This window comes from Flavobacterium sp. (assembly GCF_039930565.1).
In the GTDB taxonomy this organism is placed as follows: domain Bacteria; phylum Bacteroidota; class Bacteroidia; order Flavobacteriales; family Flavobacteriaceae; genus Flavobacterium.
The window spans coordinates 115,344-173,014 of record NZ_JBDTTP010000002.1; the positions used below are offsets into that span (position 1 = coordinate 115,344).

The following is a 57,671-nucleotide window of genomic DNA, read 5'->3' on the forward strand; positions in this document are numbered from 1 at the left end:
ATCCAACACCATCAGTAATAACGACTCCTAAATTTTTCATGTGTTTTTATTTTAAACTGCCTATTCTTCCGTGATCTGAGTGAGATCGATGTACTATAAAGTTATTATCAAGAGGTGCTTCAGACAGGAAAGTTATATCACAAAAATAATTTTCTTCGACAGGATTTAAGCGCCATGGAACTACGCTTTTATGATCTAAAACCCATCCGTTTTTTTCTAAATCTTTAGTTTTTAAATCGTTCCATGAACAGATATAATCTAGCCATGAATATCCTAATAACCATGCCTGTTGTTCCAATTGTTCAAGATTTTCTATATCTACAATCCGCAACCCACCAACATTTTCCTGACTTACCGCTCTTGAACCATCACTTAATACAATCCCTTTTATAGAGGGCTGGCAAAAATAATGCGTATCTCTTTTTATCAAGTGATTGACATCTACATTCACAGAGCTACAAATACTGCTAAAGTTTTTATCATTAACATTTGGATTAATTTTCACATACCTGACTAAGTCATAATAACGTATCCAACGCATATTTTTATAAAGTCCCAAACCAGCTTCATTTGCTGCTGTTGCTGCTAGAGGATAATACGTACGGGCTAATTCATACAATCGGCCTAGAATACCTTTTCCTCTACATTCTTCATTAAGATATACATTAATAATCCACGCCAGTCCTCCTCCAAAATTAGCTCCTACATGACCAACAACTTCACCTTTATCATTCAAACAAATAAAGGAACGTCCATATTTTGAGTCTCCATATTGCCATTCCCAAAACTCTTTATTATGGAGTGGATGGTTATCTCTGTAAATTATTTTAAAAAAAGATTCTAAAATTTCCCAATCTTTTACAGTTGCTTCTCTTGTTATCATATTTTGTTATAATTTTTTCCTCCTATCAAATCATTGCAATCAAATCTATTTAACAGTAAATGATTTTCCGCTGAAGTATTAATGCCTCTTTTAGTTGTAAAACCTATTTTGTACCCTGCATTTTTAGCGAATTCAGCCACTTCATTTGTAGAAGTTTCCATTGTTCCATAAGGATATGAAAGGATTTCAATTTTCGCCTCTGTCAGTTTTTCAAGATATTTTTTTGAATTCTCAAGTTCAAACTTAATATGATTAGAATTTAGCAACCCTAATGGATAATGACTATGGGAATGGCTTCCTAAAAACCCTTTTTTTGACAAATCATTCAGGTTTTTTTTACTCATATATAATGAATTCAAAACTTCGCCTTCATCAAAATGATTATCAAAAAGGTTCTTTACAATTTTTTCCTGCTGCTCAAAATCCAATTTAAAATTTAAAATATATTTTAAAATTGCACTTTCTTCATTATCATATTTATATGTATTAATTGCGGTAATTTTGTCTGAATCGGAAAAAAATATATTAGGCAGCTTTTGTAAGAATTCCGAACAAGATATAATGGATCTGAGCAGGTGAATTTTATGAACTGTTGACACTTTTTGTTCTTCATAATTCCTTGAATTTATAAAAAAAATGGCCGGAATATTAAGTTCTTCTAAAATTGGCAAAGCAAAATCAAACTGTTCTTTTAGACCATCATCAAAAGTTATGAAAAAAAAATTTTCTTTAGATTTTAAAATTTCATTAGTATTAAAAACCAAATCACTCGGTTTAATGAAATCTCCTTGACTTTTTAGCAATAGTAACTGATTTTTAAACTCATTGGGAGTTAGTCCAAATATACTTGCATATTTAGATTTAAAGTCAGTTCTGATATAATGATAATTACTTACTGTAAGCATTATTAAGAATCTCTAAACTGTTTTTGTTGATTGAGTCGCCAAATATCAGATTTTTTAAGACATTCAAGAAACAATTCGCTACTATTTCCCTTGCCAAAATCATCATCTACCTTTTGAATTTCATGTAAATCAATTGTTGCTAAGGCTTTCATAATTCCTTTTTGCGAATAGTCAGTATTAATAATATTGGCATTAATTGCCCTGTTTTGCTGTCTTGTCCCTATATTGATAATAGGAATACCATAATACGGAGCTTCCCGAATTCCTGCGCTGCTGTTACCTATGATAAACTGACTATTTTTTAATAAGGTCAGAAAATATTCAAATCGTAATGAAGGGAAAATCCTGAATCTTGAGTCGTTTTTTAATTTTTGATACGCCTCAAGTATAAACTGACTTCCTAAATCATTATTTGGAAAAATCACTATATAATCATGAGTGTCACCTAACAAAGAATTTACGAAGGTTTCTGCATATTTTTGCATCTCTTTTACTTCTGTTGTTACGGGATGAAACATAACAACAGCATAATTTTCAAAGTCAATTTTATAATATTCTTTTACATTTTTTAAATCTGGCAGTTTGTCTGAAAACATTATGTCAATATCCGGGGAACCAATAATAAAAACAGATTCACTAATTTCTCCCATTTGCATGAGTCTTTTAGCTGCCTGCTTATTGGAGACAAAGTGAATATGGCTTAATTTACTCACACTATGCCGGATTAATTCATCTACAGTACCCGAAATTTCCCCACCTTCTATGTGAGCAACCAAAATATTATTCAAAGACCCTACAATTGCCCCTGCTAATGTTTCAACCCGGTCACCATGGACTACAATCATATCAGGATTTATGTTTTTACAATAAGCCGACAACCCCTCAATGGTCTTTGCAAGTGTCAAATCCATTGTTGTTTCATGGGTATGATTCTCGAAAGTAAATACATTTTTAAAATTACAGCGTTCAATTTCAATCAGCGTGTAACCATACACTTCCTGCAGGTGCATACCGGTTACAAAAACAAAAACTTCAAAACCCTCCTGTTTTTCAAGGATAGTAATCAATGATTTAATTTTACCAAAATCAGCACGCGTACCAGTAAGAAATAGAATTTTTTTCATTTATTTAATTTTCGCTCTTATTAATGTATTCTGCTCGGAAAATGCTTATTCCTGTAATTTAAAAAATATTTTTCTACATGATAAGTCATAAACATTCCGGACAATACACTTACGACTGAAGTAATAAAAAAAACAGCTGTTTGATTTATCGTCCCAATCTTACTTAAAAAAAGTATATTGCCCAGATTGTAAGCAAAATTTACAAAACTGTGAATGATATAAATACTATAGGAAGAAAATCCTATTTTACTTATAATGTCAACTATTTTTTTTGAAAATACATCATCCAGTTTTTCATTTATTTTACTGTTTACCAGAAAACAAACAAGAAGAATGCTAAAGGAAATATACAGAAATGAAAATCCAAATGTCATTACAAAAAATGAACCCTGAAAATCAATAAAAGGTGTAAAGGAAATTAATGCTACTGATAGCAGCATTAAAAAATTTTTATTTGATTCAAAAAAGAAAATTAGTTTTTCCCTCTTAAAATAGTAGAAATAAGAAACGAGGACTCCGGCTAAAAGAGAATCTATCCGTAAATGAGACATCGTATAATTCTTATCCGCATTATCTGGAAAATAAATATTGCTAATAAGCCTTAAAATCAGGCATAGTAACATAATGAACAAGATAGCTAATTCGAATTTACTTATCTTTTTTTCTGCCTCTTTATTTAAATCAATCCATATGTATTTAATGGACAACCATAAAAAAAAGGCTAATCCAAAATAAAAATGCTCTTCAACCGCTAAAGACCAGCTCGGCACGTACGCATAACCCCAACCCCAAACATAATTCTGAATAAAAAACAAATCAGATAAAAATCCTGTCCAGTCAAATTGGTGTTTTATTATTTTAGGAGCCAGATATAAGATGTAAGTCAAATAATAAATTGGATAGATTTTAAAACCTCTCCGTATTAAAAATAATCCTGGCTTTATATTCCCAAATTTTAAATATTCTTTAAACAGCAATCCCGAAACAAGAAACCCGCTGAGTACAAAAAATAAATCAACCCCTATCCATCCCATAGTTGTTGTAAAACCACAAAGATATTGATGACGCATCAATACTAACAAGATGGCGATTCCTCTTAAAAAATCAAGTTCCCTTAATCTGTTATTTTGTTTTATATTCATGTAAAAGTTACAAATGCAATAGCTATCATTAAATTATTAAAACCATTATTTTATATGACTCCAATCTAACTGTTCGTCATCGTGTATATCTCTTGCAGCTGTTTTTCCTAGCAATTCATTAAAATGCTCTGCGAGTATTTTTCCGGTACCGGGCCGTTTTACCCAAATGTTTTCTTTAGAGAATATTTCCCCTTTTTTTATGCTTTTTATAGCACAAACCGTTGCAAATGCAAAATCGATTGTTACCTGTTCTTCAGGAGCAGGTTTTTTGATACCTCCTCTCATTAATGCAATTTCAGCAGAGGAAATAATTAATTCCTGACAGGCGTTTTCATCCATACTGCATATAATATCCGGACCTGTACGCTGCATATGATCGGTAAAGTGTCTTTCTAAAATGCTAGCGCCAAGAGCAACTGAACCTAAACACGCATTGTTGTTTAAAGTATGATCACTTAACCCGAAAACTTTATCAGGAAAAGCTTCATGCAGTTGTGTCATAGCACCAAAACGAACCAAATGAATTGGTGTTGGATATAAATTTGTAGTATGCAAAAGCGCTACAGGAATATTGTGCTTGTCAAAAATAGCGACTGCCTTCTGAACACTTTCAATAGTGTTCATTCCTGTACTTAAAATAACCGGTTTTCCAAAAGAAGCGATATGCTCTAACAATGGATAATTATTACACTCGCCAGAACCAATCTTATAAGCCGGAATGTCAAATTTTTTCAAACGTTCAGCTGCTGCTCGTGAAAATGGAGTCGAAATAAAAATCATGCCTTTACTTTCGACATATTTTTTAAGCTCCAGCTCATCTGCTTCATTTAAGGAACAACGTTCCATAATCTCATAAATAGAAACATCAGCATTACCCGGAATCACTTTTTTGGCTGCACCGCTCATTTCATCTTCAACTATATGGGTTTGATGTTTCACTACCTCAGCTCCTGCTCTGTGTGCGGCATCTACCATCTCTTTGGCAACTTGCAGAGAGCCTTCGTGGTTAATTCCTATTTCGGCAATGACTAAAGGTGGAAAATCTAATCCGATTTTTCGGCCGGCAATTTCTATGTATGGATTCATAAAATGAGTATGATTTAAGTGATTGATTTTTGAAAAAGATAAGCTGCGTAATCCAAATCTTCCTGGGTATCTATATCAACAGTTGCAAAAATATGATTTACCTCGAATGGAAATGCATTTTCTGAAATAATAAGATCATTTAAAATCAATGCCGCTTTTGTTATGTATAATAATCCGTTTTCAAAAAACAAAGGCTCTAAATCCTGGCTTCTTTGCCCAATTGTATAATTAAACGGTATGTAGTTATTCTCTGTTATTTTTCCTAATTTTTGATGATTTCTGGAAACAGTAAATAAACTGTTATAATTTCCGTTTTGATATTTGCGAAACGCTTCTTTTAATAAATCCTGAGGTCTTAAAGGATTAGTAGGCTGTAATAATATTACATTTTCAATATCGTCGCCAATTGATTCCAAAACATGTTTCAAGGCAGAAACTGTAGGCTCAAAATCACCAGAAATAGAAGCGGGTCTTTCAATTACTTTTGCCCCAAATTGAATGGCAATTTTTTTTATTTCTTCATCATCAGTTGAAACATAAATATCGGTAATGATTTCGAAGTTCTGTTGGGAATATAAAATAGAATGTGCTATAAGCGGAATTTCGCCTAACGGTAAAATATTCTTATTTGGCAATCTTTTCGATCCTCCCCTGGCCGGAATTATAACAATTGTTTTCATTTATACCGAATAAAATCTAAATATTATTTTTTGGATGCCAATATAACTTTGTATCCATCAGGTTGTTGTAATCTCTATATTCCTCCAATGATAATCTGTTACTGTATTTTATGATTTTTGGTATTGCCCAAAATAAGTCAAAAGCCGCTAAAATTATGACAACTAATGCTTTTAAATCTCCTTTAAATACTTTTGTTTTTAATTGAATCCAAATAGAATACATTATTTTTTTAGGAATGTATCGTATGGGATAAAACAAAAAATACAAATACCATCCTGATCGTAAAGAGCGTCTTTGGCGAATATAATAATCGGCATTATTTTTCCGGGATTTTATATCTACTCTGTGATTAACCAACACTTCAGGCAAATAATGAACTTCCCATTTATTTTTAAATAATTGATACGAAGCAAAATCTTCTTCTCCATAAAAAACAAACCACGAAGGATAATCAGGAATGTCCTGCCAGGCATCCATACGCCAAACATTCCCGCAACCTACAAAGCTTTTCATTCTGTGTGAAACTTCATTGCAAATGGTTGTTTTAGGCTCTTCCGGATTCCAAAAAATCCTAAAACCAAGTAATCCTATTTTTGAGTTTTGACGAAATGCATTTTCTATTATTTCTAAAGGATTCTGTGTAATAAAATGTAAATCATCATCAATAGAAATAGCATATTCAGAAGTAACCAAACTCATTAATCTGTTTCTGCTGTAGATTAATCCTTTACTTACCGGATTCTGAATCAATTGAATGTCAGGATAATTTTCTTTTATATAAGAAACCGTTTCATCTGTAGAGCCATCATCGCAAATAATACAGTCGACTTCTTTTCTATCCAATAAAAATTGAATTTTCTTTAAAGTAAAACTCAAATCATTCAATCGATTTTTAGTAGTAATGAGTATAGAAAACTTTTTTTTGATGCTCATCCTCAGTAATTTTCAGTCATGGATTGAGGCAGTTTTTTATATTTTAAAAACAACTTCATTATCCACTTTACAGATAGGAACTTTACAAAAAGCCTGTTTTTTATAAAATACAAAAATCTACTTTGCTTTCTGTTTTTATTAAAATTCGAAGATATCATTTCGGTATCAGATTTTAACTCGTTTATAGGAGCCATCCAATCTTCGTAAGTGTTTCCTAAGTGATAGGCATAGTTATCATGGGTAGTTAACCGCCAATAATCTTTTTTGAGTGGTAATCGATCCAAATAACCTTCACTGTTTCCTCCCATTTTATAACCTATATAAGTTACTATTTCTGAAAACATATCTTTTTTGTATGTGGCTACAAAATGTCCGGATCCAACCAAAACTTTAAAATCTGAATTGATTTCTAATCCCAAAGCGTATTTTAAATAATCGTGATTATAATTTCTGTCCCAGCCTATACTATCATAAAACTTTATTAAGTCGGTAGAATTTTTTACAGGAATAAATTTTAGTTGAGAACTTAACAGATTGTCATAAAGAACATTTCCGCAATTACTTTCATACATTTTAAATTGAGGTACAATGCCTACTACTCCTGCTTTTGGAACTGCTGCAAAAACCTTTACGGTTTCGTTTTGCCAATTCGGTAAAAACTGCACATCCGAATCTGAAATCGTTACTAATTCTATATTATTTCCTGCCAAACCCTTAAGAATAGCATTAAGTTTACCAATATTTTCCGTATGAATAAGTTCGTGAATTTTGTTTTCTTTAAAAAGCGAATCCAAATAATTAGAAATTATGGCTTCGCTTCCGTTATTTACAATTGTTATAAAAGTTTTATCATGTGTTGTTGCAAATAATGATTCTAAACTTAGCTTTAAAATCGCAAAACTATCTTTAAAATAGCCTTCCTGATTGGGAATATAGACAGGAATAATAATTTGGTGTAAATATGTTGAATTATTATTTGGTTGATCTTTATATGGGTTGTAACCTACTCGCATATTAACAATTAAATTGTATAGTTTTCGATATTTTTCTTTGCATCTAAACCTTTAAGAAAAACATAATCACCACTTCCTTTAAAATTATCTACTTTACATAAACTAGTATCATCAATTATTTTATATATCTCATTAAAATTATTATTTTTCAAATTATGGGTGATTTCATTACAAATTGACAGCCCATTATTTTCTTCTAAAAGTTCTATTATTACTATACAATTTTGTGTTTGTCTACAAATACTTTCAGCCCCGTCGATAACTTCTTTTTCATAACCTTCTACATCAATTTTTATAATGAGATTATTACAATTGATATTGTACTTAAAGACATCTATAGTTGTTATTGGTATATTTATTTTTTTCTGACTTCCTGCAAAATTATTTTTCAGGGAATGTTTTCCTTTGTTCCATCCTTCGTTAATATTTAAGATCTTATTGTCAGACAAATTACCCAATCCCATTTTAAATGGTCTTATATTAACAAAATCATTTAAAATTATATTCTTAACAAATTGCTGATAATTAAAAAGCTCCGGTTCAAATGAATAAATTTCGATATCTGGATTTGAATTTGCTGCGGTTAATGAATGTAATCCTATGTTTGCTCCAGCATCAATAAAATTATATCCTTTAGAAGCATAAGACTTTATCAATTCTAAAACCATCACTTCATTATAATTATCAAAAAAAACTCCTGATTCAATTGATGTTCTTATTCCTGCCTGAACCAAAAAACCATTAAAAGAAACTTTAATTTTATCTTCCCCAATTATTCTTTTAATCACTTTTTTTAAAAGATCACTTTTTTTACAATTCTTGTATATAAATAACAACAACCTTACGATTTTTTTTTTCACTATAATATTAAATTAATTTTTTTACAAAATATTTATTATTCATCTTCTAAATGATTATCAAAATACTCAATCTTTTTATAAAATTTATTCTATCTAGGTTTAAATTTTTCGATATATTCAATTTGCCTTATTTTTAAGTTAAATATATTTATGGATTATAAACATCAAAAATATTTCACCAACTTTATAAGGATAATAACTTATTCTACTATTTAGAATCTTTTTGGTTTATTTGTTAAAAATTTAATCATAAAAAAGAATCTTTTAAATATGTATAAAATTTCAATAAAATAATTGAGGGTTGTTTTTAAAAATGAATGTGAAAAACCTTTGAAAGATTTAAATATGGTAAAATTAGTATGATGCAATTGATAACTTCCAATTGTTTCGCTTTTAAACCTGAAAAAGTTTTGTGCTTTTGTTCTATGTATCTGATAACAAAAAATTGAAGAAACAAACTCTATTTTATAGCCTGATGCTATAACTCTCTTGCTCCATTCCTTATCTTCGAAAGTAGTAATATCTGATTTAAATGGATGTTTCTCCCAAACCCTTTTATTAAAAGCGGAACCTGCAAAAATTAGTCCTGCCCTATTGTAATCGTCAATAGAGGAAATGTTATTTATGTAAGCTGAATAGTCATTTATATTATGCAAACAACGTAAACCTGCTAATTCTTCCTCTCTTCCTTCAAACTTTTCTTTTATCAATTTAAAAAAGTCATGACTCACCGGAAATGAGTGTGCACTAAATATAACAACAATATCATTTTTTGCTTTTTCAGCTGCTAAATTTGCACTTCCTCCATAGCTAAAATTCTCAATTGTGATGAACTTTGCATTGTATTTTTCAGTGATGATTTTACTGTCATCTGTAGACAAATTATCCAAAACAATTATTTCATTAATATCTGCTGAATATCTTTGATTCAGGTTTCTAAGTAAAAATTCTAAAGCTTTTTCCTGATTTTTATTTCTTACTACTACACTAATCATAATACCTTTTTAATTTTTACGTATAATTTAAATATCCAAAGCTTTTTAACTTTTTGATTGAAAGCCTTTAATTCTATATTTTCCTGAAAAGCCAATATTGGATTTCCGAATTGAGCATCGTAAATTTTTTTGTTTTTATTATAAATAGAATCATATAAACTATTATAAAAAGCATTATCTATTCTAAAATTATTAGTCAAACTACCTTTTTCATGTTTTCTGTAAAAGTATAATTCCTCTGAAATTTTAACAACTGTACTTTGAGGATTCAAAATCCTAATCCAAAAATCCCAATCCTCAAATGACTTTAAATTTTCATCATATCCTCCAACAGCAATCCAATCGGATTTTTTAAATGCACTACAAATTACAAAACAATTTTGAACTAGTAATCTTTTATAGCTGTAAGTAGGTAATTGATATATGCCCTTCATAACTCCAAAAAAGGTAACATCACAGTAAATTAATTGGGGACAATTGGAACTATCAAATCTTAAAATAACTTTTTCAATTAATGTTGAATCAATTTTATCATCTGCATCTAATTGCAAAATAAATTCTCCTTTTGCATTGCCAATCCCATTATTTCTAGCCGCACTAACTCCTTTATTTTTTTGATAAATATACTTATAGCGTGAATCTTTCTCTAACCATTTTTCTGCTATTTCGTGTGTATCATCCGAACTTCCATCGTTCACAATAATACATTCCCAATTTTTATAAGTTTGTGTAAATACGGAAGTTAAGGCCTCATCTAAATATTGGGCTTGCATATAACACGGTATAATTACAGAGATTAAAGGATGCATAATTATCTATTGATATAAATTCTTCGGAAAAATTTGGCTAAATTCAGCAAATCAGTTTTTAATATATGCCATTTAAATATTTTTAAAAACATAAAAAAACTTTTGCTCTCAAAATAATCACGTTCAACTCTAGCTATTATTTTTATTCTTTGTGTTTTAGAAAAGTATGAAATATATTTATCTGAAATAGTATAATAAAAAAGTTTTGATGCTGTTTTCTTTTGGTAATTATTATCCTTGTTTCCCGATATACTTTTTTCACTAAGTCTTATATATAATTTTGCAGAATTTATAGTGTAAATCCTTTTAAAATCAGAAAACTCTAACCAAGCCATATCGTCACTGTGCCAGGCTAAAGGGTATTCTCTAAATCCAAATTTAAAAAGCGATTTTCTTTTAACTATATATTCGGAAAGTGAACTTCTGGTCTTTCCCATAAATTTTCTCCAAAAAGCGTCCACTGCTTTCTCTAATTTTGGGTGAAAATAAATATCCGAAATATATTGACCATTCACATCAATAATTCGTGTTGCAAACCGTATCACATCAACTTTTTCTTGTTCTATTTCATCTAAATTATTATAAAAAGCCTCAACAACGTTCTCTTCAAGAACATCATCATCCCCTAAAATCATAATCCAATCTTCATCTCTTATTAAATTAATGCATCTTTTCCATTGACTGACCAATGATTGACTTCCAAGATTATTTTCAAAACGATGATATTCAAAGTTAAGTAATCCCTTAAAATCATCTAATAAATTATCTGGATTTTCCGGACTAGCATCATCACCTATATACACTTTAAACTGTTGATTTGTTTGATTAAGCAAAGAATCTAATGTTTCCTTAAAAAAACAACTTTTGTAGTATGGTATAACTATGGCTAGCATTACGTTAATAATTTAGTAATTATTTTTTTTAATATTTTAGAAGGATTTCTATGATTGTCTTCAATAAACTTTATTGTTTTAAAAAAAATATGATTAGAAATAAAAAAACTTTCATATTGGTTTTCAATTATTTTTTCTAAAACCATGACAGAAAATAATTGCCTCTCAAAAATGATTTTCTTTATTTTTTCATCTTTCAGATATGAAAGCAAACAGGTAAAAAGTGTAAGATTGCTTTTTGCCATTATTAATGATGAGTTCCCTGAAAACACGCCCACTCCATATCTATAAACTGACATCTTTTCATCTATATATTTTAATTTTCCATGCTGTGCCAACATCATGTATAAAAAGAAATCACCGATAGGGCTGTTTTTAAACTCAAAAGGATAATCATTAATTATATTTCTAAAAACAACAGAAGGGGTATGGATATAATTCCCTAACCTTGCTAATGTTTCTATAGTTTTATAATTATCAGGTACTTTAGTAATAAAGTCATCAACAATTTCACCATCAGGTTTTAGAATATTTACTTGATGAAAACACAATACGTAATCAGGATTAGCCTCTAAAAAATCTACTTGTTTTTGCAGTTTAAAAGGATCAGTCCAATAATCATCGCCTTCGCAAAGGGCAACATATTTTCCTTTACATTTCTTTAATGCATCAATAAAATTAGGCATCATACCTGTATTTTTTTCATGTTTAAAATATTTAATCCATGAAGCTTTAGGATGGTTTAATAAAATTTCCTGAATAACTTCATCCGTTTGGTCCGGAGAACAATCATTAGCCAAAATAAGCTCGACTTCAAAATTACATTCCTGCATTAAAACACCTTCAATAGCTTTACGAATGTACTTTTCATGCCCATAAGTAATCATGCAAACGCTAACTTTCAAATCTTGCTGCATACTAAAAATCTAATGGCATTAATTCTTTTATTATTTTTGCTGGTGTTCCAACTGCAACACAATTATCCGGAATGTCTTTTGTAACTACAGAGCCCGCACCAATAATAACATTTTTACCAATTACGACGTCTGGTAATATGGTTGCATTAGCTCCTATTTGAGAAAACGAACCTACTTTACATCTTCCTAATAAGGTGGCATTTGGAGAAATCTCTACAAAATCACCCACATTACAATCATGAGTAATTATTGAATTATAGTAAATAATACAACCCATGCCTAGTTTTACACTATTTGACAAAATAGCTCCGGAAAGAATATTTGTTCCCTGACCTATTTGAACATCATAAAAACCTATATCTGCCAAAGGGCTTATTACGGAAGTAAAACCTCCGCCAAATAAAATAAATTTATCATATAGTTTTTTTCTCAAAGCAGGATTACCAATTCCTATTGTAAATCGATTATCTAAAGTTTTAAAATATTCAACAGCATCAGCAGGTGTTTTTAAAATTGGAAAATTCTCAAATAAATTCCCTTTTATATCTTCATTCAGGTCGTCAAAAAAAACTAAATTTTCCAATTGATTCAATTGTTGAACAACCTGTAATACTTCTTTTGCGAATCCTTTCGCGCCAACAATTAACATAAGCTTTTATTTACCAAAGTAATTATTCTGGCAGCATCTGTTACGGATAAGTTTACATATAAAGGCAGACATAAAATTCTGGATGCTATACTTTCAGAAATTGGCATTGCCAGGCCGTTTGTATATTCTATTGTATTTAAGGAAGGGTAAAAATAACGTCTCGGAAAAATTTGATTTTCATTTAATGCTTTCTGCACCAGGAGTAATTGTTCTTCATTTTCAAAAATTACAGGGTAATAACTATAATTCCAAACGGTGTTTGCTCTTATTTTTAAACCTTGGATCTTTGAAAAATCCAGTTTATCATTATAATAGTCAACTACTTTTTTCCGCTCATTAATTATCGTATCAATATAAGGTAAAACAGCCAACCCCATTGCCGCCTGCAACTCAGACATTTTTCCGTTTATGCCTAAACCATGAAATGCCAAAGGCCCGTTATGTCCAAAATTATGGCTGTAAAATAATTGATGTTGTAAATCCTTATTTTTAGCAAACATGGCTCCACCTTCTCCTGTATGAAATAATTTTGTTGCATGAAAACTACAAGTGCTTACGTCACCGTAATCAAAAATTGATTTGTCATTGTACTTAACGCCAAAACAATGAGCCGCATCATAAATAACTTTTAAATTGTGTTTTTTAGCAATCGCTTCAATTGCAATAACATTACATGGATTTCCAAAAACGTGTGTAGCCAGAATAGCGGTTGTTTTATTTGTAATGGCAGCCTCAATTTTGGTTTCATCAATTGTTAAATACTCAGGATCGATGTCTACAAAAACAGGAGTACAATTTTCCCAAACTATAGCGGCTGAAGTGGCCGCATAGCTAAAAGGTGTTGTAATTACCTCGCCTTTATTGGCTAACAATTTTAAAGCAATTTGTAAAGGAATTGTCCCATTGTTGGTAACTAAAATAGTAGTACTAGATAAATATGTTCTTAACTTTTCTTCTAATTCTAAAACTAATTCTCCGCGGTTAGTTAACCATTCATTATCCCATGCACGTTGTACCTGCTGGTTGTATTCATTAATAGGCGGGAGAAAAGTCTTGGTTACGTTTATCATGTTATTTGCTTTCAATTTCTTCAGATAGTAATTTTATTCGGGGATTCATTTGATAATCGTTAGAATAAATTTCTAAAAATTTATTTCTTCCTTTTTGAGATATAGCCAATAGTATTTCAGGATTTTGTATCAAGTTTATTATTTCTTTCTCAATTGAACTCACATCACCATTGGTAATAATAATTTCCTCGCCGTTTTCAAAAACTGTATTTTGGTTCAGATTGTCTGTAACAATAGCAACAACATTATTTACAACAGCTTCTATTACGGTACCTAAAGGAAAACCATCAAATGCTCCTTTTCCGTACAAGAAAGGTTTATTGGGTGATACAATGACATCCATTTGCTGATAAATTGCAGCTAAATTATCAAAGTTTTGATAGCCATAAAATGTAATTTTCCCTTCTAATAGAGTAACATCTATTTCTTCTTTATCAAAACCGCCAACAACGTGAAAACGAATAAAATCGTATTTTTCGATTAAACTGTGTGCTAATGCAATAAATACATCATAACCTTTATCCAGTCCTTTTGGCATATATTTAGCTGCACAAAATACAATATCAAATGTTTCCTTATTTGGATATTTATTTTTAACCGGTAAATTTGTATTTAAAGAAAGCTGAGGTACTACACAACCAAAAACATATTCTATTTTATTTGCTTCGCAAAAATTATTTTTGATTAAATAATCTTTGGTGTACAATTGTGTTACAATAACTTTTCTAAATTGGGGTGATGCTAATACTTTTTGTAATTTTTGATCACTTATCAAGTCTTCTACCTGAAATCCGCCTCCTGGGTATAGTGTAAATATAAATGGAATTTTATGTTTTTCTAACCACAATAAATTTTCATATATATTAGAAAGAAACACGCAATAAAAAAGTTTGGTATTTATGTTTACAAATACTGTTTTTTGTATGATTTTATTTTCTAAGGCTGGGAATTTAGATTTAAATTCAGAAACGTGAATTTTATGAATTGTAGCATCCGTTTTTAATGCCGGATAAGATAACGGTTCTACAAAAATTTTAGATTTGGTGAAAGCATTTAGCAAAGTTTTAAACTCTTCATATCTAAAACCAGAAATTGGGTGTGGAAAAATATCATCATAAATAAATAAATCATTTTTATAAATGCTCTTAACAAACCTAGTTCTTGAAAAAATGGCATTTATTTTTTTTCTGATTTTTCTTCTAAATTTATATAGAATCATCTTTTATGAATAGATTTATTTACTTTTGATTTTTTTAAAAATATTTTTAAGTATTTTTACTTCCTTAGTAGAAACTCCTTTTGCAAAAAGAGCAAAATCATTGGTTCCAGTAATAAATTTATCTATTAACATCATCTCTTTACTTAATAAAGAAAGTGCTGGCTGAACTGAATCCCAAGAAATATCATCTAAAACAATAAAACTTTTATTATCTAATAATGGCAAATAATTATTAACATCTTCCATTACAAATTTTGTATCATGATTTCCATCTATATGAACTAAACCAAACTTAGTATTATTGTTTTTAAAATCAATCGCAGCTTCAGATGATTTTTTTCTTATCAAAACGCAATTATTTTGGTAATTGTTATCTTCAATAATATTTGTTACATCATCGTATAACTTTTGAAAATCAGTAAAAGTTATAAAGTCATCTAATTGTTTTTGTAAATCCGGACGATCATTTTGGACAGCAGCTTCATTACTATACGGATCAATTCCAAATGCTAAACCATTAGAATATAATTTATGTGCGATCGCCTGTGGAAAAAGAGACCTACCTCTATAAACTCCAATATCAGCAGTGTTTTTTAATTCAAATTCCCCAATAACTAAGCCCATTAGAAGAGCCTTTTGGTGACTACACCCACCTCCAAAATCCTGTGGAATTAAAGAATGCATTTTTTTAATTTTATCTCTTAAAATATTTTTAGTAGATTTATTTTTGAAAATATCTATAATTCTTTGTAACATCTTTTTATTTTTATTAATTATTGTTTCTGTTTTTTTTAATTAAATATTTTTCTTGTAAAATCAAATTTCAAAGATGGTCTTATATAACCAGCCCATTCTCCATAATAATTAATTCCAACTCTAAAATCAACCAACTCTAAATTAACAATATTGCTAATTGTTAAAAGCGATACATTGTTACTTACAAAATGCAGGTCAATACAATACATCTTACTATTTAAAAAATTGGCTGGTAAAATCAATTCGGAAATATAATCGCCTTTGAGAGAAAATTTTACCGGGGTAATTTGGCTAAAGATTACTGTATCATCTGTAAATGATTTAAAATTAATAGCCAGATTAAAATTATCAACATCTTTAAAAGTTGAAAAATTTATTTTAATTATTAGTTCTTCTTTTATAGTATAAAAAGTTTCGTTAGAGCCAGATATAATTTCAACCGAATTTAACCTAACTAATTTATTTCCGTAAACAAGAGAATTTTGATCAAAATATTTAGGATATGTATCGTCAAGCTCATCTATAGAAATATATCTGTTAATCGAATCTTCAATACTACCATCAAAAACTACTGTTCCATTTTGTAAAACAATACCTCTTGTACACAAACTTTTTATTGCTGCCATATTATGACTTACAAACAAAACCGTCCTGCCGCCTTGTTTTGAAATATCCTGCATTTTTCCAATCGCTTTTTTCTGGAATTCGGCATCACCAACAGCCAAAACCTCATCGATAACTAAAATTTCAGGTTCAAGAAAAGCGGCAACTGCAAATGCCAAACGAACAGTCATTCCTGAACTGTATCTTTTTACGGGAGTATCTATATAACGTTCGCAACCGGAGAATTCAATAATTTCGTGTAATTTTGAAGTAATTTCTTTTTTAGTCATTCCAAGGATAGCTCCGTTTAAAAAGATATTTTCTCTCCCTGTCATTTCACCATTAAATCCTGTACCCACTTCCAGAAGTGAAGCAATACGACCTCGGGATTTTATTATTCCTGTTGTTGGAGCCGTTACTTTAGAAAGGATTTTTAAAAGTGTTGATTTTCCTGCTCCATTCTTGCCAATAATACCCAGAACCTCCCCTCGTTCAACTTCGAAGTTAATATCCTGTAAAGCCCAAACGTAATCGCTTTCTCCTTTGGTACTCCTGTCATTAGTATCACCTATTTTTAAATATGGATTTTCCTTACCGCGTATTTTATGCCACCACCGATTTAAATCGTGGCTCAATGTTCCTGTTCCCACTTGTCCTAAACGGTATTGTTTAGAAATGTTTTCGGCTTTTAATATAATATCCTTTTCCAATTATGAATTATAAATTGTAAATTATTAAAACACTTTTTCTTATTAAATATTGTCTTCTAGACAGTATCAATAAAACTTTTTTCAGTTTTATTAAAAATTAAAATTCCAATAAAAAATATAATAATTGTCACTGCCAGAGTATACACCAATCCGAGTATAGAAACTTTTCCCACATTCAAAAGCATATATCGTGAGGTTTCGATTACATAAGCCAAGGGATTATATTCAACAAGCCACGCCATTTTTGGTAATTTTTCTTTTAACAATTCCATAGGATACATAACAGCCGACAAGTACATTAGCAGCTGTATCCCAAATCCAATTAAATGAGTAAAATCGCGATATTTAGTGACCATAGAAGAAATTAACATTCCCAAGCCTAATCCTAATATACCCATTATGGCAATTAAAACCGGAAAGAGAACAACCAAACCGTTTAACTTTAAATCATATCCAATAATATAATAATAAATGTAAAAGGCTATAAAAATCAGGAATTGAATTCCAAATTTTATCAAATTCGAAATTACAATTGAAAGTGGTGTTATGATTCTGGGAAAATATACCTTCCCGAAAATACTGGCATTCGCCTTAAAAGTATCTGAAGTTCCGGTAAGACAGGCTGTAAAATAATTCCAAACCGTAATGCCAGCCAGATTAAATAGAAACGGAGGAATCCCTCCTGTTTTAATACCCGCTACATTATTAAAAATTATTGTAAAAGTTACTGAAGTAAACAAGGGTTGAATTAAGTACCAAAGTGGCCCTAAAACGGTTTGTTTATAAACTGTAATTACATCTCTCTTTACAAATAATAATAGTAAATCTCGATATTGCCAAACTTCTTTAAAATTTAGTGAAAAGAAGTTATTTTTTGGCGTTATTTCAAATAGCCAATCGTTACTATTTCTAATATTCATTATAATTAAACTAAATATATTACAGTTAAAAACTTATTGTATTTTATATCAAAAAGGCTTAAAAACAGAGGATACTTTTACAGAAAACACCTTTAATATTTTTAAATACAGCTATACCAGTTATTTGTCCAAAACCTCAAAAGTAGAATTCATACTTTTAAATTCAGGTACAATTTTTTTCATTTTAGTAACTATATCATCATTATCATAGAAGTTGGCAATGCTAATCAATTGCTCTACTTCAATATGAAGGTTTTCATATTCATCCTGAATTTCCTGTGCAATCATAATTTTGTTATGATGAGTAGGCAGTGTTTTTGAAGTATCGTTTAATAATTCTTCATATAATTTTTCACCAGGACGTAAGCCTACTATTTTGATCTTTATTTCTTTTTCAGGAATAAATCCTGCTAACTTAATCATCTTTTTGGCCAGGTCAATTATTTTTACGGGCTTGCCCATATCAAAAATATAAATCTCACCACCGTTACCCATGGCACCAGCTTCTAAAACTAATTGACAAGCTTCAGGGATGGTCATGAAATAGCGAATAATATCCTGATGCGTAATCGTAACCGGACCACCTTCTGCAATTTGTTTCGTAAATAATGGCACAACTGAACCATTTGAACCTAAAACATTTCCAAATCGGGTTGTAATAAATTTTGTTGCTTTTTCTATTTTTTCATCCTGGTTTTTTAAGAATAAAGACTGCACGTATTTTTCTGCAATTCTTTTACTGGCTCCCATAACATTGCTTGGATTGACAGCCTTATCTGTTGACACCATTACAAATTTCTTTACCTTATACTTGCAAGATAAATCAGCAAGGTTTTTTGTCCCTTTTACATTTGTTAATATTGCCTGTGAGGGGTTTTCTTCCATCAAAGGAACATGTTTGTAAGCCGCAGCGTGAAAAACCACCTGAGGCCCATAATCTTTAAATACTTTTTCTAGAGCTGTTTTACTCTTTACATCTGCAATTACAGCTTTTATGGTAGTATTTGACTCAATCGTTAAAGTTTCTAAACATAGGTGATGGAGAGGTGTTTCGGCATGATCCAGAATTACGATCATTTTCGGATTAAATCCTAAAACCTGTCTGGTTATTTCACTGCCAATAGAACCTGCTGCACCCGTAATAAGTATAACTTTGTCTTTTAACTGTTTAGAAATAGATTTACTGTCCAATACAATTGGTTTTCTTTCCAGCAAATCTTCAATTTGAATGTTTTTAACTTTTTGTGAAATTTCCTTTTGATTTTCCCAGTCTGAAATCAACGGTACGGTATATACTCTGTAGTTAAATTCCAGACACTGGTCTACAATGGTTAATTGATCCTCTTTGGATAAACTCTTATCTGCTATGATAACTCCTTCAGCAGCTACAGAACGCATTAGTGCAGGAAGTTTTTTCTTTTGAATAAGGATAGGCAAATCTAACATCCTCTTAGATGCGTTTTGACTGTTTTTATCAACAAAACCAACGATTTTAAAACGCGAAGGTGTTTCGAATTTTAAAGCATTGGCTACTGAAATAGCGTTAGCATCAGTACCATAAATTACTGTCCTGATTAATTTAGAGTTTGTTTTTTCTGAAAAATAAATTTCAAATGTTTGCTTTACAATGACACGATATAAAAATAACCCGCAAAAAGACAGCACAAGATTAATGAACAGTGCCGTATTTAAAAAAGCTTTACGACCAGTATACAACTCAAATATCAAATTAAAAAATAAGAAAAAAACCAAAACTGACATTTGAGAAAACAAAAGTTTTATCGCATCAATATAGGAGGAGTGCCGGATGATACCAGAATATGTCCTAAATAACCAAAAGAAAAAAACATTTATAAAAATTAAACAAAAAACAAAATAAAAATAATGTGACGTAATAATATATCCTAATGCTGTTCCTTCAAACAACATATATGTGAAAGTAAATGAAAAAATAAGAACCATTACATCAATACCAACGATAATCCATCTCGGCAAATAACTGAGATTATTAATATGTGCTTTTAAATTTCTTGGCGAGAAATAATTATGCAGCAATGTGGCTATCCTGGTTGGTTTATCTGTATCCAAATTAAGTGTTTTAGTATTAAAAACTTCTATACTTACAAAAGTACTAATTAATGATTTTAAAAAACAGTGCTTTTTAAAAATTAAAGCAGAGAATTTTTTTTCTTTTGTTTCAAAAATTCAATTAAGTAGGAACCATATCCTGATTTTACAAGTGGCAAGGCCAATTCCTCTAGTTGTTGATCATTTATAAAACCCTGTCTCCATGCAATTTCCTCAATACACCCGACTTTTAAACCTTGTCTCTCCTCTAGCACCTGAACGAATTGCCCCGCTTGCATCAGGCTATTAAAAGTTCCTGTATCTAACCAGGCTGTTCCCCTGCTTAAAATACCTACTTTTAAAGATTCTTTTTCGAGGTAGACTTTGTTAACATCTGTAATTTCATATTCTCCTCTAGGACTAGGTTTAATACTTTTGGCAATTTTAACAACGGAATTATCATAAAAATATAAACCTGGAACCGCATAACTCGATTTTGGATTTGTTGGTTTTTCTTCTATAGAAATTGCTTTCAGATTCTCATCAAATTCAACCACACCATAACGTTCCGGATCAGAAACATGATAAGCAAAAACAACACCGCCATTGGGTTTTGTATTCGATTTTAAAAGTTCCTGCATGTTAGATCCGAAAAATATATTATCTCCTAATATTAATGCCACATCATCATTACCAATAAATTTTTCTCCAATTACAAAAGCCTGAGCCAGACCGTTAGGAACAGCTTGTTCTGCATAACTAAATGTGCATCCTAAGCTAGAACCATTTCCCAGCAATTTTTTAAAATTTGGCAAATCATGAGGTGTAGAAATTATCAAAATTTCATTTATACCTGCCATCATTAAAGTTGACAGCGGATAATAAATCATTGGTTTATCATATACCGGCATCATTTGCTTGCTCATGGCAAGCGTCAGAGGATGTAATCTTGTGCCAGAACCTCCGGCTAATATAATTCCTTTCATATTTTAGATTTTGACTCTACTTTTTGATAATTATTACTAAATCTAGAATCATCATTTATTAAATAAATATTTTTCTTAGACTTTTCTTATAATCAGGCACATTCAAATTATAAACTGTTTTTATTTTTTTCTTATCTAATAATGAAAACTGAGGACGTTTCGCAGGGGTTGGGTATGATGATGACGGAATTCCTCCTACATTACAACTATAGCCTCCAATTTCTTTAATACTCAACGCAAAATCGTACCAACTTATTTCCCCTTCATTAGAATAATTATAAATTCCTGGTATCCAATTTTTAAATTTTAAAATATCTAACATAGCTTGTGCTAAATCTGCTGCATATGTGGGCGATCCTACTTGATCATTGACTACATTGATTGATTCTTTTTCCTGCATCAGCCGTTGCATTGTTTTCACAAAATTATTTCCAAATTTACTATAAACCCAAGAAGTTCTTATTATTATCGAATTAGGGTTTTCTTTTAAACAAGCCAATTCCCCAGCAAGTTTACTGGCCCCATACACATTTATTGGATTTGTTACTTTTTCCTCATCTAAAGCGATTGAAGATGATCCATCAAAAACATAATCAGTAGAAATATGAATAAGTTGTATGTTATTTTCTGCAGTGTATTTTGCAATTAATTCAACAGCTAAGTGATTTACTGTGAATGCAAGTTCATTTTCTGTCTCCGCTTTATCAACAGCAGTATATGCACCACAATTTAAAATTACATCAGGCTTAATTTTATTCAATTGTTCTTTTAAAAGATCTAAATTATCTAATGTTACCTGTTGCCTGTCAGCAAAAAACCACTCATATTCAGAATAATTTGAAGATATGACAGAAAGTTCCGAACCTAATTGACCATTTGCGCCAGTTACCAGTATCTTTTTCATTAAAATAAACTATTACAATTTTCAATAAAAGGAAGGATCTGATCTTTCTCAGAAACTATTGCATCTTTCAAATCCATACCCCAATCAATATTTAAGGATGGATCATCAAATTTAATTCCTCCTTCTGAATCCTTATTATAAAACTGATCACATTTATACATTACAGAAGCTGTTTCGCTAATAACAGAAAATCCATGTGCAAAACCCTGAGGTACTAATAACTGCTTTTTATTTTCAGCAGAAAGTAAAACACTAAACGATTTACCATAAGTTGGAGAATTCTTTCTTAGATCTACAGCAACGTCAACAATCTCTCCTTGTAAAACACGAACTAGCTTTGTTTGTGCAAATGGGGGGTTCTGATAATGCATTCCCCTTAGAGTTCCTTTCTTAGAAAAAGATTGATTGTCCTGAACAAAATCAATATTAATACCTAATTCTTCAAATTTAATTTTACTGTACGACTCAAAAAAATATCCTCTTTCATCACCAAAAACTGTTGGTTCTATTATTACCAGATCTTTTATAAATGTTTTTTCAATTTTCATGCTAAAATGTGATTCTATTTATTATTTGAAAAAAGTATCAACTACTTTTTTAATTCTTTCTTTATCCTCTTTTGTAATCCCTGCTCCTGAAGGCAAACATAAGCCTTTTTCAAATAAATCTTCAGACACATTATTTCCATAATACGGGTATTTTTTAAAAACTGTCTGTAAATGCATTGGTTTCCAAATTGGCCGGGATTCAATGTTTGCAATTTCAAAAGCGAGTCTTAAACTTTCCCTATTTATATATTTTTTAATATTTGGTCTCACTAAAATCGTACTTAACCAATGATTTGAAAAATAACTATTTTCATCTGCCTGAAAAACTTCTATTTCTTCAATATCCTTAAAAATCATCTTGTAAAAATGATTCATATTTCTTCTGGACTCAATATTTTTATTCAAAATTTCTATTTGCCCAAGGCCTAAACCTGCACAAATATTACTCATTCTGTAATTATATCCTATTTGGCTATGTTCGTAATGTACTGCTTTATCTTTAGATTGAGTCGCATAAAAAACAGCTTTTTCCTTTAGTTGTCGTGAAGTTGAAATTAATGCTCCACCACTTGAAGTCGTAATTATTTTATTTCCATTAAAAGACAAAACTCCAAAAGTTCCGAAGGTACCACATTTTTTTCCTTTGTAAGAACTTCCTAAAGCTTCAGCACTATCTTCTATAATAGGTATTTGATACCGATCTGCTATAGCATGAATTTCATCTACTTTGTATGGATTCCCATATAAATGAACCGCTATTATTGCTTTAGGTTTTTTACCTTTTTTTATTCTTTGCTGAATTGCAATCTCAAGATTAACAGGACAAATATTCCATGTTTCGGATTCGCTATCAACAAAAACAGGGATAGCACCTTGATATAGTATAGGATTAGCTGATGCTGAAAACGTTAGACTTTGACATATAACCTCGTCCCCTAATTTTACTCCTAATAAAATTAATGCTAAATGAATTGCCGATGTTCCTGAGTTTAAAGCTGTTACATATGATTTGTCCTGCAGGTAATCCTCCAGCGCAGTCTCAAAAGCATCAACATTAGGCCCTCCGGAAGTTATCCAGTTATCATCAAGGGCTTTCTTAATATATTTTTGTTCAAAACCACTTTTTTGTGATAAGGATAAAAAAATTCTTTTATTACTCATTAATTTTCCAATAATCAGAATTGTAACGAACATCATCATCATTAACATTGGCTAATGGCAAAGTCGAAAATGATATTAATTTTGAGTTGTTCTCTAATGACTCAATTGCATTTGCATAACCTGCCGGAATATGCAAAATTTTACTTTCTTCAGCCTTCATTGTTATAGTTTCAATGCTCAAATCTTTTGAAGGATTATCCCAATTATCAATTTTTACAAAATGAATTTTGAAAGACCCGTTTAAACAATAAAAATTTTTAGCATCCAGTTTATGCCCTTGCCATGCCCGAATTGGATTTTCATCAGAATTACTAATGATGTAAAATCTTTCTATATCCTCGAAACTAAAATCATTTACATATGAAATAGTTCCCCGGTGATCGGAAAATTTTCCCCCGTGGATTATTTTAGGATTCATAAATTTAATTTAAGTTTTTTTTATTTAATAAATAAAATTTAACATTATAAATTAGAAGTAGAGGAATGATTATTATTAAAAATAATAGAATATCAAGAATCTTATTATATAAAAATATAACCAAAATCGAAATTAGTATTTGTGCAATTGCATAATACAGCGCAACTAATCTATGTTGAATTTTATATTCATTGCTTAAAACCTGATACAAATGCAAACGATGTGCATCAAAAATATTCTCTTTTAAATATAAACGATGCAATATTGTGCAAACGGCATCAACCCCATAAATAGCCAAAAATAAAATCCAAATTACAGAATTTGTTGCTAAAATAAGTTTCAAAATTAAATAAATAACCCAAAAAGCAATTGCTATGCTTCCTACATCACCTGCAAAACATTTAGCCTTTTTCCTGTAATTAAAAAACAAAAAAACTAAGCTGGCAAGCATTGCATATTTTATAAAATTCCCATCGGTAAATAATTGAACATTCTTATTTGCATATAATAAAGACCCCATTACTACTAAGGTATACAAACCTGTTATACCGTTTATACCATCCATAAAATTATAGGCATTAATGATACCTATTGAAAATACATAAGCCAAAACAATCCCGAAAAGTGGTAATACATGAAAGACATCAAGGTTATAAAAAATTATTGTTATTGCCATAAAGTGAATCGAAATTCGAATCTTGTTAGATAAACTTTGAATATCATCCCAAAAACTCACCAGACTAACTAACGTTATTGCAGTAAAAAAGGAAAGAGAGTTTTGAATGTTTTGAATAAAGTAAATTAAGGCTGCAAACCAAAAAATAATACCGCCACCTCTTAAAGTAATTTCTGTATGAGAACTTCTTTGATTAGGCTTATCAATAATATTAAATCGGTTAGCTACTTTAAAATAAAGCAGTTCGAATACAAAAAAACACACAAATAAATAAACGTAGTACATTATAAATTAAATATAAACTATAATTTTTCAAAAAATTATATATGATGAGTATGATACAAGACAAATAAATAAACAGGAAATATAAAAATAGATAACAAATTTAATATCCGAAAAACTTTTTTATTCTTTGAATCATCAAAATTCATGAGTAAAATAGCAAATAGAAAATATGGAGAAAACCGAAATGCCACAATTGGATTAATTATATAAGCAATATAGTAAAAAGCTGCTGTTGTAATTAAAAATGGATGCCTTATTTGCATTCTGTACAATAGTATTCCACCTATAAGGAGAGTTGAAACAAATGCAAAAAAAAGCCAATCTAAAATACCTGGAACATTATATAGTATTAAATATTGATTTATTTTAAATATAACTCGATGAAAAACATCAACTTCTTGTAGAAGAGGTTTAGAAATTAAAAAAAATATTGGTAATAAAATACAAATAATAAAAAAGTATATATAATAATTTTTCCATTTATGAAAATAAACAATTAGCATTACAATAGCACTAATATGCATAAATGGAGTAACTAAAACATAATTGAATTTTGTATTTCTGAAATTGTAATAAAAATATAATGCAAATAACAAGTAAACTGGTCCATTTCTAAGTAAAACGAAAGATATAAAAAAATAAAAAATAGAAAACAACACCATTTTTTTCCACCCTTGAACATCTTTAACATTTAATAACCACACAAAAAAGACTGTGGTAATTATGTGGTTGAACCAATATATGCAAGAAAATATTATTAATTTATCATCCGAAAAAATACTAAAAAAGAGATAAATTGAATACAGATAAGGTTCATTTATAAAAAATGAAAGAAAACTTGTGGGCTTTTGAAAAATATTAAAGTTATAATATAAATAAAAATCGTTATTTAAAACGGGATTAAGTATACCCCTAAGTAATAATGAACAAAAAACAAAACAGAGGATAAATAATCTTTTTTTTGACTTAGTAAAATAAAGACATGCTAAATAAAAAAATAAAAAATTTAGTAAAGAAACTATAATTAATAAAATCATTTAATATATACTAGTATTAACACTAATGTAATATGAACTAAAATTCTACTAGTAGCTAAAATCATAATCTCGCGATGCCCTTGTCCTTCATCAATTGACCCCATAACTCTGGGATCAATAAATAAAATTAACAACATTGACCCAAACATATTAATTATTTGTGTAAATGAAGTTAACATTAAAGCTTTTTGCGGATATGAAAAACTAATAATATATAAAAAAGTAATACTTACAGAAAATAAAAACCCTGCAATATAACTAATAATAAAAAAATAAAAATCCGATATAAAAAACATTCTTAATAGCTTCTGTTTTTCTAAATATACTAATTCAATTGGCTTTGATTTGCCAAAGATTAAATTTAAAATAGTTATAATTTTTTTTGAAAAAAATGAACTAAATCGATGAGAATAAAGTGGCAGCAAAAACAAAACAACTAAAAAATGAGCGACGATGGTAACCGTCCAAACTTCATTTTTATCTTTTACCGACTCCGTTAAATAAGCCATTATAGGACTAAAAATCAATATAAATAAACGAGCAGAATATTGAAAAATATTTATCATTGCTAATAAATGTCTAACATTTTTATCATCTTTTATATAGTATTTAAAATGATATACAGATACATCTATAAATATGGAAAAGGCATAGGCTATCGCAGCAATAATAAACATATAATACAAATATATTTTAATTTTATTAGATTATAAAATTGATAAAAGATATTACTAATTTATTTATTCCCCTTAAAAGAATCAAAAGTAATTCGCATGCCTTCTTTTGAGTTAAGAGGTAATTGTTTACCAATTGCATTGATTATTTTTTCATTACTGACTATATAATTTTCAGTTAATTTTTGAAGTTTTTCAATATTAAGAGGCAATTTTAAGCTATCGCCTATCATTGCTATAAATTTTATTAATTTAACTGGAATTTTTAAGATTCTTACTTTTACACCTAAACTTTGTCCCATAATTATTATTAACTCATTGGTAGATATAAAGTTGTCATCAGCTACATTATAAACCCCAGAAGGTATTGCAGTTTGTTCTAATAATTCTTTAATAACAAAACAAAGATTTTGGATACTCAAAAAAGAACGTTGGTTCACGAAATCACCCAAAGGCCAAGGCAATCCTTTAGCAACAAATTGGTATAATAAATTGAGATTACCTTTATTTCCCGGTCCGTGGATCATACAGGGTCTTAGAATATAAACTCGCTTGCCTTGGGGCAATTTCTTACTTAGAATGTATTCCTCTGCTTGATGTTTAACTATGCCATAATGAGTTTTAGGGTTTGGTATTTCGTCTTCGCATAATATTCCCTTTACATCATCTGCCACAGCTTTTACAGTACTCATAAAAATAAAAACAGCCGAATCCGAATCAAAGAAAGCATCAAACAATTGCTTGGTCAACTCAAAATTAGCTCTATAATAATCTTGAGGATTTGAAACTTTTTTTAAATCGTGCGCCTTACCAGCTAAATGGATTAAAACATCAGTCTTTACATCAAATTGCTGATTGTCTACATAACGTACGCTCATCGGTTCTACATCGTGTGCTGTCCTTAAATAGTTTTGAAGATTCGTGCCTACAAAACCTGTGGCTCCTGTTATGGTGATTTTCATTTATTTGAACTGGGATAAAGCTTCCTTATTTAATTTTTCTCTTTCTCTATCAAAAAACCAGCCCCATTTATTGAAGTAGGTAATTGCAGAATCGACAAATATCTTAAACAATCTTTTACTTTTATTGGCACCCGATTCATATTCGTGTACAACCGATACTTTTGGAAAATAAATGGTTTTATAGTGTTGATGTATGCGTCTTGACAAATCCCAGTCTTCAAAATACATGAAGAAAGAATCGTCATACATCCCTACTTTTTTTATTGCATCGAGATTAAGTAACGTAAAACAACCCGAAAGCACAGGGACGTTGTAAATCAAAGCCTTATCCACTTCTCTTAACTCATATTCATTGATGAATTTCTGATAAGCCCTTACTGGTTTTTTAATTTTCCTTTTCAATATACTAAACGGACTCGGCAAAAGTTTCGGTAAATTCTGAATAGTTCCATCTTTATTCAAAATTTGAGGCATCATCATTCCAATTGTAGCATCACTAGCCATATACTCTACCATAGGCCCAATCACATCATCCTTAAAATATATATCTGGATTAACAACAAAATGATACTTGGCACCCAACTTAGTCGCCTTCTCCATCGCTAGATTATGGGAAGCTCCAAATCCGGGATTCCCTGGATTATGAATATATTCAATTCTTGAATCTATAACTAATATTTTTAATTCATCCGTAGGAGAATTGTCAACCAAAAACATTTTATCTATCCCATCCAATTTCAATAGAGATTGGATGGCATTTTGCAACATATTGATGTCGTTTCTGTATAGAACTATACTAGAAGTTATTTTTTTATCCATTTATTAATTTCAAAATCATATTCTTTAACAACTTTAGCAGGATTTCCTACTGCTATTGAGTATGGAGGTATCGACTTAGTGACTACCGACAATGCCCCTACAACACATCCTTCCCCAATGGTTACTCCTGGCAATACACAAACCGATTCTCCCAACCAAACATTATCCCCAATTACTACTGGTTTACATATTGCTTTTCTATCAATGGGTATACTCATTGGGTGATCACTTATTAACTCATCATAACTTCCATGGTTATTATCAGAGATATAAATTTTACTCGCCATCAGGACATTATCACCAATTGTAATAGATCCAACAGCCCCAATATGTACATAGTCATTTATTTGCACATCTTTACCAATTGAAATACAGATTCTATTATCTTCACTCAACGGGAAAGCTTCTATCCTACAACCAAAACCAGCTGTGAAATTTCGTCCAATTTTAATATTTTTTTTATTCCTTATATCAAATGGTAACCTAATGAGTCTAGCTTGTCTAAAAAATGTTTTTGTGTAAATCATTGATATAAATAATCGCATCCAACCTAAAATTCCATATCTCTTTATCATAATTCCTCTTATCTTGTTTTAACAATCACTATTCTTCTAAAATATTTCAGGATTGAAAACGCAACCAAACACGAATATTCAAAATTATTAATTATTTTTAAATTTAAAGCATCTTTTAGGTTCTTCAATTCGCCTTTTTCCATCTCTTTTAAATTTCCAGAAAGTCCCGAATGTCCAAAATGTGCTTTACCATCTCCTGTAATTACTAAACTTTCGTTCAAAAGGAAACAATTATATTTTTGAGCAATTCGTATAAAATAATTCCCCTCTTCAGCATATTTTTGAGTTTCATCAAAATAGCCGACATCTGAGATAATCTTTTTTTTAAAAATTACCGTAGGAACGACAAAAATAAATTTAACCATTAATAATTTAGGAGAAATACGAGTTAGGAGAGACAGTTTTTTCCACAAGATTTTATCAAAATATTCTCCATTACGATTAGTTCCTAAAAAATCAATTGTGGGATTCTCGATTAGTAATTGAATTTGTCTTTCCAATTTAGTTGGCAACCACTCATCGTCACTATCCAAAAGAGCAATCCAATTTCCTCTGGCCAATTTCATACCCATATTTCTTGCAGAAGAAACCCCTCCATTGTTCTTATTAATAAATTCTATAGGGAATCCAGAATTGTTTTGTATAATTTCTTCAACTATTGCTTTTGAATTATCTTTAGAACCATCATTGACAACAATAATTTCAACTTTCCCATTATAAGTCTGGCGTAGTACTGAATCTATACAATTTTTAATTGTATTCTCAGAATTGTACATCGGAATTATTACTGATACATCCATAAAATTATATTTTTTCTATTCGCTCCAGACTACCCGTTTAACATAATCTGTATAACTCAAAATTATACGTACCATTTTCTCAGATACATTAGGCATAGAATAATCGGCAACAGGTCTAAAATTACGTTCAGTTCCTCTTTTTTGGGTTTGCAATTGCGTTAATCCCTGCAGGATTCTTTCCGGATTCAGCCCTACCATCATTACAGATGCTTCTTCCATAGCTTCCGGACGCTCATGTGCATCACGGATGTTTAAGGCTGGGAAGTTTAGTGTAGATGATTCTTCTGATATAGTACCGCTATCTGATAAAACGGCATACGATTTCATTTGCAGCGCATTATAATCATTAAAACCCATTGGTTTTAGAAATTGTACTTCAGGGCGCATGGCAATTTGTTTAGAATCAATCATCTTTTGAGTTCTTGGATGTGTACTTACAATAATGGGATAACCATATTTTTCGGCAATCAGATTAAGACTTTCCATCAAACCCTTAAAGTTTTTATCACTATTTATATTTTCTTCTCTATGAGCCGAAATTACAAAATACTTATTCTCTTCCAGATTCAGTTTATTCAGAATGGTGGAAGCACTAATCTCTGGTAAATAATGATTTAAAACTTCAAACATAGGCGAACCTGTTTTGATAATTCTATCAGCTGGTAAACCTTCTCGAAGCAAATATTCGCGTGCAATATCGCTATAAGTTAAATTCACATCCGAAACATGGTCTACAATTTTACGATTGGTTTCTTCAGGAACTCTTTGGTCAAAACAACGATTCCCGGCTTCCATGTGAAAAATAGGAATATGTCTTTTTTTTGCTGGAATAGCACACAAACAACTATTAGTATCACCTAATACCAAAAAAGCATCTGGTTTTTCGCTTTCTAATAAAGGGTCTATTTTAATTAAAATCTGCCCAACCGTTTCAGTGGCAGTTGCCCCGGCTGCATTTAGAAAAAAATCTGGTTTACGAATCCCTAAATCATCAAAGAAAATCTGATTTAATTCATAATCATAATTTTGCCCTGTATGTACTATCACGTGCTCAATAGCTTCTGAAGAATCCAAAGCTGCCATCACTCTTGATAATCGTATAATTTCTGGTCGTGTACCAACCACTGTCATTACTTTTAATTGTGCTTTCATTTTTATTTCTTTTACCTAAAAAAAGGATAATTTAAATCTACATCATACGTTCTCAAAATAGGTATCCGGATCCCTCGGATCATAAAATTCATTAATCCAAAAATTGGTATATAATACCTCATCTCCAACGTTTTTAATATTATGAGTGTACCAAATAGGCATATCTACATAAGCTGGTTCGTTTCCATCAAGATAGAAATCTAAAACTTCATTCGTACCTATACGACGCAATTGAATTAGAGCTTTACCTTTGATCACTGCAAAACGTTCAATTTTTCTGGTATGAAAATGATTTCCACGTGTTATTCCGGGTACAGTTGTAGAGAAAGAAACCTGTCCGCCAACTCCTAAGCGAATAATCTCAACAAATGAACCTCTTTGATCTGTATGTTCAATAAATTTTACTGGGAAGTGATTTTTTATATCCATATAACAACGAAATGTATTGAATAAATTCAATTCAAATGTGTTATCGATGCTCGGTATAATACCTTTATCCTGGTATTCCAATTTGTATTTTTCTAACAAAGTCAAAATCTGAGAAACCTTAGATTCCGAAGTATGCTGTACTAATATTTCTGGATTCCCTTTTCGGGTTCTAATTTCAGAAATAATATAATCAACTAATTCACCCACATAAATCAATTTCAAATCCCCATCAACATCAATAGTTGGCGTTTCGTTATGTGATAATTTATGACAAAACGTAGCAATTACAGAGTTATAGTTTGGATGTCCAAAAGGACCAAAGACATTAGGAATAATCATTCCCGTAAATTCGCCGTCTGAGCTGTTCGCCCATTCAACCATTAATCCTCTTCCTTCTTTCTTGGATTTTCCGTAGAGATTATCTCTTTCTTCTTGCGTTGATGAAGAGAAAAGAACATGTGCTTTACTATTTGTTGCATTAAGAGATCGAACTAACTTTTTTACCAAACTTAAATTTGTATCATAAATAACTTGAGGTTCATCATGGCGATTCATTGCCGCTAAATGCACAATCACATCACATTGGGCTACAAATTCATTTAAATTATCTTCATTTTCAAAATATTCTTTTTTAAAATCAATTCTTTGAAATTCATCCAAAAACAAACCTAAAGTATTGTATAAATAAGTTCCGACAAAACCTGTCTGACCCGTAATTCCTATTTTAATCATATCATTTATTATATTTCAAAGCCAACTGCACAAACCTAAATTTCTACCCGGGCATTTGGTCCACATTCTCACCAAAAACTTCTTTACGGATTAATGGTAAAGTTGATAGTAATTTTTTCATTCCTTCTACCCCTTGTTGTTCGGTATTGTGTGAATGATAGTCCTCAATTAAAGAAATATCTTGTTCCCCTTCCGAAAAATATTGTGCGTAATTTAAATCACGATTATCAGCTGGAATTCGGTAAAAATTACCCATATCCTCTGCTTTTAACATTTCCTCACGAGTACATAAAGTTTCATACAGTTTTTCACCATGACGAGTCCCAATAATCTTAATTTCAGTATCCGAATTACAAAGTTGCTTTAATGCCAGTGCCAAATCGCCTATTGTTCCCGCAGGGGCTTTATTTACAAATAAATCCCCAGGATTACCATGCTCGAATGCAAACAACACCAATTCAACCGCCTCGTCTAATGACATCAGGAAACGGGTCATTTTAGGGTCAGTGATAGTAATTAAATTTCCTTCTTTAATTTGTTTTAAAAATAAAGGGATAACCGATCCTCTCGAAGCCATAACATTCCCATATCTGGTTAGGCAAACAGTGGTATCTGTCATATTTCTAGAAGCTGCTATTGCTACTTTCTCCATTAAAGCTTTTGAAATACCCATTGCATTAATAGGATAAGCAGCCTTGTCTGTACTTAAACAAATTACCTTTTTTACTTTATTAAATCCAGCTGCATCTATAACATTTTGGGTTCCAAAAACATTAGTTTTTGTAGCTTCTAATGGGAAAAATTCACAAGAAGGAACCTGTTTTAAAGCAGCAGCATGAAATACATAATCTACTCCGCGCATTGCACGTTCTACCCCAGTATAATCACGAACGTCGCCGATGTAAAACTTAAGCTTATCATTCTTCAACTGATTACGCATATCGTCCTGTTTCTTTTCATCACGAGAAAAAATACGAATTTCACTAAAATGATCTGTATGCAAAAAACGGTTTAAGACCGCGTTACCAAAAGAACCAGTACCACCAGTTATAAGGAGAATTTTATTTTGTATTTTCATTTTATCTAATATCTTTTTTTATAATGTTAAAATACCTATCAGCAACTTCATCAATTAAATAATCTTTAACAATTGTTTTTAATAATTCTTTATCTATTGTTATTGATGAATTTAAAAAATTGAAAATATTAATTAATAAGTTCTCATCACATTTATCTTCAGAAAGCACATTAAGCTTTAAGGGATATTTCTCGATTAATTCTAATGAAGTATCAGCTTCTATAGAACAAAAATTAATTATCTTTTTTCCAGAATACATATACTCAATTAATTTACTTGGCTCCTGAAATTCATTTTTATTGCCCACATTGACCAATATATCTGAGTTTTTAATAGCTAAATTTACTTCTTCCCTATTTATAAATCCGTTTAGGAAAATAGATTTTCCTAATAAATGCGGATACTCTTTAAAACTACCCATAGTGTCTGAAAATTCACCGTAAAAGTCTAAAATAAAATTGTACTCAGTATATTTTTTTATGAGCATGTCAAAAATAGCCAACATTCTTTTAGGAGATCTAGCATCTTCGATCAATGTTCCTAAGAACAAAAATCTTACGGTTTTTGAATCCAAATCAGGTTCTTTTCCGAAATCAAATGAATTTGGCAAATAAACATTGTGATTTACTGCAATTTTACCTTTTATATCAGGAAAGAGTTCAACATATTTCTGTCTGATTTTCTCAGTAAGCACGGTATTATAATCAGCATTTAAGAAAATTTCCTTCTCAATATTCCTATTCTGTTTTTCGTAGAAAAACAAATTATTTATTTTACCATTAAAACTAAAAACATCAATAGTATCGGCCAGCCAAAACAAAGACGGGTATTTTTTCTTTATTTTATTACCTATCATATGAGAAGTAAAAGTCCAAGAAACAGTAATCAGTTTATCTATTTTATGTTCTTCAATAATTTTTGAAGCCAAAGGAATGGTAGAGAAATACCACAAGAAAGAGTAATCAGGCCAATAAAATTTAGACCACGTAAAGTCATATATTTTTTTTATTCCTTTTTTTAAAAACTTTTTTATATCGATAGAGCTATTATGCTTAGAGATTTGACTCTCCTCTTGCACATTTTCTCTATACTTATATTTTATGTTTCCAACAAAATACTCAGTTGAACGGTATATTTTTATCCCATCAATTTCTTCATAAGGCAAAAATTGATTTTTGTTTGCAGAGATTACAAAAACCTCTACCCCCTGTTCCTTCCATATTTTGGCAACATTAAACCACCTATAAGCATTAGGCTTATTTTCAGGATAAAAATCGTATGATATTATTAAAACTTTCAATTACTTAATTATTTTTATTTTTAAAATTCGCCTCTTTTCGACTTGTAAGCCCAAACATCAACATCGTTGCAGACATTATTGAATATCTCAAATCTTCATTACTATAGAACATAATTAAAACCAAGAAAATAAAAACCCTTACAATTATAGACTTGGATGTTTTTTTAGCAAAACATATTAACATATAGACAAAAAGAGACCCAAACAACAATCCATAAACGGCTAAAATAGTTGTAATGGTATTAGTATTATTACCCGTTTCTAAAGCTATCCCAACCAAATCGAGAGTATACTTTTCGAATAGCAAAGGATAATCCCTTATTCCAACACCAAACAAAAAATTGTCCAAAAAGATATTAAAATTAGCAACGACTGAAACTCCTCTAGCAAGTGAACTGCCATCTCCAACATTATCTTTGCTAACTTTCCCAAAAACCATACTGTATAATTCACCTGAAATCGCAATAGCCATTATTGATATCAATATCATGGCTATTATAAACGCTTTTGTTTTTTGAGACGCCTTCGTTTTACTTTTAGTAAACAAATAAGCAATAAAAATAGTTCCTAGGGCTATAAATGCCGCTGTTGATAAAGTACTAACGATAGCGAGTACAAAAACTAAAAGATTACGTTTATTGATTTCTTCTTTAAAAAAAAGTTCGAAAATTATAGCAAAATTCAAATAAATCATATAAACTCCCGGCTCTCTAAATATACTCATATTTCGTAAATAAGTATATTCTAAAGAAACCACACAAAGCCACAAATTATGAACGCTTGCTCCTGCTGAATTTATCTGTTTAGGAAAAATTCCAATTACAGAAGGAATAATACTTGAGATTACAAAAGCAATTAATGAAATAACCGCTAGCACATATATAAACTTTGAATATAGATATATAAACTGCTTGTAAGAATAAAAATTAACCAATAAAAACCCGAGAAGAAACAACCATATTTGATATATATACCCACCAGAAATATCAAAATTAAAGAAAGAAGTAATTAGTATCGAAATCATTATCAAAAAGAAAACTAAAATACCTCTAGTAAAAAAAGTAATAGATTTTAACCCAATTTTTGATAACAAATATATAGTCAAAATAAAATATATAATATACTTTGCAAAGATATATACAAAATTTTCATTGCTTCCAAAATTATAAGTGTCATCAGAAATAAAGATGATAATAAAAAAAACAATATTATACTTCCAAGAATAATTCTTTTCAATATGTCTAGATTCCACTTCTTTCATATACAAATTGACAACTAAATACTAACATTAAAATCATTTATGTATCAAAAAAACATTCTGATAGACAAAAGCTAAAAAAGGAAGCATCCATATTATCTTTATTCAATTTATTGTTATTAATTTCCTAAACTTAATTTACTTTAAGCGTTTGTTTACAACAAAAACAATAGATTCTAAATAAAAGGTCCAAAATGTTTCAAAAAGGAGTAATCAAAATGAAGCATTAATCCTTTTAAACAAACTAACAATTTTATTTTTAATTAAAACTGAAATAGCGATACATGTAACCATAGGATGCTTAAAAAGAAATAATAAATATTTTTTTGTTGGTATCTTGTGACTTTTACTACCAAAGAAAGTTTGTTTTGCTACTGTTAGAAAGGTTAATTTAACATAATGAATATAACACTCTTTTAACAATTTGGATCTCAATCCTTTTTCCTTAAAGATTTCCAGTAAATCATAACCAAAAACCACTAAAATATAGCCTATTTTGTCCCACCATTCTCTATTTCCCTCTAAGACTAATATCATTGGTGTCTTAATATACATTGCTTTTTTACCAAAAAAAGTATTAGCATACATCACTACATGAGTATATGTATTTTCAATATTTGTAATATGCCCTTCGTCTGGATATATTTTATAATTATCCCAAATTTCTTTTCTAAAAATAGATGCCATTAATTCTCCCAGAAAAAAACTTGAATAATTTGGACTAATTAATTCTTCCCATTTATCAATCACTTCAACATCAAGAGGAAAACCAACAGAGTTATTAAACACTCCTTTTTTAGCATTAAAATACTCTAAATTAATTGGTTTGACTTTAACATAATAAAAATCAATGTATGCATTTTGTTCTATTAACCTGATTATTTCAGAAATAGCCCCATCCAGTATAAAATCATCATCTCCAACAATCCAACAAAATTTACCATTAGCTTTTGAAACTACATCCAATGTGTTTTTAGCAAATCCAATATTCCTAGACTGCCTAAAATATTTGAAATTATTATAATTTTGAAACTCCTTAACTATTTCAAATGTATTATCGGTCGAATGATTATCTGAAACTACAATCTCAACTAATTGATTATTTTTTACCTGTTTGAAAATTGATAATAGATTAGACTTTAGATACGCCCCTCTATTATAAGTAGGAATGCAGATAGATAATATTTTATTATTCATTATGCCACTCTTTTTTCTTGTTTTTAAATATAAAATAAGTCCATACAAAACCAATTATTGTCAAACTCATATATCCTGTTGTGATGCCAATTACCCCAAAATAATGACCCAACGTAACAGTAGAAATACTGCATAATATACCCATCACAACGCTTTGCAACAACATCGGTTCCTTCTTATGACAACGCAAATAGGTTGCCCAAGAACCCACAATATGATTAAGTAAAATTGGAATCATCATAAAAAACATAGGTAAAAAATCCAGTAATCTATCCGCAAAATTTTTACCTTCTATTTTTATCTCAAAATGTCGTAACACAAAAACAACTCCGAAAAAAAATGTGAGTACAAAAAAATTTAAAAAGGCAGATTGAATTAGTGTTTTATTAAATAGAGAATCTAATTTTTCGTACTCTTTCTGTGCTATTAAACCTGAAAAAACAGGTACTTTTGTAGATATCCAGCTAAAAGCTAAGGCAAATATAGAGTTCAAAACAGTTAACGTCATTCCCATCTGCCCTGCTACGACAGCTCCTTCAGTCGCAAAAAGTACAGGGTTAAATAATTGAAATATAAAATATCCACTTATCCAGCTTATCGCAATTTTCCATTGGTATGGAAAAATCTCTTCACGGTAATTTACTGTGAATACATCTATTTTATACCATATGAAAATTAATAATTTTTTTTTATCCCCCATTAAAATCCAAAATGGTACAATGCCAAACGAAAGTATTGCAGCTAAAGGACTTGCAAATAGTTTAAAACCTAAAGAAAAAAACAACAAAATTAAAAAAAGTTGAATTGTCTGCTGTACCAATCTAATTTTAGCAACCTCTCTAATTCTTCCTAATCCTTCCAAAAAAGCCAAAATAGGAGACAACATTAATGACATAGAGGTATTAATAGCCAGAATAAACCATGGAATTTTCCAATTTACCAAATTATCATCTTCACCAAATTTACCAAAAAAAGCATATCCAGCAATTAATAACCCAATTAATAATAAAACTGCAATAACAGCAAACCATTTTAAAGTAAAACGCAACAAAGAAGACATTCTTGAACTAGACTCAACAGATCCAGTAAAACTAGTTGTATTATGCCAAGTTATATTCGCTGTTTCATGTGCTACAAATTGAGTAATTATACTAGACAGACCTAATTCAAAAAAAATTTGAATTGCTAATATGCTTCCAAAAGTATAATAATACCCTTGTTCTACTTTAGACAAACATTTTGCAACAAATAATAAAGTAATCAAACCTCCACCAGCTTGAATAAACCTAGACAAAATAGTATATGCTATTGCACCATCAATTCCGATTTTTTTAGAACCTTTCTTAATTAAATTGATCACATTATGAGTTTAAATATTCTCTAATGACATTCGCAATATAATCATAATGCGTTTCATTTAACCCTGGCCAAACACCTAACCAAAAAGACTGGTTCATAATTATATCAGTATTAGACAAATCGCCTACTACACGATGCTCTATATTAGCATATGCAGGCTGTCTCAATAAGTTTCCTCCGAACAACAAACGAGTTCCAATTTTATTTTTTTCTAAATGCTGTACTAACATGTGGCGGTCATTTGCATCACCTTCACGAAGCGTCAATAAAAAACCAAACCAGGATGGTTCCGAATTTAGAGTTGGTTCAGGAAGTATAAAAACTTCTTCAAATTCTTTCATACGTTCATACAATGCTGCATAATTTTCTTTACGACGTTGTACAAACTGATCAATTTTTTTAATTTGAGATACCCCAAAAGCAGCTTGCATATCAGTCACTTTAAGATTAAATCCTATGTGAGAATACGTATACTTATGATCATATCCATAAGGTAATGTTCCTAATTGTTGCCCAAAACGACATCCACAAGTGTCATCTTTTCCCGGTTCACAATAACAATCACGACCCCAGTCCCGGAAACTTTCTGCTAGTTTTGATAATATTGGATTGTTTATTAATACTGCTCCACCTTCTCCCATTGTAATATGGTGAGCCGGATAAAATGAAAATGTTGAAATATCACCAAAAGTACCTGTTTTCTTTCCTTTGTAAGTCGCTCCTAATGAATCACAGTCATCTTCTACTACCCACAGATTGTATTTTTTAGCAACACGCATTACTTCGTCCAAATCAAAAGGGTTTCCTAATGAATGTGCGATCATAATAGCTTTTGTTTTAGGACTTACGGCTGCCTCAATCATATCAGCTTTTACATTATGGGTGGCAATATCAACATCAATAAAAACAGGAATCGCGCCAAATTGAATTATAGGATTAATTGTAGTGGGAAAACCAGCTGCTACAGTTATAACTTCATCTCCTGGCTTTATAGCTCTGTCACCTAATTTTGGAGAAGTTAAAGCATAAAATGCTACAAGATTTGCAGAAGAACCTGAGTTGACCAATAATGACCTGTGAGCAGCAAAATATGCAGCAAAGTCAGCCTCAAATTTATTAGCAAAACGTCCTGCTGTCAACCAGCCATCAAGAGCTGCATCAACTCCCATTAAAATATCTTCCTCATCTAATACTTTTCCGGTAACAGGGATATAATTTTCTCCGGCAACAATAACTTGTGTTGATTTCTTTTTTGCAATTTCTCTTAAACTATTTAACAGAGAATCGTCCTTTAAATTTTGTAACATATGAGTTTTATTTAACAGTAAATTAGAATTATGTTGCTTCCATAGCAATAGGTTTGGCAAAAGGCTCCATTTCAGTAATTGGTCTACCAAATGCAATCTTTGGATAAGTATTTGTATGTGGGTCAATCATTACTTGCAATAATTGTGGCTTATTCTTATTTTCATTTTTCCAAAACCAATCAACAGCATTTTCTATATCTTTTTCATCTTCAATTGTTTTTGCATCTATACCATAAGCAATGGCAACTTTAGCAAAATCCGGCGCATCATATCCCCAATAAGTAGATTGATAACGAGATTCAAAATAACTATCCTGGAATTGTCTAATCATTCCTAAAGTCCTGTTATTCAATACTACAATTTTTACCGGAAGTTTATTCCTAACGATGGTTTGTAGTTCTTGTATATTTATTTGCATGCAACCATCTCCTATAAGAACAATAACCGGCTCTTTATTAAATGCAATACAGGCACCAATACCAGCTGGCAAAGAAAAACCCATTGCTCCCATACCTCCAGAAGTTAAAAATTGTTGATTTTTATAAAGTTCTAAGGATTGTGCTGCCCACATTTGATGACTCCCAACATCCGCTAAATAAGCTTTTGCATTTTTAGATTTATTAGACAGAGAATGCATAAAAACATTTGGATTAATACCTTTTGTATCAAGCTCTTTTATATCTGGCCAAGTATTTTTTAAATCATTAATATAATTTACCCATTCTTCCTTTATAAAAAAAGAATCATCAAAAGTTTGCTTTTTAAATTCATTAAAAAATGATTTTAAATCCGCTATAATAGCTTCACAACCTTTAACCCGGTTGTTTATTTCTCCTTTTTCACAATCAATATGATAAATTTTCCTGTTTTCTATAAATTTAGTATCAGCTCCGGTTTGCCTAATGTCTAATCTACTTCCTAAGACAATTAATAAATCACATTCACCAAAGGCAATATTTGCCCATCTGTTACCATAGCTGCCGATAAATCCAACTCTTTGAGAATTATCATAAGAAATTGTATCCAAGCCTAAAAGAGTAGTAATTACAGGCAACTGGGTTTTTACTATAAAATCTTCAAATAATTCCTGGCTTTTACCTGCTCTAATACCTCTTCCAGATAAAACAAGCGGCTTTTTAGCGTTTTTAATATCTTGTATTAATTCTTTAAAAATATCTAAATCAATTTCCAATGAATCTTCTATTTCTGAAATAAAAAACTCAGGTTCAATCTGAATACGCTGAACATCCATAGGAATATCAATAAGAACAGGACCTGGCCTTCCTTCTAAAGCAATTTTAAATGCTTTTTCGAATACATTAGGAATTTCATTAGCGTCATTGATCTGAAAGCAAGCCTTGGTAATTGGCTTAGCCATTGACAAAATATCAGTTTCCTGAAAACCTAATTGCCTAATTTCTCTATCACCTTTTAACTCATGTCGATTAACTTGACCTGTAATAAAAACAGCTGGAGTAGAATCAAAATAACAACTCCCCATTCCTGTTAACAAATTTGTAGCCCCTGGTCCAGATGTTGCCAAGGCAATTCCAGGCAATCCAGTAACCCTTGCATATCCTTCAGCTGCAAAAGCTGCTGCTTGTTCGTGATGCATTGTAATTATATCAATATTTGTTTTTTGATTTAAGGAATCTAGTATATGTGTTATCATTCCTCCCGATAGTTCAAAAACACTTTTAATTCCTTTTTTTTCTAAAAACTCTGCGATGAAGTCAGATACTTTCATAGTTCTCTTTGTTTAAATAGTAATTTAAAGTATTTTGCAAAGCAATATTGTAATCAGAAAATTCAATTTTACCTATTTGCGAGCATAATTTTTGAATGTCGCCTTCCATATGCATTGATTGTCCTAATCTATAATCTAATGCCCCAAAATCTAAAATAAACTCAGGATTAATAACATTTTTAATATCTTCAATTATAGATTTAATGGTTTTAGTTTCATTGGAAGAAATGTTATAAATCCCTGATTCTATTCTATGTAATATAATTTTTCTCATTATTTCAGCATAATCTTTAACATATAAATAAGCATACTTTTGCTCACCTAAAGTAAATTTCATCTCATTGCTATTTAGCATTGAATTAACTAATGAAGGTATTAACCAATTAGAATTCTCTTTTTCGCCAAAAATGGAGAATAATCTGAGCCAAATCCAATTTATATCATTTGAAACAGAAAAAGTCTTCAAAATTTCCAAACATGCCAATTTAGTGGCTGCATATGCATTTAAAGCATTTGTCTGTGTATGTTCTGATATTTTACTATTGATTTCACCATACTCAGCTTGTGACCCTAAGAATACTATTTTCTTTACTTTTAATGCTTTAGCGGCTTCTAATAAATCGACAAAAAAAATAATATTTTTTACTTGTTCATTCCAATTATTTCTATCATTTGATTCAACACCAATCCAGGCAGCATGTATAATTGTATCAAAAGAATAATTGCATAATTGATTTATTAATGGCTCTTCTTCAAGAATATCAACCCATTCAATTTTATTCTTAAACTCTTTACATCTCCATATATCTGATTTTTTACGCTTTAAGCCAATAACTTCTATATTATTCGAAATTAAATTTTCAGCAATATGAGAGCCTAGAAAACCAGTTATTCCAGTTATTAAAACTTTATTCATTTAGAAAAAATTTCACTTGTTTTTCAGTAAATAAATTAATTTCTTTTTGATTAGTGTTAAACTCAATATACCAGTCCATAGTCATACTAACAGCTTTTTCTGCATTCAGCTTTGGTTCCCAATTTAATTCCGAAATTGCCCTACTGATGTCTAGTTTAAGCAGACCAGCTTCGTGAGGTTGATTTTCATCTGACTCAATTTTATATTCTCCTTTGCCCCAACTTTGAATTGCTAATTCCAACATATTTTCAACTGGTAATGCATCTGAGATATGAGGTCCAAAATTATATGCCTGATTAAATTTCAGAGGATCTTCTGATAACTTTTTCCCTAATAATAAATAACCAACAACCGGTTCTAAAACATGCTGCCAGGGTCTGACTGATTTAGGGTTTCTAATTACAACAGCCTTGTCCAATGCAAAAGCTTTTGCTATATCCGGAATTAGACGATCCTTCGACCAATCTCCTCCCCCTATAACATTACCTGCTCTTGCAACTGCAATTGCTTTTTTATGTTTTGCATATGTTTTGCTATTAAAAAAAGAATTCCTATAAGAATCAATTACCAATTCCGCACATGCTTTACTTGCACTGTATGGATCATATCCTCCTAATCTGTCATTTTCCCGATAAGGATAAATCCATTCCTTGTTATGATATACTTTATCTGTAGTAATTAAAACTACATCACATTTTTTTTCTAATAAACGAACTGCATCTAAAACATTGGCAGTACCAATAACATTAACTTCAAAAGTTTCTGCAGGTATATCATATGATAAACGAACTAATGGTTGCGCAGCAAGATGAAAAACAAAATCGGGTTGAAAATCGATGATTTCTTTTTCTAAACATTTTTTATCTCTTAAGTCAGCAATAACTGAATTACAAATTTTATCTGCGTTTATTAAATAAAATAAATCTTCTTTTGTCTGAGGCTCCAAAGCATATCCTGTTACTTCAGCTCCTAATAAGGACAAAGTTTTCAGCATCCAGGAACCTTTAAAACCAGTATGACCAGTTAAAAAAACTTTTTTTCCAAAATATGCATTTTTTAATTTTTCAAATACTGAATCTACCATGTTTTCCATTTTGCAATTCCAGAGTTCCACATTGCTTCTAATTCAACTCTATCTCTCAAAGCATCCATACATTTCCAAAATCCTTCATGCCTGTAGGCTGCTAATTGTTGATCTTTCGCAATAGCGCCTAAAGGTTCCTTTTCCCATTGAATATCCTCAACATCATCCTCAAGGTATTTAAAGATACCTGGTTCCAAAACAAAAAAACCGCCATTAATCCACATTCCGTCACCAACTGGTTTTTCAATAAAACTGTCAACTTCACCATTGTCACCTATTTCCAAATTTCCAAAACGTCCTGGAACCTGAACACTTGTTAAAGTAGCTAATCTGCCATGTGATTTATGAAATTTAAGCAGTTCTGATAAATTTACATCTGCAACACCATCACCATATGTCAACATAAAAGTTTCATCTTTAACATATTTTTGAATACGTTTCAGCCTTCCAGCTGTATTAGTATACAAACCAGTATCTATTAATGTAACTTTGAAAGATTCAGTTTCAGAGTAATGAACGTTAATGTTATTATTAGCCAATTCAATTGTAACATCAGAATTATGCAAATAATAATTATAAAAATATTCTTTGATAAAAGTAGCTTTGTAACCCAGGCAAATAACAAACTCATTATAACCATGCTGTTCGTACATTTTTAGAATATGCCATAAAATAGGTTTACCGCCTATTTCTACCATAGGCTTTGGGCGAGCTTCAGTTTCTTCCATAAGACGGGTTCCAAAACCACCTGCAAAAATTACTACTTTCATTTATATTTATTTTTTTAATTATATTTCAATACTGACTTCGTCGCTTAAAGGATAACTACAACATAGCAGATATTCATTTTCCTTTAAATCTTCTCTTTCCTTGGTTAATCCAATCATTTTCATTTTTCCTGACTTAAGTGTAGCTTTACAGGTACTACAATTTCCAGTTTGACAAGAATATGGTAATTCCAAACCGAACTCTAAAGCGTCTTCTAAAACAGAATTTCCTTTGAATATTTTTATTTTATTTTCTATTCCCTGAAAACTTAACTTTATTTCATGATCATTAATATCTTTAAAATCTTCAGGATTTTTAATTATTTCAAAATCCTCAGAAAATACATTATCGAGGCTGCCTGTAAAATCAAATATTGATTCTTTTATTGTTTTTTTAAGTTCAACAGGTCCACATATGTAATGTCTACATGGCTCTTCTGTTGTTTTTTTTATTATATCCTTAATAAATTCAACATTAATCCTTCCATTAAAATTATGTGAATTATCATCAAAAAAATCTTCTTTCGAATAAAAATTAAAGATTTTAAAGCGGTCTGGAAAAATAAATTTAAGCTTTTGTAATTCTTCATCAAAAATTACGGCTTTTTTAGATTTATTTCCATAAACCAAATAAATCTTGATAAATTCATGTGAATTAAGTAAGGATTTAATCATGGAATACAAAGGAGTAATTCCACTTCCAACTCCCCAAAAAAAAGCGGTTTTTATTGATTCATCGACTTCAAAAACGAAATCGCCCAAAGACTCATGAACCTCTATAATATCATCAACTTTTACAAAGTCATTAATATAATTTGAAACAATACCTCCAGGAACACGTTTTATTGTTACGTTCAATGTAGAATCTATTGAAGGTGATGAAGAAAACGAATATGGTCTAATATATCTTCTCCCATTGATTCTAAATTGCAGTGTTAAATATTGCCCAGCTAAATATTTTATTTTCTTTAGCCCCGGCTGTTTAAAACATATAGTAACTGTATCTTCTGTTTCTTGTTTTATTTCCTGAACTTTTAAAGTATAATTTTTCATCTTTATTTAAACAAACATTTTTATACTAATTGTCTAATTATTTTTTTTAAAATTAAATATAAAACAATAAAAATACCACTCAAAAAACCACCGATAATCAATCCTCTAGCCTTACCAAATCGTTCTTTTGGTAAAGGTAAAATAGGCCTGTCAATAACTTGTATTAAAGGCGTTTCTTTTCGTAAAGTTACTTTCGCCAACTCTGTCTGCTTTACTAATTCAGTTAATATTGCTGTATTAGCCTGAACATCAACCTGCCTTCTGGCCGAGGGTGCGCGACGCACATTAAGAGCAGGGTTTAAATTAAAAGTATTATCATTTGCGATAGCAACTCCAGTAATTGCGCCATTAAGCTCTCGTCTGATCGAATCTGTTTGACGTTGTAGAATAGCCATATTTATTCTTGCTTTTTTGCTTTTAGTATCTATGTAGAAATCTGAAACTTGTTTTGCTAAAGCCTCACAAAAATATTTTGAGAATAATTCATTTTGAGAAGAAACATCTATATTTATAATGGCAATTTTTTTATCTCTTTGACCCACTGAAAATCCTTGTTTAGACAAATTTTCATGCATTTTTCCTAAAATACTATCCTGAGTGCGGGTAAATAATTTTCGGTTTGCATTTGGTAAAAATTTCAAACTTGCAAATTTTGGATTATCTTTCCATTTTTCACGCCATTCATTATTTAAAATATACATTTCTGCTAAAGAAATTGTCTTTCCTCCAACTACAACTGGGGAAAGTAATGTTTTTTCAACCATTGTGCGAGATTTAAACAATTCAGTAAGATTAGAACCATTAAAAATGCCTCCACCGCCACCTCCTAAATCAATACCAAAAGAACTTGCTAATCCTAATGCGCCTCCGAAACCACCACTTTTTTCATCTTCTAAAGCAAATGACAATGTAGCAGTATAAATTGGTTTTTTACTAAATGAGTATGCGATCCCTAAAGCACATCCAATTGTAACTGCAATTAAAATAATCTTCCATTGTAAAAGTAAATAGTTCCACCATTCTTTTATTTTTTGGATTAATTCTTTTAGTGAAATTTCATCATTATTATTTGGTAAATTTTTCTCCATACAAAACTTAAATTTTATTTAAATGCAGTTACAATCAATAAAGCCAAACTAGTTATCACACTCCCTATACTAACCCATTCCCCAGTACTCATTTTCTTCGTTTCTGGTTTTTCAGGTACTACTATTTGGGAATCGGGGGTAACTTTAGGATAAGACCTAAAGAATAAAAATGAACCAGTAACAGCAGCTTTCCCGTTAGGATAAATGATATATGCTTTTTTCTTCCAACCTTTACTATCAACTCCTCCTACTGCATTTATATAATATTTAAAATTCTTACCTCTTCTATATGGAATTTCAGAAGTAAGTAATACATTACCAGCAACTTTTACGCCTTCGTTATAAATTGCCACTTCAATTTCATCACCTGGAAATAAGGTAACGTTAGAGTAGTGATCCTTGTCTTTCACAATTTTTTCCCAATTAACAGGAATTGTAGCATACCTTAAATCTTCAGCTAACTTTTTAGTTAATTTATCTCTAATTGTATCATTTTTAGACAAGTTCAAATCTACACTTTCAAGCTGATCAATTTGATCTTGTTTAATTGGTCGTTTAATTTTCATTCCATCTAAATTAGCAATAGAAGTTAAACCACCAGCTCTCATTACAACATTATATACGGTTTCTTTTTTATTAGCCAGAACATATTTTCCAGGATATGCAACTGCCCCATTAATTATGACCATTTGAGGTTTTTCATAAACTGCTATTCTCCGTATGTTTATAACATCAAAGGGCTTCAAAACAAAATTTTTAATCTGTTCGTTATTATCTGCAGTAATTTCAAGCTCAACTAATTCAATACGTTTCGGATCTCCATCATCAATTATATCAGATTTGACCATTCTTGCAATTTCCACTCTTTTCGATGCTGAACCGGTTAGCCCGCCAACCTGAACTACTAAATCATTCAAAGTTAAATTTTCGAAATACTCATATTCTCCAGGATTTTTCACTTCTCCATCAATAGTAACCTTATATTCTTCTCTAAAATCTAAAATTGAATACACTGTAACAATATCTTCTCTTTTTAATTCAATATCAGCATTTAAATCTCCTGACAGCGCAGCACTTAAGTCTACATTTACAATTTCAGTAGTTAAATCTGATTTTAGACGAATTATTCTGGCTCTTTTGCTGTAAGCGTCTTCTTTAAGTCCTTCTGCCCGGGTAATAAGATCGGAAACCCTCATTCCTTCTGTAAAAGAATAGTAGTCCGGTCTAAAAACAGCTCCTTCAATTTTAATACGGTTTTCAAATCTATTTAAAATTTTAGTAATTTTAAAAACATCACCAGATTGTGGCTGGTATGTATTAAATTCACTTTCGTTTATATCCTGAACCTTAAATTCCTTACCCGTTTTTTGCATAACATTTACCGATGCTGTGTAGGCGAATTCATTAAAACCTGATGCAAAATTTAATAAATCGGCAAATGTCTCTCCTTTTTTCATTTCAAAAACACCTGGACGTTTCACTTCACCTTCAACAGTAACTCTCTGACTGTAAGACGGAATCCTAATAACATCATTTTCTTTCAATCCTACATTATCTGATTGGTCTCCTTTTACTAAAAATCTATAAATATCAATGTTTTTATAAACTTTATTATTTCTAATTAATTCAATATTTCTGTAACTTCCATTTTTTCCGGGCCCTCCTGCCAGATGTAATGCATTATAAACTGTTGCTAAAGAAGAAATAGAATAATTACCAGGTTGTTTACCTCCAACAACGGTAACTTTAATAGTTCTTATACGATTCAAAGTAACACTTACTTGTGACTGACCTGAACGGACTGTACTGTAAACTTTTGATATTGAAGCTTTAATTTTTTGTGTAGCTGCTTCAATTGACATCCCAGAAACAGAAATTTGCCCAACATACTGAATAGTAATTTTACCTTCTGCACTTACCGGAATGCTCGCATTATACTCCTGAACACCATAAACGCTTACCTGAAGTTCATCGCCAGGTCCTAAAATATAATTTACAGGAGTAGCGAGATTTAAATCCGGCTCAAAATTTAAAGTTGGATTATCAAACAATTCCGAACCAAAGATCAAAGCATTTACTGAATCTTTTACTTTGTTGTTTGTGATTTTTTCCTGGATTCTACCTGAATTTTTACTCTCATTAATATTTTCATTCCTTTTATTTAGAGAACTACCTGATTCTTTGTTTAATCTCATTTTTAATTTAGCAAATTCTCCTGCACTCATTCCTTTTGACAAAGCCATAGGCTCAGCTTGATCAATTGTCATATTATTGCTTTGTAATTGTGCGCTTATTCTAGCAATCTCACTGTCAGATAAAAAATCAACCTTTACACTGCTTAAATCATTGGATTTGAAGATGTCCTGTGACGTGGCATGAAAAGATAAAAAGATAAAAAACAATAAAAAGACAGTAGTTATTTTTTTCATATTAAATTAAAATTTAATTTTAACCGCAATATCCTAATTTAAACAATTAGTATTAAGAGTATTGCTTTTGATAATAATCTTTATAGGAACCAGAAGTTACATTTTGTAACCAGTCTTCATTATGCAGGTACCAATTAATTGTTTTTTCCAAACCCTCTTCAAAAGTAACTGAAGGTTTCCACCCTAGTTCGTAATTAATTTTAGAAGCATCGATTGCATAACGCAAATCATGTCCGGGTCTATCTTTAACATAGGTGATTAGCTTTTCTGAAGCACCAGTACTTCTATTCAATTTCTGATCCATAATTTGGCATAATAATTTCACCAAATCAATATTTTTCCATTCATTAAAGCCTCCAATATTATAAGTTTCATGATTTTTTCCTTTATGAAAAACCAAATCAATTGCAATTGCATGATCTTCAACAAAAAGCCAGTCACGTGTGTAATTTCCATCTCCATAAACCGGAAGTGGTTTATTATTAATTATATTATTTATAAAAAGAGGGATTAGTTTTTCAGGAAAATGATAAGAACCATAATTATTAGAACAATTTGTCAACACATACGGCAAACCATAAGTTTCTCCATATGCTCTGACAAAATGATCTGAACTTGCTTTTGAAGCTGAGTAAGGAGAATTGGGATCATAAGGAGTCGTTTCTGTAAAAAGACCTTCGGCTCCGAGAGAACCATAAACCTCATCAGTACTTATATGATAAAATCGTTTTCCTTCAAAATTATCTTTCCAATGATTTTTTGCCGCATTTAACAAATTCATTGTTCCAAAAACATTTGTTTTTACGAATGCCAACGGATCTTCAATTGATCTATCAACATGTGATTCAGCAGCTAAATGTAACACTCCATCAAATTCATGAATAGAAAAAAGTTCATTTATAAATGCTTGGTCTGTTATATCGCCCTTTATAAAAGCATAATTGGGTTGATTTTCAATATCTTTTATATTTTCAAGATTTCCTGCATAAGTCAAGGCATCCAAATTATAAATTTGATATTCAGGATATTTATTTACAAAACGACGTACTACATGAGAGCCTATAAAACCGGCACCACCTGTTATAAGAATTTTTTTCATTTATATTCTATGAATTTAGTTTAGCAAATCTGAATTAATTTTCTCCAATTCGCTATAGATATCTTTCACATCTTGTGAATTCTCTTTTTGCAAAATTAAATTTGCTGTATCCGTATAAACAAAAATAGTATTTTTTAGCCCTAAAAATGTCGTATGCTTAGCGCTTCCAATAACCATATTGCCATTTTTATCAACAGGATGACCTTTTGAAACCAAGTAATCATATACTGATTCAAAAGACCCTAAATCTGACCAGGAAAACGAAGCAGGTACAACCTTAATTTTTTTACTGCGCTCCATTACTGCATAATCGATGCTAATTGACGGAATTTCCATTGACAAATCTAAATCAAGGAAACCATCCTTGGCCAACTCCCAAACTTTTTTTGATTTTTCGTAAATATCTGGCTGGAACTGCTTCAACTCATCTAATAAAACTCCTGCTTTAAAACAAAACATACCGCTATTCCATAAAAAGTTTCCTTTTGCAATAAATTCTTTTGCGGTAGTTTCATTTGGTTTTTCACGAAATGAGACAACTTTATCCCCTTTTGATTCTATATAGCCATAACCTGTTTCCGGTTTAGTCGGGATAATCCCAAATGTCACAATAAATCCATCCTGTGCTTTTGAAATTGCTTCATTAATTGCTTTGTTATAATTGTCCATATGATCGATAATATGATCTGATGGCGTTACAATTAATATATCATCAGGATTTGCAGCAAAAGCAGCAAAAGCAATAGCTGGAGCTGTATTTCTTGGTGTAGCTTCCACGATGTTAAGGTAATCAGTATTAGTTTTACCCATGACTTTGCCACTTAAGTGATGATTATCTATGTTACCTACAACCATTACCCTATTGGCTAAATGACTGTTACGATTCACTGTCATTTCAAATAATGATTTATTTTCAAAAATTTCCAAGTATTGTTTTGGTTGGCTTTTACGAGACAATGGCCATAATCTACTTCCTACACCACCAGTTAAAATTACATGAATTATTAAGTTATCTTTTTCCATTTTTTTTAAATAAAAATGGGGTTTCTAAGAACTATAGCCTATTATCAGCTATAGCACCTAAAACTCCCTTTACATCATAAATTAAACTATTTGTTTTTTGCAACTCAGAGAAATTTAATTTTAAAAATTCTGAATGTGCAACTCCTAAAATTATTGCGTCAAATTTATTATTTGGAACAGACTTAATTGTTATTAAATTATATTCATTTTTTACATCTTCCACATTAGCAATAGGATCAAAAATGGTAACCAAAATTCCATATTCCCTTAATGCTTTTATAACATCTACTATTTTGGTATTTCTTACATCCGGACAATTTTCTTTAAATGTAATTCCAAGCATTAAAACCTCTGCCTTATTTACAGAAATTCCTTTTTTAATCATTAATTTAACAATTTGAGAGGCAACATATTCACCCATGCTATCATTCAAACGACGCCCAGCTAAAATTATTTCAGGATGATATCCAAATTCCTGAGCTCGTTGTGCTAAATAATAGGGATCAACACCAATGCAATGTCCTCCAACTAAACCAGGCTTAAAAGGAAGAAAATTCCATTTTGTTGCTGCTGCCTTTAAAACCTCTTGAGTATCAATATTCATTAGATTGAATATCTTAGCTAATTCATTTACAAAAGCAATATTTATATCCCTTTGTGAATTTTCGATTACTTTAGCTGCTTCAGCAACTTTTATAGTTGGTGCTAGATATGTTCCTGCTGTTATAACTGATTTATAAAGTTCATCTACTTTTAATCCAGTTTCCATAGTTGAACCGGAAGTTATTTTAAGAATTTTTTCAACAGTATGTTCTTTATCTCCTGGATTAATTCTTTCAGGAGAGTAACCCGCAAAAAAATCTTCATTAAATTTCAATCCTGATGTTTTTTCTAAAACAGGCACACATTGTTCTTCCGTCACACCGGGATAAACCGTTGATTCATAAATAACAATATCATTTTTTTTTAATATTTTCCCAATAGTTTCGCTGGATTTATATAAAGGCGTTAAATCTGGACGGTTGTTTTTATCTACTGGAGTAGGAACTGTTACTATAAAATAATTACAATTGGCTATATCATTTACATCTGAAGTACAAAATAATCCTTTTTGATACGGAGTATCAACCAATACTTTTTGCAGAACATTATCTTCGACTTCCAGAGTGCTATCTGAACCTGATTTTAAACCTGTTACTCTTGCCTGATTAATATCAAAACCTGATACAGCATATTTTGTAGCAAACAAACGAGCCAAAGGCAAACCAACATAACCTAACCCTATTACAGCTATTTTTATGTTATTATTCATATTTTTCCTTAATCTCGTTTATCATATTGTACGGCTCCGCCATTCAAAGTCACATAATGACATGAATAATGTAGAATTGAATTTCGGCAAATATAGCACAATAAGTCAATTTAATCAACTCTCAAAAAATTTATCCATTTAAAAAAACCTAAAAATCGTTAAAAAAATTTAAGCATCTAAAAGTCAACAAATAATGAGATTCGTACTAAAAAAAATAAAAACAAAAAGTCACCAAAAATTAGTAACCTTTTGTTTCTAAAAATTTATATATCCTAACTTCGTTTTAAAAAGGATCTTTCTTATATTTTATTTTTAAAACACATCCTAAGGATTCTAAAACCAATATATAATGTGTCTTTGAGATTTCCTGAATTATGGCATCCTGATTAGAAAACACGCCTGTTTCTAATTTTATCCTGTCACCTTTTTTATAAGGCAAAACCATAACATCGCAAATATTTATATCTAAAATGCTTTTTTTTATTATTTCAATTTCCTCATTCCTAACAATAGCAGGCTTTCCGAGCCAAAATAAATATCGAATAACACCGACAACCTGAAATACCGAATTCCTTCCAGCATCTGGTAATTGAACAAAAATATAAGAATTAAAAAGTGGTACTTCCACTTTCTTTTTTCTATCGGACCATTGTTTTATTTGTGTAATTACTGGGCAATAACACTCAATACCCATTTGATTTAATTTTTCAGCTACTTTTTTTTCCCATTTAGGTTTTGTATAAACAACGTACCAATTCATTTGATTTACATTTAAGAACCTATACCTTGATAAATAAATCCAATTGATTCCAATTCATTCGCGTTTAATATATTCCTCCCGTCAAAAATAAAAGCCGGCTTCTGCATTGAGTCGTATATTCTTTTCCAATCATAACCTATAAACTCATCCCATTCTGTAAGAACAGCAATTGCATGTGATTTATTGCAGGCTTCATAAGCGTTTTCAAAAGTAAAAATAGCATCCGCATTCTCTGCAGTGCCTCTTGTTTCTAAATAATCCAGATCATTCAACATTTTATTCCTTGAGACTTTAGGATCATAAACAGAAATTTTTGCTCTTTCATTAATTAAATCATCTGCAACATATATAGCGGCAGATTCACGGGTATCATTTGTATCTTTTTTAAATGCCCATCCTAAAAATGTTATTTTTTTATCAGCAACAGTGTTATAGAGTGTTTGGACAATTTTATTTGAAAATCTTCTTTTTTGATGATCATTCATAATGATTACCTGCTCCCAATAATCAGCAACTTCATTTAATCCATAAGTTTTTGCTATATACACCAAGTTTAAAATATCTTTTTGAAAACAAGAGCCGCCAAAACCTACAGATGCTTTTAAAAATTTAGGACCAATTCTACTATCCATTCCAATTGCACGAGCAACTTCATTAACATTAGCTCCCGTTTTCTCACATAATTCTGACATCGCATTAATAGAAGATATACGTTGAGCCAAAAATGCATTTGCTGTAAGTTTAGACAATTCTGAAGACCAAACATTAGTTGTCAAAATTTTATCCCTGCTTACCCAATTTGAATAAACATCTACTAAAGCATTAATAGCCGCTTCGCCCTCTAAAGTAGTATCACCACCAATTAAAATTCTGTCTGGATTTAATAAGTCAGTGACCGCTGTACCTTCAGCTAAAAATTCCGGATTTGAAAGAATCTGGAATTGAACTCCATTTCCGGTATTGTCTAAAATACTTTTTATGGCTTCAGCAGTTCTTACAGGCAATGTTGATTTTTCGACAACAATTTTATTTTCTCTGGCCACTTTTGCAATTTGTCTGGCACATAATTCAATATATTTTAAATCAGCAGCCATTCCTTTGCCTTTACCATAAGTTTTGGTAGGGGTGTTTACAGAAATAAAAATAATTTGAGCGTCATCAATAGCTTTCTCAACATCGGTTGAAAAAAAAAGATTCTTACCTCTTGCCTGTGCTACAATTTCTGAAAGACCCGGTTCATAAATTGGAATATTATCTGTATTCGGATCATTCCAAGCGTTGATTCTATCTTGGTTTAAATCGACAACTGTAACTTGTATATGTGGACATTTTTGTGCAATAACTGCCATTGTTGGACCACCAACATATCCTGCTCCAATACAGCAAATTTTTGTAATTTCCATTTAATATATTTTCAATTAACTTTATTTTAAATTATTCCAGTACCAATGTACTGCCTCTTTTAATCCTGTTTTCAATGAGTATTCAGGAATATAGCCTAATAATTTTTTTGCTTTTTCAATACTTGCCAATGAATGCGGAATATCTCCTGCCCTGTTAGAACCATAAACTATTGGAACATCAGCAATTTTTGAATCAAACTCTTTCAAATATTGTTTCAAATATCCAACCAAATCCTTTAATGTATTCCTATCTCCAAATGCTGTATTGTAAACAGTATTAATAGCATCAGGGTTCTCACTTGAGATTGCCAATGCATTCATCTGAATTACATTATCTATATAAGTAAAATCCCTTGAATAATTTCCATCTCCATTTATCACCGGGCTTTCATAGTTGATAAGCTGCATGACAAATTTTGGAATTACAGCAGCATATGCACCGTTTGGATCCTGTTTTCTTCCAAAAACATTAAAATAACGAAGCCCTATTGTTTCAAGTCCATATGTTTTACTGAAAATTTCTGCATACAATTCATTTACATATTTTGTGATTGCATAGGGCGATAATGGCTTTCCTATTACTTCTTCAACTTTAGGCAATCCTTCAGAATCTCCATATGTAGAGGAACTCGCTGCATAAATAAAACGTTTGACTTTTGCATCACGTGATGCTACTAACATATTTAAAAAACCAGAAACATTTACCTCATTTGTAGTGACCGGATCATTAATAGATCTGGGCACCGAACCCAATGCAGCCTGATGCAGCACATAATCAACACCTTTTACAGCTAAATTACAATCGTTTATATTTCGAATATCACCTTCTATTAATTTAAAATTTGGATTATCAGTAAAACCTTCTAAATTGTGATGATGACCTGTTGAAAAATTATCCAGGCAAATTACTTTTTGCTCCTTGTTTAAAAAATATTCGCATAAGTTAGATCCAATAAATCCTGCCCCTCCAGTTATTAATATCGTATTTTGAATGGGTGTTTTCATCTATTTTATTTTTTATTGAATTTACTAAAAATAGATTTTACAAATCCTCCTTTTATTTCTTCTTCATGATATCCGTTAGCATATGCTCCATAACCGTAACCATATCCATAGGCAGATCCATATTTTGCTTTATTTTCAAAGCCATTCAATACAATACTTACATTATTTAGTTCACCTCTTTTTACACGATTGTTTAATAACATAATCATTTCCTTTTTAGTATAATTTTGTCTTACCACATACAGTGTAACATCGCTATACTGAATCAATTCTAATGCATCAGAGACAAGTCCGACAGGAGGTGTATCGAGTATGATATAGTCGTAAGTTACTTTAAGTTCGTCAATGAACTCTTTCATTGTTTCTCCAATAATTAATTCTGAAGGATTTGGAGGAATTGGTCCTGAAAGTATAACATCTAAATATGGAATTTTAGTTTTATTTGTAATTTCTGCAAGGCTTTTTTGTTTTATTAAATAGTTCACAACACCATATTGATTGATTAAATCAAATTCTTCGGCTAATTTTGGCTTTCGTAAATCCAGACCAACTACAACAGTCCTTTTTTCGCTTAATGCGAATACCGTCGCAATATTAATAGAGCAAAATGTTTTTCCTTCACCACTAATTGAAGAAGTAATCATTAATGTTTTTGCTCCTTCAAGTTGTTGTTTCTTATATAAAAACTGCAAAGACGATCGTATAGCCCTAAAAGCTTCAGACAATGGGGATTTCGGTTTATCGAAAACAGCTAAATTTGATTTTTCTTTATTGATACCCACAACGCCTATTAAAGGAATTTGTGTTAAATTACTAATATCATCAGTATTCTGAATGGAATTATTAATAAAGAAAAGGATGAAAACGATAATTAAAGGGATTAAAATTCCTAAAAATAATGCCAATACATAATTGACTGAAGTTTTTGGTCCTATCAATCCTCCCCCAATATCTTTAGCCGAATCTATAATATATATATCTGATAAGTTAGAAGCTTTTACAATATCGGCTTCATTTCGTTTTTGTAGAAATGAACTATAAATATTATCCGTTAAATCATATTTTCTTTTAATTTTTAAAAGTTCTTGCTGCTCTTCTGGAAGTTTTTTTATAGTACTTTCAACTTCGCCAATTTTACCGCTAATTAATGCTAAATCATATTGTAAAGAAGATTTGGCAGTAGCAATGTTTTCTAATAAAACATTTTTGATAGCCATCATTTGATTATCAAAATCCTTAAAAATTTTATCACTTTTTACAGCATAAGACATTTCAGATCTTTGAGTTGAAAGAGCAATAAGCTTAGAAACATTTACAACAATATTAGGATCTCCAATACCAGCAACGGATGGGGCAGGCAATTTTGAGTAATCTACACTGCTTTTAAGATATGATTTTAACGAATTATAATAGGCGATTTTTCGTGTAATTTCATCCTTTTCCACGTCAAAGTTTGAAATTTTTTCAGAAAACTTTTCACCGCCCTGTTCAATATCATATACATTTTTGCCTTTTCTAAATGTTTTTAATTCATTACCTGTTTCTTTCAATTGCGACTCCATAGCAACAAGTGTGCTATCAATAAAATTGATTGTATTGGTTGCAAAAAGGTTTTTACTATCCAACTGCATTTTTATAAGCATTTTTACAGTCGAATTTAAATATTCTACCATTCTTGCTTTGTTTGTGCCCTGCAATGATAGTGTAAGAATAGATCCTCCTGTTTCAGAATCAATATTAATTCCTCTGTAACGAGATACTGTACCATTAAAATCATTGAATCTAATAGAATATTCTTTTCCAATATAAAAACCGGGATTGTCTTTTATTTCAACCTTCCAATTCAAAAAAGGTAATGAAACTTGTTTTCCTACTTTATATTTTTTTACAAAGTCAATAGGTTCAACAGCTGTCTGACTATAACTGTTATCCGAATAAGTAAGTAATGAAACAGAATTATTTTCAAAAGGTATTTTTATTTCATATTCATCTTCGCTTATAAATTTAATCCCAATCAAAGAACCTGCTAACTGAGGTTTCGATTTATAAATATTGATATAAAAAGGAGTTGCACCATAAGCATCAACCATATT

At 30.5% G+C, this 57,671-nt stretch carries 54 protein-coding genes (2 of these 54 cut by a window edge); all 54 read right to left on the reverse strand.

Features of this window, described 5'->3' with window-relative positions; translation table 11 throughout:
* Positions 1 to 40, reverse strand: partial view of a hypothetical protein gene (locus ABI657_RS01295; RefSeq protein ID WP_348095423.1) — the start only. 1,361 nt of this gene lie to the left of the window's left edge; the window shows 40 of its 1,401 coding nt (coding positions 1–40); it begins with the start codon at positions 38 to 40; its stop codon lies off the left edge, out of view.
* Between the two features lie 6 nt (positions 41 to 46).
* Positions 47 to 883 (reverse strand): GNAT family N-acetyltransferase, encoded by an 837-nt coding sequence (locus ABI657_RS01300; protein WP_348095424.1) that lies wholly within the window; start codon positions 881 to 883, stop codon positions 47 to 49.
* Positions 880 to 1,788 carry a polysaccharide deacetylase family protein gene (locus ABI657_RS01305; protein WP_348095425.1) on the reverse strand — a complete coding sequence of 303 codons (909 nt, stop codon included), beginning with the start codon at positions 1,786 to 1,788 and terminating at the stop codon, positions 880 to 882. Before ABI657_RS01305 ends, ABI657_RS01300 begins: the two co-directional genes overlap by 4 nt.
* 2 nt (positions 1,789 to 1,790) lie before the next feature.
* A complete protein-coding gene (gene neuC / locus ABI657_RS01310) occupies positions 1,791 to 2,912 on the reverse strand; it encodes a UDP-N-acetylglucosamine 2-epimerase (RefSeq protein WP_348095426.1) in 1,122 nt (373 codons plus the stop codon).
* Positions 2,913 to 2,932: 20 nt separating this feature from the next.
* On the reverse strand, positions 2,933 to 4,054 hold the full coding sequence (locus ABI657_RS01315; protein ID WP_348095427.1) for an acyltransferase: 1,122 nt from the start codon (positions 4,052 to 4,054) through the stop codon (positions 2,933 to 2,935).
* Positions 4,055 to 4,099: 45 nt separating this feature from the next.
* On the reverse strand, positions 4,100 to 5,140 hold the full coding sequence (gene neuB, locus ABI657_RS01320; protein WP_348095428.1) for an N-acetylneuraminate synthase: 1,041 nt from the start codon (positions 5,138 to 5,140) through the stop codon (positions 4,100 to 4,102).
* A 14-nt stretch (positions 5,141 to 5,154) separates the two neighbouring features.
* Positions 5,155 to 5,820, reverse strand: a complete 666-nt coding sequence (locus tag ABI657_RS01325) for an acylneuraminate cytidylyltransferase family protein (protein ID WP_348095429.1) — start codon at positions 5,818 to 5,820, stop codon at positions 5,155 to 5,157.
* Positions 5,821 to 5,836: 16 nt separating this feature from the next.
* Positions 5,837 to 6,754 (reverse strand): glycosyltransferase, encoded by a 918-nt coding sequence (locus tag ABI657_RS01330; RefSeq protein ID WP_348095430.1) that lies wholly within the window; start codon positions 6,752 to 6,754, stop codon positions 5,837 to 5,839.
* A gap of 2 nt (positions 6,755 to 6,756) precedes the next feature.
* Entirely contained in the window at positions 6,757 to 7,767 is a 1,011-nt protein-coding gene (locus ABI657_RS01335; protein WP_348095431.1) for a glycosyltransferase family 2 protein, read from the reverse strand.
* Between the two features lie 8 nt (positions 7,768 to 7,775).
* On the reverse strand, positions 7,776 to 8,627 hold the full coding sequence (locus ABI657_RS01340) for an FkbM family methyltransferase (protein ID WP_348095432.1): 852 nt from the start codon (positions 8,625 to 8,627) through the stop codon (positions 7,776 to 7,778).
* A 212-nt stretch (positions 8,628 to 8,839) separates the two neighbouring features.
* Positions 8,840 to 9,622, reverse strand: coding sequence for a glycosyltransferase (locus tag ABI657_RS01345; RefSeq protein ID WP_348095433.1), 783 nt, complete (start codon positions 9,620 to 9,622; stop codon positions 8,840 to 8,842).
* Complete coding sequence (locus tag ABI657_RS01350; protein WP_348095434.1) at positions 9,619 to 10,431, reverse strand: glycosyltransferase; 813 nt, start codon at positions 10,429 to 10,431, stop codon at positions 9,619 to 9,621. The genes ABI657_RS01345 and ABI657_RS01350 overlap by 4 nt, the downstream gene beginning before the upstream one ends.
* A gap of 2 nt (positions 10,432 to 10,433) precedes the next feature.
* A complete protein-coding gene (locus ABI657_RS01355; protein ID WP_348095435.1) occupies positions 10,434 to 11,324 on the reverse strand; it encodes a glycosyltransferase family 2 protein in 891 nt (296 codons plus the stop codon).
* Positions 11,324 to 12,211, reverse strand: a complete 888-nt coding sequence (locus tag ABI657_RS01360; protein WP_348095436.1) for a glycosyltransferase — start codon at positions 12,209 to 12,211, stop codon at positions 11,324 to 11,326. The genes ABI657_RS01355 and ABI657_RS01360 overlap by 1 nt, the downstream gene beginning before the upstream one ends.
* A 31-nt stretch (positions 12,212 to 12,242) precedes the next feature.
* Entirely contained in the window at positions 12,243 to 12,890 is a 648-nt protein-coding gene (locus ABI657_RS01365) for an acetyltransferase (protein ID WP_348095437.1), read from the reverse strand.
* Entirely contained in the window at positions 12,884 to 13,960 is a 1,077-nt protein-coding gene (locus ABI657_RS01370) for a DegT/DnrJ/EryC1/StrS family aminotransferase (protein WP_348095438.1), read from the reverse strand. Before ABI657_RS01370 ends, ABI657_RS01365 begins: the two co-directional genes overlap by 7 nt.
* 1 nt (position 13,961) lies before the next feature.
* Positions 13,962 to 15,179, reverse strand: coding sequence for a glycosyltransferase family 4 protein (locus ABI657_RS01375; RefSeq protein ID WP_348095439.1), 1,218 nt, complete (start codon positions 15,177 to 15,179; stop codon positions 13,962 to 13,964).
* Between the two features lie 15 nt (positions 15,180 to 15,194).
* A complete protein-coding gene (locus ABI657_RS01380) occupies positions 15,195 to 15,935 on the reverse strand; it encodes a class I SAM-dependent methyltransferase (protein WP_348095440.1) in 741 nt (246 codons plus the stop codon).
* A gap of 35 nt (positions 15,936 to 15,970) precedes the next feature.
* Positions 15,971 to 17,248, reverse strand: a complete 1,278-nt coding sequence (locus ABI657_RS01385; RefSeq protein WP_348095441.1) for an ABC transporter ATP-binding protein — start codon at positions 17,246 to 17,248, stop codon at positions 15,971 to 15,973.
* A 56-nt stretch (positions 17,249 to 17,304) separates the two neighbouring features.
* Entirely contained in the window at positions 17,305 to 18,168 is an 864-nt protein-coding gene (locus tag ABI657_RS01390) for an ABC transporter permease (protein ID WP_348095442.1), read from the reverse strand.
* A 120-nt stretch (positions 18,169 to 18,288) separates the two neighbouring features.
* Positions 18,289 to 20,256, reverse strand: a complete 1,968-nt coding sequence (locus tag ABI657_RS01395; RefSeq protein ID WP_348095443.1) for a nucleoside-diphosphate sugar epimerase/dehydratase — start codon at positions 20,254 to 20,256, stop codon at positions 18,289 to 18,291.
* Positions 20,257 to 20,336: 80 nt separating this feature from the next.
* Positions 20,337 to 21,221 (reverse strand): glucose-1-phosphate thymidylyltransferase RfbA, encoded by an 885-nt coding sequence (gene rfbA, locus ABI657_RS01400; RefSeq protein ID WP_348095444.1) that lies wholly within the window; start codon positions 21,219 to 21,221, stop codon positions 20,337 to 20,339.
* Between the two features lie 58 nt (positions 21,222 to 21,279).
* A complete protein-coding gene (gene rfbD / locus ABI657_RS01405) occupies positions 21,280 to 22,125 on the reverse strand; it encodes a dTDP-4-dehydrorhamnose reductase (RefSeq protein WP_348095445.1) in 846 nt (281 codons plus the stop codon).
* Positions 22,125 to 22,673 carry a dTDP-4-dehydrorhamnose 3,5-epimerase gene (gene rfbC, locus ABI657_RS01410; protein WP_348095446.1) on the reverse strand — a complete coding sequence of 183 codons (549 nt, stop codon included), beginning with the start codon at positions 22,671 to 22,673 and terminating at the stop codon, positions 22,125 to 22,127. Before rfbC ends, rfbD begins: the two co-directional genes overlap by 1 nt.
* A gap of 21 nt (positions 22,674 to 22,694) precedes the next feature.
* On the reverse strand, positions 22,695 to 23,834 hold the full coding sequence (locus ABI657_RS01415; protein ID WP_348095447.1) for an aminotransferase class I/II-fold pyridoxal phosphate-dependent enzyme: 1,140 nt from the start codon (positions 23,832 to 23,834) through the stop codon (positions 22,695 to 22,697).
* A complete protein-coding gene (locus ABI657_RS01420) occupies positions 23,827 to 24,252 on the reverse strand; it encodes a WxcM-like domain-containing protein (protein WP_348095448.1) in 426 nt (141 codons plus the stop codon). Before ABI657_RS01420 ends, ABI657_RS01415 begins: the two co-directional genes overlap by 8 nt.
* A 4-nt stretch (positions 24,253 to 24,256) precedes the next feature.
* Positions 24,257 to 25,213: a glycosyltransferase family 4 protein gene (locus ABI657_RS01425; RefSeq protein WP_348095449.1), complete on the reverse strand. Its 957-nt coding sequence runs from the start codon at positions 25,211 to 25,213 to the stop codon at positions 24,257 to 24,259.
* Positions 25,214 to 26,246: 1,033 nt separating this feature from the next.
* The gene (locus tag ABI657_RS01430; protein WP_348095450.1) at positions 26,247 to 26,927 is read right to left on the reverse strand and encodes an alkanesulfonate monooxygenase; all 681 of its coding nucleotides are present in this window, start codon (positions 26,925 to 26,927) and stop codon (positions 26,247 to 26,249) included.
* 59 nt (positions 26,928 to 26,986) lie between these two features.
* Positions 26,987 to 27,886, reverse strand: coding sequence for an NAD-dependent epimerase/dehydratase family protein (locus ABI657_RS01435; protein WP_348095451.1), 900 nt, complete (start codon positions 27,884 to 27,886; stop codon positions 26,987 to 26,989).
* The gene (locus ABI657_RS01440) at positions 27,887 to 28,705 is read right to left on the reverse strand and encodes a glycosyltransferase (protein ID WP_348095452.1); all 819 of its coding nucleotides are present in this window, start codon (positions 28,703 to 28,705) and stop codon (positions 27,887 to 27,889) included.
* Positions 28,690 to 29,100: a DapH/DapD/GlmU-related protein gene (locus tag ABI657_RS01445; protein ID WP_348095453.1), complete on the reverse strand. Its 411-nt coding sequence runs from the start codon at positions 29,098 to 29,100 to the stop codon at positions 28,690 to 28,692. Before ABI657_RS01445 ends, ABI657_RS01440 begins: the two co-directional genes overlap by 16 nt.
* Positions 29,101 to 29,288: 188 nt before the next feature.
* On the reverse strand, positions 29,289 to 30,080 hold the full coding sequence (locus ABI657_RS01450) for a glycosyltransferase family A protein (RefSeq protein WP_348095454.1): 792 nt from the start codon (positions 30,078 to 30,080) through the stop codon (positions 29,289 to 29,291).
* A gap of 15 nt (positions 30,081 to 30,095) precedes the next feature.
* Positions 30,096 to 31,232 (reverse strand): UDP-N-acetylglucosamine 2-epimerase (non-hydrolyzing), encoded by a 1,137-nt coding sequence (wecB, locus tag ABI657_RS01455; RefSeq protein ID WP_348095455.1) that lies wholly within the window; start codon positions 31,230 to 31,232, stop codon positions 30,096 to 30,098.
* 42 nt (positions 31,233 to 31,274) lie between these two features.
* Positions 31,275 to 32,393 carry an NAD-dependent epimerase/dehydratase family protein gene (locus ABI657_RS01460; RefSeq protein WP_348095456.1) on the reverse strand — a complete coding sequence of 373 codons (1,119 nt, stop codon included), beginning with the start codon at positions 32,391 to 32,393 and terminating at the stop codon, positions 31,275 to 31,277.
* Between the two features lie 43 nt (positions 32,394 to 32,436).
* Positions 32,437 to 33,471 carry a polysaccharide biosynthesis protein gene (locus tag ABI657_RS01465; RefSeq protein WP_348095457.1) on the reverse strand — a complete coding sequence of 345 codons (1,035 nt, stop codon included), beginning with the start codon at positions 33,469 to 33,471 and terminating at the stop codon, positions 32,437 to 32,439.
* A 1-nt stretch (position 33,472) separates the two neighbouring features.
* Positions 33,473 to 34,771, reverse strand: coding sequence for a hypothetical protein (locus ABI657_RS01470; RefSeq protein ID WP_348095458.1), 1,299 nt, complete (start codon positions 34,769 to 34,771; stop codon positions 33,473 to 33,475).
* Between the two features lie 4 nt (positions 34,772 to 34,775).
* Positions 34,776 to 36,032, reverse strand: a complete 1,257-nt coding sequence (locus ABI657_RS01475; protein ID WP_348095459.1) for a hypothetical protein — start codon at positions 36,030 to 36,032, stop codon at positions 34,776 to 34,778.
* A gap of 210 nt (positions 36,033 to 36,242) precedes the next feature.
* Positions 36,243 to 37,226 carry a glycosyltransferase family 2 protein gene (locus ABI657_RS01480; protein ID WP_348095460.1) on the reverse strand — a complete coding sequence of 328 codons (984 nt, stop codon included), beginning with the start codon at positions 37,224 to 37,226 and terminating at the stop codon, positions 36,243 to 36,245.
* A complete protein-coding gene (locus ABI657_RS01485) occupies positions 37,219 to 38,586 on the reverse strand; it encodes a polysaccharide biosynthesis protein (RefSeq protein ID WP_348095461.1) in 1,368 nt (455 codons plus the stop codon). The genes ABI657_RS01480 and ABI657_RS01485 overlap by 8 nt, the downstream gene beginning before the upstream one ends.
* Before the next feature lies 1 nt (position 38,587).
* Entirely contained in the window at positions 38,588 to 39,892 is a 1,305-nt protein-coding gene (gene rfbH, locus ABI657_RS01490) for a lipopolysaccharide biosynthesis protein RfbH (protein ID WP_348095462.1), read from the reverse strand.
* 28 nt (positions 39,893 to 39,920) lie between these two features.
* On the reverse strand, positions 39,921 to 41,639 hold the full coding sequence (locus tag ABI657_RS01495; protein WP_348095463.1) for a thiamine pyrophosphate-binding protein: 1,719 nt from the start codon (positions 41,637 to 41,639) through the stop codon (positions 39,921 to 39,923).
* Positions 41,626 to 42,555, reverse strand: a complete 930-nt coding sequence (locus ABI657_RS01500) for an NAD-dependent epimerase/dehydratase family protein (protein ID WP_348095464.1) — start codon at positions 42,553 to 42,555, stop codon at positions 41,626 to 41,628. The genes ABI657_RS01495 and ABI657_RS01500 overlap by 14 nt, the downstream gene beginning before the upstream one ends.
* Entirely contained in the window at positions 42,548 to 43,639 is a 1,092-nt protein-coding gene (gene rfbG / locus ABI657_RS01505) for a CDP-glucose 4,6-dehydratase (protein ID WP_348095465.1), read from the reverse strand. Before rfbG ends, ABI657_RS01500 begins: the two co-directional genes overlap by 8 nt.
* Positions 43,633 to 44,409 (reverse strand): glucose-1-phosphate cytidylyltransferase, encoded by a 777-nt coding sequence (gene rfbF, locus ABI657_RS01510; protein ID WP_348095466.1) that lies wholly within the window; start codon positions 44,407 to 44,409, stop codon positions 43,633 to 43,635. The genes rfbG and rfbF overlap by 7 nt, the downstream gene beginning before the upstream one ends.
* A gap of 18 nt (positions 44,410 to 44,427) precedes the next feature.
* Positions 44,428 to 45,459 carry an iron-sulfur cluster-binding domain-containing protein gene (locus tag ABI657_RS01515; protein WP_348095467.1) on the reverse strand — a complete coding sequence of 344 codons (1,032 nt, stop codon included), beginning with the start codon at positions 45,457 to 45,459 and terminating at the stop codon, positions 44,428 to 44,430.
* Positions 45,460 to 45,479: 20 nt separating this feature from the next.
* Complete coding sequence (locus tag ABI657_RS01520; protein ID WP_348095468.1) at positions 45,480 to 46,547, reverse strand: Wzz/FepE/Etk N-terminal domain-containing protein; 1,068 nt, start codon at positions 46,545 to 46,547, stop codon at positions 45,480 to 45,482.
* Between the two features lie 14 nt (positions 46,548 to 46,561).
* Positions 46,562 to 48,976 carry an SLBB domain-containing protein gene (locus ABI657_RS01525; protein ID WP_348095469.1) on the reverse strand — a complete coding sequence of 805 codons (2,415 nt, stop codon included), beginning with the start codon at positions 48,974 to 48,976 and terminating at the stop codon, positions 46,562 to 46,564.
* 52 nt (positions 48,977 to 49,028) lie between these two features.
* Positions 49,029 to 50,075 carry a dTDP-glucose 4,6-dehydratase gene (gene rfbB, locus ABI657_RS01530; RefSeq protein ID WP_348095470.1) on the reverse strand — a complete coding sequence of 349 codons (1,047 nt, stop codon included), beginning with the start codon at positions 50,073 to 50,075 and terminating at the stop codon, positions 49,029 to 49,031.
* Between the two features lie 15 nt (positions 50,076 to 50,090).
* Positions 50,091 to 51,098: a mannose-1-phosphate guanylyltransferase gene (locus tag ABI657_RS01535; RefSeq protein WP_348095471.1), complete on the reverse strand. Its 1,008-nt coding sequence runs from the start codon at positions 51,096 to 51,098 to the stop codon at positions 50,091 to 50,093.
* A gap of 31 nt (positions 51,099 to 51,129) precedes the next feature.
* Positions 51,130 to 52,410, reverse strand: coding sequence for a nucleotide sugar dehydrogenase (locus ABI657_RS01540; protein ID WP_348095472.1), 1,281 nt, complete (start codon positions 52,408 to 52,410; stop codon positions 51,130 to 51,132).
* Between the two features lie 283 nt (positions 52,411 to 52,693).
* Complete coding sequence (locus ABI657_RS01545; RefSeq protein ID WP_348095473.1) at positions 52,694 to 53,170, reverse strand: UpxY family transcription antiterminator; 477 nt, start codon at positions 53,168 to 53,170, stop codon at positions 52,694 to 52,696.
* An 11-nt stretch (positions 53,171 to 53,181) separates the two neighbouring features.
* Positions 53,182 to 54,573: a UDP-glucose 6-dehydrogenase gene (locus tag ABI657_RS01550; protein ID WP_348095474.1), complete on the reverse strand. Its 1,392-nt coding sequence runs from the start codon at positions 54,571 to 54,573 to the stop codon at positions 53,182 to 53,184.
* Positions 54,574 to 54,594: 21 nt separating this feature from the next.
* Positions 54,595 to 55,578, reverse strand: coding sequence for an SDR family oxidoreductase (locus tag ABI657_RS01555; RefSeq protein ID WP_348095475.1), 984 nt, complete (start codon positions 55,576 to 55,578; stop codon positions 54,595 to 54,597).
* Between the two features lie 5 nt (positions 55,579 to 55,583).
* Positions 55,584 to 57,671, reverse strand: partial view of a polysaccharide biosynthesis tyrosine autokinase gene (locus ABI657_RS01560; protein ID WP_348095476.1) — the 3' portion only. It continues 357 nt past the right edge of the window; the window shows 2,088 of its 2,445 coding nt (coding positions 358–2,445); its start codon lies beyond the right edge, outside the window — the gene reads right to left on this strand; it ends in the stop codon at positions 55,584 to 55,586.

Coding starts and splice junctions, on each gene's coding strand:
- ABI657_RS01300 (WP_348095424.1), bottom strand. CDS start 883: ATGATAACAAGAGAAGCAACTGTAAAAGATTGGGAAATTTTAGAATCT.
- ABI657_RS01305 (WP_348095425.1), bottom strand. CDS start 1,788: ATGCTTACAGTAAGTAATTATCATTATATCAGAACTGACTTTAAATCT.
- neuC (WP_348095426.1), bottom strand. CDS start 2,912: ATGAAAAAAATTCTATTTCTTACTGGTACGCGTGCTGATTTTGGTAAA.
- ABI657_RS01315 (WP_348095427.1), bottom strand. CDS start 4,054: ATGAATATAAAACAAAATAACAGATTAAGGGAACTTGATTTTTTAAGA.
- neuB (WP_348095428.1), bottom strand. CDS start 5,140: ATGAATCCATACATAGAAATTGCCGGCCGAAAAATCGGATTAGATTTT.
- ABI657_RS01325 (WP_348095429.1), bottom strand. CDS start 5,820: ATGAAAACAATTGTTATAATTCCGGCCAGGGGAGGATCGAAAAGATTG.
- ABI657_RS01330 (WP_348095430.1), bottom strand. CDS start 6,754: ATGAGCATCAAAAAAAAGTTTTCTATACTCATTACTACTAAAAATCGA.
- ABI657_RS01335 (WP_348095431.1), bottom strand. CDS start 7,767: ATGCGAGTAGGTTACAACCCATATAAAGATCAACCAAATAATAATTCA.
- ABI657_RS01345 (WP_348095433.1), bottom strand. CDS start 9,622: ATGATTAGTGTAGTAGTAAGAAATAAAAATCAGGAAAAAGCTTTAGAA.
- ABI657_RS01350 (WP_348095434.1), bottom strand. CDS start 10,431: ATGCATCCTTTAATCTCTGTAATTATACCGTGTTATATGCAAGCCCAA.
- ABI657_RS01355 (WP_348095435.1), bottom strand. CDS start 11,324: ATGCTAGCCATAGTTATACCATACTACAAAAGTTGTTTTTTTAAGGAA.
- ABI657_RS01360 (WP_348095436.1), bottom strand. CDS start 12,211: ATGATTACTTATGGGCATGAAAAGTACATTCGTAAAGCTATTGAAGGT.
- ABI657_RS01365 (WP_348095437.1), bottom strand. CDS start 12,890: ATGTTAATTGTTGGCGCGAAAGGATTCGCAAAAGAAGTATTACAGGTT.
- ABI657_RS01370 (WP_348095438.1), bottom strand. CDS start 13,960: ATGATAAACGTAACCAAGACTTTTCTCCCGCCTATTAATGAATACAAC.
- ABI657_RS01375 (WP_348095439.1), bottom strand. CDS start 15,179: ATGATTCTATATAAATTTAGAAGAAAAATCAGAAAAAAAATAAATGCC.
- ABI657_RS01380 (WP_348095440.1), bottom strand. CDS start 15,935: ATGTTACAAAGAATTATAGATATTTTCAAAAATAAATCTACTAAAAAT.
- ABI657_RS01390 (WP_348095442.1), bottom strand. CDS start 18,168: ATGAATATTAGAAATAGTAACGATTGGCTATTTGAAATAACGCCAAAA.
- rfbA (WP_348095444.1), bottom strand. CDS start 21,221: ATGAAAGGAATTATATTAGCCGGAGGTTCTGGCACAAGATTACATCCT.
- rfbD (WP_348095445.1), bottom strand. CDS start 22,125: ATGAAAAAGATACTGGTAACTGGCGCAAATGGTCAATTAGGTTCGGAA.
- rfbC (WP_348095446.1), bottom strand. CDS start 22,673: ATGAAAATTGAAAAAACATTTATAAAAGATCTGGTAATAATAGAACCA.
- ABI657_RS01415 (WP_348095447.1), bottom strand. CDS start 23,834: ATGAGTAATAAAAGAATTTTTTTATCCTTATCACAAAAAAGTGGTTTT.
- ABI657_RS01420 (WP_348095448.1), bottom strand. CDS start 24,252: ATGAATCCTAAAATAATCCACGGGGGAAAATTTTCCGATCACCGGGGA.
- ABI657_RS01425 (WP_348095449.1), bottom strand. CDS start 25,213: ATGTACTACGTTTATTTATTTGTGTGTTTTTTTGTATTCGAACTGCTT.
- ABI657_RS01430 (WP_348095450.1), bottom strand. CDS start 26,927: ATGTTTATTATTGCTGCGATAGCCTATGCCTTTTCCATATTTATAGAT.
- ABI657_RS01435 (WP_348095451.1), bottom strand. CDS start 27,886: ATGAAAATCACCATAACAGGAGCCACAGGTTTTGTAGGCACGAATCTT.
- ABI657_RS01440 (WP_348095452.1), bottom strand. CDS start 28,705: ATGGATAAAAAAATAACTTCTAGTATAGTTCTATACAGAAACGACATC.
- ABI657_RS01450 (WP_348095454.1), bottom strand. CDS start 30,080: ATGGATGTATCAGTAATAATTCCGATGTACAATTCTGAGAATACAATT.
- wecB (WP_348095455.1), bottom strand. CDS start 31,232: ATGAAAGCACAATTAAAAGTAATGACAGTGGTTGGTACACGACCAGAA.
- ABI657_RS01460 (WP_348095456.1), bottom strand. CDS start 32,393: ATGATTAAAATAGGAATTACGGGTCAGACAGGTTTTGTCGGAACTTAT.
- ABI657_RS01465 (WP_348095457.1), bottom strand. CDS start 33,471: ATGAAAATACAAAATAAAATTCTCCTTATAACTGGTGGTACTGGTTCT.
- ABI657_RS01475 (WP_348095459.1), bottom strand. CDS start 36,032: ATGAAAGAAGTGGAATCTAGACATATTGAAAAGAATTATTCTTGGAAG.
- ABI657_RS01480 (WP_348095460.1), bottom strand. CDS start 37,226: ATGAATAATAAAATATTATCTATCTGCATTCCTACTTATAATAGAGGG.
- rfbH (WP_348095462.1), bottom strand. CDS start 39,892: ATGTTACAAAATTTAAAGGACGATTCTCTGTTAAATAGTTTAAGAGAA.
- ABI657_RS01495 (WP_348095463.1), bottom strand. CDS start 41,639: ATGAAAGTATCTGACTTCATCGCAGAGTTTTTAGAAAAAAAAGGAATT.
- ABI657_RS01500 (WP_348095464.1), bottom strand. CDS start 42,555: ATGAATAAAGTTTTAATAACTGGAATAACTGGTTTTCTAGGCTCTCAT.
- rfbG (WP_348095465.1), bottom strand. CDS start 43,639: ATGGTAGATTCAGTATTTGAAAAATTAAAAAATGCATATTTTGGAAAA.
- rfbF (WP_348095466.1), bottom strand. CDS start 44,409: ATGAAAGTAGTAATTTTTGCAGGTGGTTTTGGAACCCGTCTTATGGAA.
- ABI657_RS01515 (WP_348095467.1), bottom strand. CDS start 45,459: ATGAAAAATTATACTTTAAAAGTTCAGGAAATAAAACAAGAAACAGAA.
- ABI657_RS01520 (WP_348095468.1), bottom strand. CDS start 46,547: ATGGAGAAAAATTTACCAAATAATAATGATGAAATTTCACTAAAAGAA.
- ABI657_RS01525 (WP_348095469.1), bottom strand. CDS start 48,976: ATGAAAAAAATAACTACTGTCTTTTTATTGTTTTTTATCTTTTTATCT.
- rfbB (WP_348095470.1), bottom strand. CDS start 50,075: ATGAAAAAAATTCTTATAACAGGTGGTGCCGGTTTTATAGGCTCTCAT.
- ABI657_RS01535 (WP_348095471.1), bottom strand. CDS start 51,098: ATGGAAAAAGATAACTTAATAATTCATGTAATTTTAACTGGTGGTGTA.
- ABI657_RS01540 (WP_348095472.1), bottom strand. CDS start 52,410: ATGAATAATAACATAAAAATAGCTGTAATAGGGTTAGGTTATGTTGGT.
- ABI657_RS01545 (WP_348095473.1), bottom strand. CDS start 53,170: ATGAATTGGTACGTTGTTTATACAAAACCTAAATGGGAAAAAAAAGTA.
- ABI657_RS01550 (WP_348095474.1), bottom strand. CDS start 54,573: ATGGAAATTACAAAAATTTGCTGTATTGGAGCAGGATATGTTGGTGGT.
- ABI657_RS01555 (WP_348095475.1), bottom strand. CDS start 55,578: ATGAAAACACCCATTCAAAATACGATATTAATAACTGGAGGGGCAGGA.